Annotated in this window: 52 protein-coding genes (1 of these 52 running past the window's edge); 26 read left to right on the top strand and 26 right to left on the bottom strand. The window is 64.5% G+C overall.

Going from position 1 to position 56,691, the window contains the following annotated elements:
- The 5 genes in view from ubiB to FA85_RS22530 are tightly spaced (at most 31 nt apart) and all read right to left on the bottom strand, a layout consistent with a single transcriptional unit that may run on beyond the window.
- On the bottom strand, nt 1–906 hold the 5' portion of the coding sequence (ubiB, locus tag FA85_RS08710; protein WP_036109579.1) for a ubiquinone biosynthesis regulatory protein kinase UbiB. The gene continues 744 nt to the left of window position 1, outside the view; the window shows 906 of its 1,650 coding nt (coding positions 1–906); it begins with the start codon at nt 904–906; the stop codon falls past the left edge of the window.
- Nucleotides 903–1,571 (bottom strand): ubiquinone biosynthesis accessory factor UbiJ, encoded by a 669-nt coding sequence (locus FA85_RS08705; protein WP_036109583.1) that lies wholly within the window; start codon nt 1,569–1,571, stop codon nt 903–905. Before FA85_RS08705 ends, ubiB begins: the two co-directional genes overlap by 4 nt.
- Nucleotides 1,572–1,594: 23 nt before the next feature.
- Nucleotides 1,595–2,059, bottom strand: coding sequence for a tRNA (cytidine(34)-2'-O)-methyltransferase (locus tag FA85_RS08700; RefSeq protein ID WP_036109586.1), 465 nt, complete (start codon nt 2,057–2,059; stop codon nt 1,595–1,597).
- Nucleotides 2,060–2,066: 7 nt separating this feature from the next.
- Nucleotides 2,067–2,261, bottom strand: coding sequence for a hypothetical protein (locus FA85_RS08695; RefSeq protein ID WP_036109589.1), 195 nt, complete (start codon nt 2,259–2,261; stop codon nt 2,067–2,069).
- A 31-nt stretch (nt 2,262–2,292) separates the two neighbouring features.
- Entirely contained in the window at nt 2,293–2,424 is a 132-nt protein-coding gene (locus FA85_RS22530; RefSeq protein ID WP_255349725.1) for a hypothetical protein, read from the bottom strand.
- Nucleotides 2,425–2,642: 218 nt separating this feature from the next.
- Between FA85_RS22530 and FA85_RS08690 the strand changes: the two genes are divergently transcribed.
- Nucleotides 2,643–5,537, top strand: coding sequence for a M16 family metallopeptidase (locus FA85_RS08690; protein ID WP_036109592.1), 2,895 nt, complete (start codon nt 2,643–2,645; stop codon nt 5,535–5,537).
- Between the two features lie 87 nt (nt 5,538–5,624).
- Nucleotides 5,625–6,041, top strand: a complete 417-nt coding sequence (locus tag FA85_RS08685; RefSeq protein WP_036109595.1) for a DUF4156 domain-containing protein — start codon at nt 5,625–5,627, stop codon at nt 6,039–6,041.
- A gap of 7 nt (nt 6,042–6,048) precedes the next feature.
- Here FA85_RS08685 and FA85_RS08680 read toward each other — a convergent pair whose 3' ends face one another.
- Complete coding sequence (locus FA85_RS08680; RefSeq protein WP_036116990.1) at nt 6,049–6,963, bottom strand: LysR family transcriptional regulator; 915 nt, start codon at nt 6,961–6,963, stop codon at nt 6,049–6,051.
- A 117-nt stretch (nt 6,964–7,080) separates the two neighbouring features.
- Between FA85_RS08680 and FA85_RS08675 the strand changes: the two genes are divergently transcribed.
- From FA85_RS08675 to FA85_RS08660, 4 genes are all read left to right on the top strand, one after another.
- Complete coding sequence (locus FA85_RS08675; protein ID WP_036109600.1) at nt 7,081–7,821, top strand: SDR family oxidoreductase; 741 nt, start codon at nt 7,081–7,083, stop codon at nt 7,819–7,821.
- Between the two features lies 1 nt (nt 7,822).
- Nucleotides 7,823–8,719, top strand: a complete 897-nt coding sequence (locus FA85_RS08670) for an SDR family oxidoreductase (RefSeq protein ID WP_036109602.1) — start codon at nt 7,823–7,825, stop codon at nt 8,717–8,719.
- A gap of 241 nt (nt 8,720–8,960) precedes the next feature.
- Nucleotides 8,961–10,280, top strand: a complete 1,320-nt coding sequence (locus tag FA85_RS08665; protein WP_036109605.1) for an ABC transporter permease — start codon at nt 8,961–8,963, stop codon at nt 10,278–10,280.
- An 11-nt stretch (nt 10,281–10,291) separates the two neighbouring features.
- A complete protein-coding gene (locus FA85_RS08660; protein WP_036109608.1) occupies nt 10,292–11,506 on the top strand; it encodes an ABC transporter permease in 1,215 nt (404 codons plus the stop codon).
- A 15-nt stretch (nt 11,507–11,521) separates the two neighbouring features.
- Here FA85_RS08660 and FA85_RS08655 read toward each other — a convergent pair whose 3' ends face one another.
- A complete protein-coding gene (locus tag FA85_RS08655) occupies nt 11,522–11,899 on the bottom strand; it encodes a VOC family protein (RefSeq protein WP_036109611.1) in 378 nt (125 codons plus the stop codon).
- A 68-nt stretch (nt 11,900–11,967) separates the two neighbouring features.
- Between FA85_RS08655 and FA85_RS08650 the strand changes: the two genes are divergently transcribed.
- The gene (locus FA85_RS08650; protein ID WP_239739749.1) at nt 11,968–12,417 is read left to right on the top strand and encodes a MarR family winged helix-turn-helix transcriptional regulator; all 450 of its coding nucleotides are present in this window, start codon (nt 11,968–11,970) and stop codon (nt 12,415–12,417) included.
- Nucleotides 12,418–12,939: 522 nt separating this feature from the next.
- On the opposite strand, the gene FA85_RS08645 is transcribed toward FA85_RS08650, so the two are convergent.
- The gene (locus tag FA85_RS08645) at nt 12,940–13,188 is read right to left on the bottom strand and encodes a hypothetical protein (RefSeq protein WP_156108671.1); all 249 of its coding nucleotides are present in this window, start codon (nt 13,186–13,188) and stop codon (nt 12,940–12,942) included.
- A gap of 1,245 nt (nt 13,189–14,433) precedes the next feature.
- Here FA85_RS08645 and FA85_RS08635 point away from each other — a divergent pair.
- From FA85_RS08635 to FA85_RS22710, 4 genes are all read left to right on the top strand, one after another.
- Complete coding sequence (locus FA85_RS08635) at nt 14,434–15,045, top strand: hypothetical protein (protein WP_036109622.1); 612 nt, start codon at nt 14,434–14,436, stop codon at nt 15,043–15,045.
- A 768-nt stretch (nt 15,046–15,813) separates the two neighbouring features.
- The gene (locus FA85_RS08625) at nt 15,814–17,034 is read left to right on the top strand and encodes a PfkB family carbohydrate kinase (RefSeq protein ID WP_036109627.1); all 1,221 of its coding nucleotides are present in this window, start codon (nt 15,814–15,816) and stop codon (nt 17,032–17,034) included.
- Nucleotides 17,031–17,654 (top strand): 7-cyano-7-deazaguanine synthase, encoded by a 624-nt coding sequence (locus FA85_RS08620; RefSeq protein ID WP_036109633.1) that lies wholly within the window; start codon nt 17,031–17,033, stop codon nt 17,652–17,654. The genes FA85_RS08625 and FA85_RS08620 overlap by 4 nt, the downstream gene beginning before the upstream one ends.
- Complete coding sequence (locus FA85_RS22710; protein WP_428977041.1) at nt 17,551–18,276, top strand: nitroreductase family protein; 726 nt, start codon at nt 17,551–17,553, stop codon at nt 18,274–18,276. Before FA85_RS08620 ends, FA85_RS22710 begins: the two co-directional genes overlap by 104 nt.
- Here FA85_RS22710 and FA85_RS08615 read toward each other — a convergent pair.
- Both FA85_RS08615 and FA85_RS08610 read right to left on the bottom strand, forming a co-directional pair.
- On the bottom strand, nt 18,217–19,062 hold the full coding sequence (locus FA85_RS08615) for an 8-oxoguanine DNA glycosylase (RefSeq protein WP_036109636.1): 846 nt from the start codon (nt 19,060–19,062) through the stop codon (nt 18,217–18,219). The genes FA85_RS22710 and FA85_RS08615 overlap by 60 nt on opposite strands.
- Nucleotides 19,053–19,739: a DNA adenine methylase gene (locus FA85_RS08610; protein WP_036109640.1), complete on the bottom strand. Its 687-nt coding sequence runs from the start codon at nt 19,737–19,739 to the stop codon at nt 19,053–19,055. The genes FA85_RS08615 and FA85_RS08610 overlap by 10 nt, the downstream gene beginning before the upstream one ends.
- 422 nt (nt 19,740–20,161) lie before the next feature.
- Here FA85_RS08610 and FA85_RS08605 point away from each other — a divergent pair, with 422 nt between their 5' ends.
- Nucleotides 20,162–20,728, top strand: coding sequence for an ImmA/IrrE family metallo-endopeptidase (locus FA85_RS08605; protein WP_036109642.1), 567 nt, complete (start codon nt 20,162–20,164; stop codon nt 20,726–20,728).
- Entirely contained in the window at nt 20,721–21,926 is a 1,206-nt protein-coding gene (locus FA85_RS08600) for a hypothetical protein (RefSeq protein ID WP_156108672.1), read from the top strand. The genes FA85_RS08605 and FA85_RS08600 overlap by 8 nt, the downstream gene beginning before the upstream one ends.
- Here the strand turns inward: FA85_RS08600 and FA85_RS08595 are convergent.
- A complete protein-coding gene (locus tag FA85_RS08595; RefSeq protein ID WP_036109647.1) occupies nt 21,923–22,669 on the bottom strand; it encodes a hypothetical protein in 747 nt (248 codons plus the stop codon). The genes FA85_RS08600 and FA85_RS08595 overlap by 4 nt on opposite strands.
- Nucleotides 22,670–22,884: 215 nt before the next feature.
- On the opposite strand from FA85_RS08595, the gene FA85_RS20855 reads away from it, so the two are divergent.
- Complete coding sequence (locus tag FA85_RS20855) at nt 22,885–23,499, top strand: hypothetical protein (protein ID WP_051943220.1); 615 nt, start codon at nt 22,885–22,887, stop codon at nt 23,497–23,499.
- A 461-nt stretch (nt 23,500–23,960) separates the two neighbouring features.
- On the opposite strand, the gene FA85_RS22705 is transcribed toward FA85_RS20855, so the two are convergent.
- The gene (locus tag FA85_RS22705) at nt 23,961–24,161 is read right to left on the bottom strand and encodes a plasmid partitioning protein RepB C-terminal domain-containing protein (protein ID WP_081907322.1); all 201 of its coding nucleotides are present in this window, start codon (nt 24,159–24,161) and stop codon (nt 23,961–23,963) included.
- A gap of 241 nt (nt 24,162–24,402) precedes the next feature.
- Here FA85_RS22705 and FA85_RS08580 point away from each other — a divergent pair, with 241 nt between their 5' ends.
- The 4 genes from FA85_RS08580 to FA85_RS08565 are packed head-to-tail and all read left to right on the top strand — an operon-like array spanning nt 24,403 to nt 28,251.
- A complete protein-coding gene (locus tag FA85_RS08580) occupies nt 24,403–24,894 on the top strand; it encodes a MarR family winged helix-turn-helix transcriptional regulator (protein WP_036109649.1) in 492 nt (163 codons plus the stop codon).
- 12 nt (nt 24,895–24,906) lie between these two features.
- A complete protein-coding gene (locus FA85_RS08575) occupies nt 24,907–27,033 on the top strand; it encodes an FUSC family protein (RefSeq protein ID WP_036109652.1) in 2,127 nt (708 codons plus the stop codon).
- The gene (locus FA85_RS08570; protein ID WP_036109654.1) at nt 27,023–27,220 is read left to right on the top strand and encodes a DUF1656 domain-containing protein; all 198 of its coding nucleotides are present in this window, start codon (nt 27,023–27,025) and stop codon (nt 27,218–27,220) included. The genes FA85_RS08575 and FA85_RS08570 overlap by 11 nt, the downstream gene beginning before the upstream one ends.
- A gap of 11 nt (nt 27,221–27,231) precedes the next feature.
- The gene (locus FA85_RS08565; RefSeq protein ID WP_036109656.1) at nt 27,232–28,251 is read left to right on the top strand and encodes an HlyD family secretion protein; all 1,020 of its coding nucleotides are present in this window, start codon (nt 27,232–27,234) and stop codon (nt 28,249–28,251) included.
- 13 nt (nt 28,252–28,264) lie between these two features.
- On the opposite strand, the gene FA85_RS08560 is transcribed toward FA85_RS08565, so the two are convergent.
- Both FA85_RS08560 and FA85_RS08555 read right to left on the bottom strand, forming a co-directional pair.
- Nucleotides 28,265–28,861: a GNAT family N-acetyltransferase gene (locus tag FA85_RS08560; RefSeq protein WP_036109659.1), complete on the bottom strand. Its 597-nt coding sequence runs from the start codon at nt 28,859–28,861 to the stop codon at nt 28,265–28,267.
- A gap of 9 nt (nt 28,862–28,870) precedes the next feature.
- Nucleotides 28,871–29,077: a YdcH family protein gene (locus FA85_RS08555; protein ID WP_036109662.1), complete on the bottom strand. Its 207-nt coding sequence runs from the start codon at nt 29,075–29,077 to the stop codon at nt 28,871–28,873.
- Nucleotides 29,078–29,179: 102 nt separating this feature from the next.
- On the opposite strand from FA85_RS08555, the gene ttcA reads away from it, so the two are divergent.
- The 4 genes from ttcA to FA85_RS08535 all read left to right on the top strand — a co-directional run bounded on the left by ttcA (nt 29,180) and on the right by FA85_RS08535 (nt 33,099).
- Entirely contained in the window at nt 29,180–30,052 is an 873-nt protein-coding gene (gene ttcA / locus FA85_RS08550) for a tRNA 2-thiocytidine(32) synthetase TtcA (RefSeq protein ID WP_036109665.1), read from the top strand.
- Between the two features lie 34 nt (nt 30,053–30,086).
- Entirely contained in the window at nt 30,087–31,274 is a 1,188-nt protein-coding gene (locus tag FA85_RS08545) for an amino acid aminotransferase (protein ID WP_036109668.1), read from the top strand.
- A 76-nt stretch (nt 31,275–31,350) separates the two neighbouring features.
- Nucleotides 31,351–32,259, top strand: coding sequence for a recombination-associated protein RdgC (locus FA85_RS08540; protein ID WP_036109671.1), 909 nt, complete (start codon nt 31,351–31,353; stop codon nt 32,257–32,259).
- A 72-nt stretch (nt 32,260–32,331) separates the two neighbouring features.
- Nucleotides 32,332–33,099 carry a M48 family metallopeptidase gene (locus tag FA85_RS08535; protein ID WP_036109673.1) on the top strand — a complete coding sequence of 256 codons (768 nt, stop codon included), beginning with the start codon at nt 32,332–32,334 and terminating at the stop codon, nt 33,097–33,099.
- Between the two features lie 32 nt (nt 33,100–33,131).
- On the opposite strand, the gene FA85_RS08530 is transcribed toward FA85_RS08535, so the two are convergent.
- The 8 genes from FA85_RS08530 to FA85_RS08495 form a co-directional block, all read right to left on the bottom strand.
- The gene (locus FA85_RS08530; protein ID WP_239739751.1) at nt 33,132–34,130 is read right to left on the bottom strand and encodes an alpha/beta fold hydrolase; all 999 of its coding nucleotides are present in this window, start codon (nt 34,128–34,130) and stop codon (nt 33,132–33,134) included.
- Nucleotides 34,131–34,230: 100 nt separating this feature from the next.
- Nucleotides 34,231–36,081 (bottom strand): M1 family metallopeptidase, encoded by a 1,851-nt coding sequence (locus FA85_RS08525; protein WP_036109676.1) that lies wholly within the window; start codon nt 36,079–36,081, stop codon nt 34,231–34,233.
- An 89-nt stretch (nt 36,082–36,170) separates the two neighbouring features.
- Nucleotides 36,171–39,440, bottom strand: a complete 3,270-nt coding sequence (locus FA85_RS08520; protein WP_036109680.1) for a dermonecrotic toxin domain-containing protein — start codon at nt 39,438–39,440, stop codon at nt 36,171–36,173.
- 139 nt (nt 39,441–39,579) lie between these two features.
- Complete coding sequence (gene ubiE, locus FA85_RS08515) at nt 39,580–40,329, bottom strand: bifunctional demethylmenaquinone methyltransferase/2-methoxy-6-polyprenyl-1,4-benzoquinol methylase UbiE (protein ID WP_036109683.1); 750 nt, start codon at nt 40,327–40,329, stop codon at nt 39,580–39,582.
- A gap of 67 nt (nt 40,330–40,396) precedes the next feature.
- Nucleotides 40,397–43,606 (bottom strand): dermonecrotic toxin domain-containing protein, encoded by a 3,210-nt coding sequence (locus FA85_RS08510; protein WP_036109687.1) that lies wholly within the window; start codon nt 43,604–43,606, stop codon nt 40,397–40,399.
- Between the two features lie 91 nt (nt 43,607–43,697).
- Nucleotides 43,698–46,313: a glycerol-3-phosphate 1-O-acyltransferase PlsB gene (plsB, locus tag FA85_RS08505; protein WP_428977040.1), complete on the bottom strand. Its 2,616-nt coding sequence runs from the start codon at nt 46,311–46,313 to the stop codon at nt 43,698–43,700.
- 17 nt (nt 46,314–46,330) lie between these two features.
- Nucleotides 46,331–47,302: a hypothetical protein gene (locus tag FA85_RS08500; protein WP_051943223.1), complete on the bottom strand. Its 972-nt coding sequence runs from the start codon at nt 47,300–47,302 to the stop codon at nt 46,331–46,333.
- Nucleotides 47,303–47,520: 218 nt separating this feature from the next.
- Nucleotides 47,521–48,438 carry a 5'-nucleotidase, lipoprotein e(P4) family gene (locus FA85_RS08495; RefSeq protein WP_036109688.1) on the bottom strand — a complete coding sequence of 306 codons (918 nt, stop codon included), beginning with the start codon at nt 48,436–48,438 and terminating at the stop codon, nt 47,521–47,523.
- Nucleotides 48,439–48,584: 146 nt separating this feature from the next.
- Here FA85_RS08495 and FA85_RS08490 point away from each other — a divergent pair, with 146 nt between their 5' ends.
- Nucleotides 48,585–49,604: an AI-2E family transporter gene (locus FA85_RS08490; protein ID WP_036109691.1), complete on the top strand. Its 1,020-nt coding sequence runs from the start codon at nt 48,585–48,587 to the stop codon at nt 49,602–49,604.
- 48 nt (nt 49,605–49,652) lie between these two features.
- The gene (locus FA85_RS08485) at nt 49,653–50,672 is read left to right on the top strand and encodes an AI-2E family transporter (protein ID WP_036109694.1); all 1,020 of its coding nucleotides are present in this window, start codon (nt 49,653–49,655) and stop codon (nt 50,670–50,672) included.
- A gap of 28 nt (nt 50,673–50,700) precedes the next feature.
- Here FA85_RS08485 and FA85_RS08480 read toward each other — a convergent pair whose 3' ends face one another.
- Both FA85_RS08480 and FA85_RS08475 read right to left on the bottom strand, forming a co-directional pair.
- The gene (locus FA85_RS08480) at nt 50,701–51,144 is read right to left on the bottom strand and encodes a lysozyme inhibitor LprI family protein (RefSeq protein WP_036109697.1); all 444 of its coding nucleotides are present in this window, start codon (nt 51,142–51,144) and stop codon (nt 50,701–50,703) included.
- Between the two features lie 98 nt (nt 51,145–51,242).
- Nucleotides 51,243–53,237, bottom strand: a complete 1,995-nt coding sequence (locus FA85_RS08475; protein ID WP_036109700.1) for a UvrD-helicase domain-containing protein — start codon at nt 53,235–53,237, stop codon at nt 51,243–51,245.
- Between the two features lie 156 nt (nt 53,238–53,393).
- Here FA85_RS08475 and FA85_RS08470 point away from each other — a divergent pair, with 156 nt between their 5' ends.
- Both FA85_RS08470 and FA85_RS08465 read left to right on the top strand, forming a co-directional pair.
- Nucleotides 53,394–54,047 carry a thymidine kinase gene (locus FA85_RS08470; protein WP_036109702.1) on the top strand — a complete coding sequence of 218 codons (654 nt, stop codon included), beginning with the start codon at nt 53,394–53,396 and terminating at the stop codon, nt 54,045–54,047.
- Nucleotides 54,044–54,817, top strand: a complete 774-nt coding sequence (locus FA85_RS08465; protein WP_036109706.1) for a hypothetical protein — start codon at nt 54,044–54,046, stop codon at nt 54,815–54,817. The genes FA85_RS08470 and FA85_RS08465 overlap by 4 nt, the downstream gene beginning before the upstream one ends.
- Nucleotides 54,818–54,828: 11 nt before the next feature.
- On the opposite strand, the gene FA85_RS08460 is transcribed toward FA85_RS08465, so the two are convergent.
- Together FA85_RS08460 and mutM are read right to left on the bottom strand one after the other, a co-directional pair.
- A complete protein-coding gene (locus FA85_RS08460; RefSeq protein ID WP_051943225.1) occupies nt 54,829–55,743 on the bottom strand; it encodes a phosphoinositide-specific phospholipase C-related protein in 915 nt (304 codons plus the stop codon).
- A 95-nt stretch (nt 55,744–55,838) separates the two neighbouring features.
- Entirely contained in the window at nt 55,839–56,651 is an 813-nt protein-coding gene (gene mutM / locus FA85_RS08455; RefSeq protein WP_036109709.1) for a bifunctional DNA-formamidopyrimidine glycosylase/DNA-(apurinic or apyrimidinic site) lyase, read from the bottom strand.
- Nucleotides 56,652–56,691: the final 40 nt, after the last annotated feature.

Below are 56,691 nucleotides of genomic sequence, written 5' to 3'. Positions count from 1 at the left end.
CTCGTCCACACGCGAGGTGTCGACCCAGATATTGCCGGGGTGGGCGTCGGCGTGGAAGAAGTTGTCGCGGAAGACCTGCTCGTAGAACAATCGCACGCCCTTCTCGGCGAGCGCCTTGCGATCGAGGCCGGCGGCATCGATCGCGACGACGTCATCGGCGCTGACGCCGCGCACGCGTTCGAGGGTCAGCACGCCCTGGGTGCTGAAGTCCCAGTGCACTTCCGGGACATACAAGTCGATGCCGCTGGCGAAGTTGCGCCGGAGCAGGCTGGCGCTGGCGCCTTCGCGTTGCAGGTCGAGCTCGTTCTCGAGCATCTTCTCGACCTCGGCCACCACCTCGAGCGGACGGATCTTGTCCGCGGCCGGGTGCCAGCGCTGGGCGAGCTCACCGAGTGCATGGAGCAGGTCGATGTCGCGGGCAATCCGCTTGTCGATACCGGGGCGCAACACTTTGAGCACCACCTCGCGGCCGTCGTGCAGCGTGGCCGCGTGCACCTGGGCGATGGAGGCGGACGCCAGTGCGTTCTCGTCGAAGCTGGCGAACAGTGTCGCGACCGGCGCACGCAATTCGCGCTCGACGATCGCGCGTGCCTCGGCGCCGGGGAAAGGCGGCACCTGATCCTGCAACAGCGCGAGTTCGTCGGCGATGTCCGGCGGCACCAGATCGCGCCGTGTCGACAGCACCTGGCCGGCCTTGACGAAGATCGGGCCGAGTTCGGTCAGAGCGAGACGCAACCGCGCGCCGCGCGACATGCCGCGGGTGTCGGCGGCCGGCCCGGGAAACAGTGGGCGCAGCAGCTTGAGCGGGCGGTAGATATGCGCGCCCTCGATCACTTCGTCGAGCTGGTACTTGAGCAGGATGGCGGCGACACGCAGCAGGCGTGGAGCAAGGCGCAGCGGCGTCATGAATGTCGCTCCTTCAGGGCACGCTCGAGTCGGGCAAGCCGGGCCTCCGCGCGCTCGGCGCGTTCGCGGACCGTATCGACCCCGTCGAGGAAGATATCCATCTCGCCCGGCGCCACCGCGACCCTGCCTTCGTCACGAAGCCAGTCGGCGCCGTCCTCGGTCAGGTGCGACACCGTGTCGCGCGCGTGGGCGAGTCCATCGCGGAGGGCTTTGGCCAGGGGGACGCCGATCCGGTCGCCGAAGGTCTTCGCGAAAGCTTCCTCGACATCCGGCGCGTACTGGCGCGCGAGCCGCTCCAGGCGGCGAGCGAGTTCGGCATCGCCGGCGATGTCCACCTTACCGGGCGCCACGCCGTCGTCATCACGGCGCATGGCCATGGCGAGGAGACTGCCGGGCGAGGCGACGACACGCAGGCTGCCGCCGTCTTCAGGCGGTCCCACGCGCAAGCGGCCCTTTTCCACCGTAATGCGGATACCCAGTTCGGGGCCGGCGAGATGCACCTGCACACTGCGGCCATCGAGCGCGTCGAGACGGGCACGGGTGTCGGGATCGAGGTCGACCGCGCGGTTGAGTGCGGTCTCCATGGCGCGTCCGGCCAGCACGCGCAGCGGACGGGGCAGGAAGCGGTTCGGGCCGGCGTCGGCGGAGGGTCGTTCGGGGGTCATGCCCCGATTGTAGCTTGCGCGGGTCAGCCCGCGCCGTCGAAACCCGCCTGACGCCACGCTTCGAACACGGCGACCGCGACCGCGTTGGACAGATTGAGGCTGCGATTGCCCGGACGCATGGGCAGGCGCACGCGCTGCGCCTCCGGAATCGCGTCGAGTACGTCGTCGGGCAGGCCGGCCGTTTCACAGCCGAAGAGCAGTGCGTCGGTCATCCCGAAGGCGACGTCGGTATGAAGCTGGCGCCCCCGGGTCGAGAAGGCGAAGACACGCGGCCGGCCGATGGCATCCAGACAGGCGTCGAGGTCGTCATGGACCGCGACGCTGGCGAACTCGTGGTAATCCAGTCCGGCTCGGCGCAGCCGGGCATCGTCCAGCTCGAAGCCGAGCGGTCGTATCAGGTGCAGGGTCGCGCCGGTGTTGGCGCACAGACGAATCACATTGCCCGTATTGGGCGGAATCTCGGGTCGGAACAGGATGACGTGGGGCATGCCCCCATTATGCCGCCGGCGGTGGGCACGCGGCGGCATCCTCGCCCGATACGCACGCGGTCGTCGCGACGGGGTTCATCTGGCTGGTCGCAGCCAGCTGGATCGGCGCGCCGGTGTACGTAAGCATGTTGCCGACAATCAGGCCGCAGACCAGCAGGGAAGCGACGAGCAGGGTGCGCAGGATGAGCAGTTCGTGTTGCATGGCGGTGGCTCCGGGTACGGGTTTTCTTGGGTCAGACCATCTGGAACAGAGTCAGGCCACAGACGAACATCGACGTGGCGAGCAGGGCGCGGAGCATCAGCATTTCGTATTTCATGGTGTCGTCCTCAGTGTTGCCGGAGCGAAAGGCCGTCCGGCGGGGCATGACTAGTAACGCAAACGCCGTGCCAGTCTTTAAGGGCGCGCAATCAGCTGATTCGCATGAGGTTTGTCAGGTCGTTCCGAAACGGATGCCTGTCCGCGGACACTGACCGTGTGCGAGCGGACACCGTCCGCACACTCCGACATGCCCGATTGCGTCCGGACGACATCGCGGGCTAGCCTCCACGGGACCCGGGCCATGAAGGCCCACTGGAGCCGTGCATGAAGAACCGCCTCGCCCTGCTCGCCGCCGGGCTGATCTCCTTCGTCGGGGCCGCCGCCGCGGCCACCACCTCTCCCGATGCGATTCCCGACATTCCCTACACCCGTTTCCAGCTGCCCAACGGGCTGACAGTGGTCGTGCATGAGGACCACAAGGCGCCCGTCGTCGCGGTCAGCATCTGGTACCACGTGGGCTCGGCAGACGAACCGGCCGGTAAGACCGGCTTCGCGCACCTCTTCGAACACCTGATGTTCTCTGGGTCGGAAAACCGTAAGGGCACCTACTTCCAGCCCTTCGAACGTGCCGGCGCCACGGACATGAACGGCACCACCTGGTTCGATCGCACCAACTATTTCGAGACCGTCCCGACCACCGCCGTCGACATGGCGCTGTGGATGGAATCCGATCGCATGGGCCATCTGCTCGGCGCCATCGGCCAGAAGGAGCTGGATACCCAGCGCGGTGTCGTCCAGAACGAAAAGCGCCAGGGCGAAAACCGCCCCTACGGCCGCGTCGACGAAAACGTCCTGGTCAACACGTTCCCGGCCAATCATCCGTATCACCACGACACCATCGGCTCGATGGCCGACCTCGACGCGGCCTCGCTCGCCGACGTCAAGCAGTGGTTCCACGACTACTACGGCGCGTCCAACACCACCCTCGTGCTCGCCGGCGACATCACGGTGGCACAGGCGAAGGCCAAGGCCGAGAAGTACTTCGGTGACATCCCGGCGGGTCCGCCGGTTCCTCGCCAGCAGGCGTGGATCACCCCGGTGCAGACATCCTCCCGGGGCACCCAGCATGACCAGGTCGCGCAGACGCGCATCGTGCGTACGTGGATCGTGCCGCAGCTGGGCACCGACGACGCCGTGCAGCTCGACCTTGCCACGACCGTGCTCGGTGGCGGCAAGACCTCACGGCTGTACCAGCGCCTCGTCTACCAGGACAAGATCGCGGACGACGTGAGCCTGGGTATTTCGCCTTTCGCCCTGGCCAGTCAGGTGCAGCTTACGGTCGACGTGAAAAACGGCGTCGACCCGGCGAAGGTCGAAGCGGCGGTCGCCGACGTCTGGAAGGACTACCTGGCCAAGGGGCCGACCGACGACGAACTGCTCCGCGCCAAGGTCGCCAATCGTGCCGGCTTCGTGCGCGGTCTTGAAAAGGTCGGCGGTTTCGGTGGCAAGGCGGTCATCCTTGCCGAGGGCCAGGTCTACCGAAATGATCCCGAAGCCTATAAGAAGGATCTCGAGCGCGCGCAGAAAGCCACGACGGCCTCCGTGCTGGCGGCGTCGAAAACCTGGCTGGCCAAGGGCGACTACACGCTGACCGTGCTGCCTGCCGCGCCGGGTTTCGATCCCGCGGCCGAAGACAAGGCCGTGGTGGGTCTCGGCGACGCGCAAGGTCGTCCGGCCGCCGTCACTCCCCCCGCGAAGACGTATACCGTCGGCAAGTCCGAGGTGGACCGCAGCACGGGTGTACCCGCCGTCGACACGTTCCCCGACCTGTCCTTCCCGAAGCTGCAGCGCGGCAAGCTGAAGAACGGCATCGAAGTCGTGCTTGCCGAGCGCCACACGGTGCCGGTCACTCAGGTGCAGCTTCTGTTCAATGCCGGCTACGCGGCGGATCAGGGCCGTAAGCTGGGCACGGCGAGCTTCACCTCCGCCCTGCTGGAAGAGAGCACGAAGTCGCTCGATTCCGTGGAGGTCGCGCGCCGCAAGGAGCGTCTCGGCGCCATCGTGTCGTCCAGCTGCTCGCTCGATAACTGCAGCGTCGGCCTCAACGCGCTGAACACCGACCTCACGCCGTCGCTGGCGCTGTTCGCCGACATCACGCGCAATCCGGCGTTCAAGGCGGATGACATCGAGCGCGTGCGCGGCCAGTGGATCGCGGGCATCGCGCAGGAGAAAACCGAGCCGACCGGACTCGCACTGCGCACCCTGCCGCCGCTGCTTTACGGCAAGGATCACGCGTACGGTATTCCGTTCACCGGTAGCGGCACCGAAAAGGCCATCGCTTCGCTCACCGCCGATGATCTCGCCGCATTCCAGCGCGACTACCTGCGCCCCGACAACGTGCGCATCGTCGTCGCCGGCGACACGACGCTTGCCGACATCCTGCCAAAACTCGATGCTGTCTTTGGCGACTGGCAGGCGCCGTCCACCGCGCTGCCGAAGAAGAACATCGGCGAAGTCGCCGCGCAGCCCAGGCCGCGCGTCTTCCTGATCAACCGGACCGACGCCCCACAGTCGCTGATCCTGGCGGGTCTGCTGGCGCCGTCGACCAAGGCGAAGAACGCGCTCGACCTCGGCATCGCCAATGGTGCCTTCGGTGGCACGTTCACCTCGCGCCTCAACATGAACCTGCGTGAGGAGAAGCGTTGGGCTTATGGTGCGGGCAGCATGCTTTCCGACGCTCAGGGTCAGCGCCCGCTGTTGTTCTACGCGCCGGTGCAGACCGATAAGACCGCCGAGTCCGCTGCGGAAATCCTCAAGGAGGCAAAGGCCGTTATCGGACCGAAGCCGCTGACCGACGAGGAAATCGATAAGATCCGCGCGCAGCGTGTTCGTGCGCTGCCCGGTAGCTTCGAGACCACCTCGGCCGTTCTGGGGGCGATCACGGGCATCCTGATTTACGACCGTCCGGACGACTACGTGCAGACGCTGAAGTCGCGTATCGAAGGCGTCGACCGCAAGGACGCCGAAGACGCCTTGTCAGCCGTGATCCATCCGGACGCGCTGACCTGGGTGATCGTCGGCGATCTGCGCAAGATCGAGGCCCCGGTGCGTGCGCTGAACCTCGGCGAAGTGCACGTGATCGATGCCGATGGCGCGCCCGCGAAGGACACCGTGCCTGCCAGGGCGGCCAGGTCCAAACCGGCCCCCTCGAAAAAGTGACCGGGCGCGAGGGCGCGATCGAAGAAGATCGCGCCCTCGCTTCCATCCGGCTAGCATACCCATCGAACGATCTTCCGGAGCTCTACCATGCGCAAGGCCCTTGTCCTCCTCATCCCGCTCGCCCTTTCGGCCTGCACGTGGGGCATCAAGCTCGATGACAGCGCGCGCAATGTCCGCACCGCCTGGAACGGCGACGTGTCCAGCTGCCGCGATCAGGGCAAGGTCACCGTCTCCGTACAGAGTCGTGTCGGCCCCATCGATCGCAACGACCTGAAGGTCCGCGACGAACTCGAAGTGCTCGCACGCAACGAAGCCGCGAAGATGGGCGCGGATACCGTCAAGCCGCTCGGCGATCCGAACGGTGGTTCGCAGGAGTGGGGCGCGTATTCGTGTGGGCCTCGCGGTGCCGGTCCGGGCCGTGCCAACAACCCGCCGCCGCCTCCGCCGCAGAACAACAACACGGCGCCGCAGGCTGGGTTCGAAACCGTCCCGCTGAAGAACTGAGCCTGGCTCAGATCGGTCTCACCCCTTCGCCCGCGTGCCGGGCGAAGGTCACCGCCAGCCAGTCGATGAACACGCGCACCCGCGGCGACAGCTGCCGGTTGTGCGGGTAGAGCAGAGATACCGGCGACGGTGTCGGCGGAAACGCTTTCAGTACTTCGACGAGCGTGCCGGCCGCGAGGTCAGCGGCCACGTGGTATCTCGGCACCTGAATCAGGCCCAGCCCCAGCCGCGCGAGTGTCAGATTCGTCTCCGCGCCCGTCACCGTGACCGTCGATGGCAAGGTGACGTGCCGCACGTCGTCGCCGACGACGAATTCCAGGGGCAGCGTTGCTCCCGTCGACGTCGACAGGAAGCCGATGGCCTCATGCCCGGCGAGATCGTCCGGAGACGAGGGCATGCCACCGTGTCTTTCGAGATATCCGGGGCTGGCGCACGTCACCTCGTCCAGCCAGGCGATGCGGCGTCCCACCATCGTGCTGTCGCTCAGATCGCCGACACGTAAAACGCAGTCCACCCCTTCGCGAACGAGATCCACCCACCGGTCGCCTTCGCCCACGTGGATCTTCAGTGCGGGATAACGGGCCAGGAACTCCGGCAGCGACGGAAGGACGAAGTGGCGGGCGAGGGTGCCGTGTACGTCCACGCGCAATAGACCGGCCGGGCGAGCGTCCACGAAGGCCGCCTCCGCATCCTCCACGTCGGCGAGGATCGATACGCAGCGGCGATGGTAAGCCTCCCCATCCAGCGTCGGACTGACATGTCGGGTGGTTCGCTGGAGCAGGCGGACGCCGAGTCTGGCCTCGAGACGCTTGATCGCCTGCGTAACCGTCGACCGCGGCAGGTCGAGGTCCGTCGCGGCGAGCGTGAAGCTTCTCCGTTCCACGATGCGGACGAACAATCGCATGGTATCGAAACGGTCCAGGGCCATCTTTTGTTCCATTGCAAGGAATAGTGAAGCCCAATATAGGTGGATTATCCGCGGGCAGCCAACGCCCATCATGGTCTCGCCCGGCAATCGCGCCGGTACCGGAGAACCGATATGAACGTGAAAAACAGCAGGATCGCCATCGTGACGGGTGCCTCGCGCGGCATCGGTGCCGCGGTTGCCAAACGGCTCGCCAGCGACGGCTTTACCGTCCTCGTGAACTATTCGGGTAGCGCGCAGGCGGCCGAGGCGGTCGTCCGGGAGATCGAAACGGCCGGTGGCCAGGCGATCAGTGCGCAGGCGGATGTCGCGAACGCCGCGGATGTGCGTCGCCTGTTCGACAAGGCCGAGGAGGTTTACGGCGGCGTGGATGTCCTGGTGAACAACGCGGGCGTGATGGCGCTGGCCCCGGTGGCCGAGTTGAAGGACGAGGACTTCGATCGCCTCTTCGCGATCAACGTCAAAGGCAGCTACAACACCATGCGCGAAGCGGCGACGCGCCTTCGCGAAGGCGGCCGCATCGTCAATTTCTCTTCCAGCGTGGTTGCCCTGTTGCAGCCGGGCTATGCCGCCTACGCCGCGACCAAGGCGGCCATCGAAGCCACCACGATGGTGCTGGCGCGCGAACTGCGTGGCCGCCATATCACGGTGAATGCGATCGCCCCCGGCCCGACCGGCACCGACCTGTTCCTCGACGGCAAGTCGCCCGAGCTGGTCGACCGACTGGCCAAGCTGTCACCGCTGGAGCGCCTGGGCACGCCGGACGACATCGCCGCTGCCGTGGCATTCCTCGCGGGGCCGGACGGCGGCTGGATCAACGGTCAGGTGCTGCGCGCCAACGGCGGGGTGGTCTGACATGAAGCAGATCATCCTCATTACCGGGGCATCCAGCGGGTTCGGCCTGCTGACGGCGCGCGCACTCGCGGCGGCGGGACACACGGTCTATGCCAGCATGCGCGATGTCGCGGGTCGCAATGCCGCCAACGCCGAAGCGGTCCTGAAAGAAGCGGCTGAACGGCAGGTCGATCTTCGCGTCGTCGAGCTCGATGTCACCTCCGAGGCATCCGCAGAGGCGGCCGTGAAAACCATCGTGGATCGCGATGGCCTTCTGGACGTCCTCGTGCACAACGCGGGTCATATGGTGTTCGGTCCCGCTGAAGCCTTTACGGCGGAGCAGTACGCCCAGCTCTACGACGTCAATGTCCTCGGCACGCAAAGGGTGAACCGCGCCGCGTTACCGGTGATGCGTGCGCAGGGCAGGGGCCTGCTGCTCTGGGTCTCATCGAGCAGCACGCGCGGTGGCACGCCGCCGTTTCTCGCTCCGTACTTCGCCGCGAAAGCCGCCATGGACTCGCTCGCCGTCAGCTATGCCGGCGAGCTGACCCGCTTCGGTATCGAGACTTCGATCATGGTGCCTGGCGCCTTCACCAGAGGTACCAACCACTTCGCCCATGCGGGCAAGCCCTCCGATGAGCCGCGGGCGGCCGCCTACATGGATGGTCCGTACAAGGGGATGCCGGACACGATCCTGAAGGGGTTGGCTGCGCTCGAACCGGCCGACGCCGACGCGGGTGAGGTGGCAACGAAGATCGTCGAGGTGGTCGGGCTGCCCTTCGGCAAGCGGCCGTTCCGGGTGCATGTCGATCCGTCGCAGGACGGTGCGGAAATCGTCAGTGGCGTCGCGGACCGCATGCGTCGCGAGTTGTTCTGGCGCGCGGGCATCGAGGACCTGCTGACGGTCAGGGCAGGCTGATCGCCAGCGCGCGGCCGATCCCATCGGGGAAAGCACCGGCACGGATAGGGCACGTGACCGTCAGCCCGGTCGGACACGGTGGCGGACACGGTCGCGGACACGGACACTGTCCGCGGACACCGGGCCGGCGTGTCACGCGGTGCCGTAACTCGCTGAGCCAGCGCGAGTTAGCGTCCTTTTGTGGGTTTGGCCCGTCTCTTGCTCTTCCGGGTATGCGAACAAGGGCAGGGGACCGACCGGGATGTTTGGCTATTACGTGGAACTGGCCGTGCGCAGCCTCAGGCGCAATCCCGTACTGACGGGCCTGATGGTGCTGGCCATCGCGGTCGGTATCGGCACGAGCATGACCACGCTGACCGTGATGCATCTGCTCTCAGGGGATCCGCTTCCGGGTCGAAGCGAGCATCTCCATTACGTGCAGGTCACGCCCTATCCTCAGGATGCGACGCCCACGCATCCCAGCGAAGTGATGGACTACCGCTCCGCGATGGATCTGTGGAAGGCGAAGCGCGCGGATCAGCAGGCACTTCTGGTCGGGAGCACGATCAAGGTCCATGTCCCGGCGTCGACATCGCCGCCACTCCTGCTGAGCATGCTGTCGACTCATGCGGACTTCTTCACCATGTTCGCGGCGCCCTTCGAATATGGCGGCGCCTGGACGGCGGAGGATGACGAGAAGCACGCTCGGGTCGCCGTGATCTCGTCCGATCTGAACCACAGGCTCTTCCGAGGTGAAAACAGTATCGGCAAGATCATCCGCCTGCGCGACAGCGACGTTCGCATCGTGGGTGTGCTGAAACCCTGGCGTCCGTCACCGCTCTTTTACGACGTCTATGGCGGCCGTATGGCGCATGGCGACACGGCCGACTTTTACGGGAAGGTCGAGGACGTGATGACGCCCTTCCAGTCCGGCCTCGAAATCAACGACGGCAATTTCGTCCAGTTCACGTGCTGGCAACTTCCTCCGTCTCCGGGCCATCTGCAGGATGCGCCGTGTCTTTGGGTGAGGTTGTGGGTGCGGCTGCAGGACGATGCGAAAGTCGCGGCGTATCGCCGCTTCGTGGCCGACTACGCCGCGCAACAGAAGGCGCAAGGTCGCTTCCGTCACGACCTGACGGCCGTGCCATCGCTGATGGAATGGATGACGAGCAATCGTGTCGTACCCGGTGACGTGCGCTTGCAGGTATGGCTTGCGTTCGCCTTCCTCGCCATCTGCCTGTGCAACACCGTCGGCCTGTTGCTCGCGAAGTTCCTTCGCCGTGGCGCGGACTTCAGTGTGCGTCGGGCGCTGGGGGCGACGCGCGGGGCGGTCGTCATGCAGTGCCTCGTCGAGACCGGCGTCATCGGCATCGCCGGCGGTCTGCTCGGCTGGTTGTTCACCCTGGCCGGCCTGTGGCTCGTGCGCCAGCAACCTGTGCCTTATGCGGATATGGTCCGACTCGATGCATCGATGTTCATGACGACGTTCGTTCTCGCCGTGACGACCAGCCTGCTGGCGGGCGCGCTACCCGCCATCCGTGCCGGTCGGGTCGCCCCCGCGCTGCACCTGAAGACGCTGTAAGGACGATCGCCATGCGGACGCACCCCATCTTCGCCGCACTCCGGCATCACCGCCTCGCCACCACGCTCATCGTGCTGCAGATCGCGCTTGCCTGCGCCGTCATGTGCAATGCGTGCTCGCTGATCGCGGCACGCTGGCAAGCCATGCAGCTGGTGACCGGTATCGACGAGGCTTCGCTCGGCACGTTGTATCTGTCGGGTTTCGAACCGGGACGCGCCAATGACCTCAACGCGCGGATGGTGGCCGGGCTTCGTGCCATCCCCGGGGTGACGGCGGTCAACGTGGTGAACACGGTGCCCTTCAGTCACGGCGCGGGAACCGTAGGCGTAACGCTGGACGCCGCGGGACAGCGCGAGGGTGGCGTCGTCGACGTTTATCTGGGCACGCCCGGCACGCTGGAGGCACTGGGCATTCGCATCGTCGAAGGGCGCGCGCCCGGCGCCGAGGACTACCGCCCGGTGGGCGACTTCTTTCCCTCCCAGGCGAATGTGCTGATTACACGCGCCGCCGCCGATCACATGTGGCCTGGGGTAAGTCCCCTGGGCAAGGAGATCTTCGTCGACAAGAACCACTTCCGTGTCATCGGCGTCATGGAACACCTCTCCATCGCCAGGCCCGGTTCCATGGGGCCGGAGGAAACGGACTGGTCGGTGTTCGCGCCGTCGCTTGCCGGGCCCACGCTGGCCGGCACTTACGTGATTCGCGCGAAGCCGGGCGATCTACCCGCCGTGATGCACAAGGCGCGCGAGGCGGTGACCGCATTGGCGCCGGATGCCGTGCTGATCCGTGAAAACAGCGACTCTCTGCCGGCGTTGCGCGCCGCCCACTTCGCCAACGACAGGGCGATGATGAGTCTCCTCGTCGGCATCATCGTGACCCTGTTGCTGGTGACGGCGCTGGGCATCGTCGGCCTGGCGAGCTTCTGGGTGCAGCGGCGGCGTAAGCAGATCGGCATTCGCCGGGCGATCGGCGCGTCCCGTCGCGACATCGTCCAGTACTTCCAGCTGGAGAATTTCTTCATCGTCAGCATGGGCATCGGCGCAGGCGTGCTGCTGGCTTACGCTGCCAGCCTCACGCTCATGCACTTCTACGAAGTGCCCTTGTTGCCGCCGTGGTATCTGGCGGTCGGTGGCGCGACGCTGTGGATTCTCGGGCAGTTGGCCGTGCTGGGGCCCGCCCTGCGCGCGGCGGCGGTCCCGCCTGTGGTGGCGACGCGGGCGGGATGAGGGCATTGCTCTTGCTCAGCTGCCGGAGTGCGCGACGGTATGCGCCGTGATCGTGTAACCGAACGGATCGACAAAGGCGAAGTAGCGGCCGAAAGGGCCATCTTTCGGTGCGAACACAATGGGCGTCCCGTGCCCGACGAGATGATCGTGCAGCGCATCGGCATCGTCGCATCCGAACCAGAGAGCGATGCCCTCACCGAGGTTGTCGTTTCGGCTGAGCTCGGCGACAGGCGTGCGCACGGCGAACGGAATGGGTCGGGTATCGAAGACCACGGCGCCGGGAGGGCTTTGGGCTGCGACCTTCAGCCCCACGACATCGGTGTAGAAAGCCCGTGCCGCATCGAGATCATGGGTTTGAATGCCGACGAAGTCGGGGCCGATCAGATGGGGCATGACAATCTCTCCTGTGCGTGAGTTGGGCTAAGATATCAGTGTGCTGATACTAATGTAAGGGCCCTGATATGACCAGCCGTAAATCGCGACCCAAGATGGGCGATCCCTACGCGACCATCGGCTACGCCTTGAAAATGGCCCAGCAGGCGCTGCGAACGAGGATGGACGCCGGTCTGCGGGAGATCGGACTGACGACGCCGCAATACGCCGTGCTCACCTATCTGAAGAACGAAGCGGGTGCGTCGAACGCGACGCTCGCACGGCGCGCCTTTGTGACGCCACAGACGATGCAAGGCATCCTGGTCGCGCTGGAGCGCGCGGACCTCATCGTGCGCACGGCCGATCCCGACCACGGACGGGTGCAGAAAACCGAGCTCACCGCCGCGGGAATCGATGCACTGGACGCCGCGTCGGGCATCGTGGCCGACGCGGAAAGACGTCTGCGCGATGCGTCGATACCGGAAGATCCGAAGGCGGTCGCGGCGCTGTTGTTGCGGCTCGCCGAGGCGTTGCGTTGAGCGCGTAGACGTTCGTTGCCGACCGATGCAACCTTCTGCGTCGGAGGCTTCTAAACCGCTCCATCTTTGCCCATGCCAGCAGCGCGCCGCAGCGAGTCCGCCACCTGTGTCGGATAACCTCAACTTGACCACGAACGTAACCTGATGAAAACAGGACTAATCGTTGTGACGAACGAAGGCGACTGCCGGGAATTGCTGGGGTAAGGGGCGATCTCGGCGTTATGGCCGGGCTAAGGGCACCTACTAGCACCGTGACATTTGCCGGGATCCGAGCGTGCGGACCCATTAGGGCGGCGCCAGGCTCGGTAGCCGTCGGACTGCCGTGGCCAGGTGTATCGACGTCGCTGTATTTAAGCCGTGCGCGGCGCGCTCATCTGTTCGGCGGCCGACGTGTTCCGCTATTGGATGAACCTAGGGAGTAAGGGCTAATCAGCAGCGATGACGTCCTGCTTTGAGTTTCCTTGGGAGGAAAAACGAGTGCCTCCAGATGAGGACCGGCGAAATGACTGCCGTGCTTCTAAGTCAGCGGCTGGATACTTTTTTCACGCGCGTAAGGAAGGTGCCCGTGATGACCGGCTCCGCATCGCCGAGCTGGTAGGCGGTACGGGTCGTCTCCAAGGCCTCCGTCACAGCCATGTGGAATGCTGTCGGCTGGCAGTGATGCGGCCAGTCGCGATCTTTCTTCCACGATTCGAGCGTCTCTTGATCAAGCGTGCTTGCTTCCTTGTTGCCCAACCATCGCATCTCTGCTGAAACCGTCAGCGTGCTCATCGCAGCGGCCAACAGGACGTCCCAGCAGGCAGAGGTTAGCGGACATCCTCCGGGTTCCGGAAGCAGCGCACCGCGTTGCGGCGCAGATACGTGATCAGGCACCCGCCGGCGACCGCACCCAGCACCGCGCTCATAAGGTAACCGTCGAAGCCTAGCTGCAGGCCCAGAAAAGGACTGCCTTGGTGGAGAAAAACCAGGCCCGCCACTAGACCAAGGGAGCCGCATATCCTCACTTCGGGCCCACTGACACCGTAAGCCACGGTCCCACGACACGAGGCGCAGACTTGCGCGCGATATGACAAAGGCGAGTGACACAGCCCGCAGCTCATTTCCATGCATATGACTCCATTAGGATGAGCACTTAGCGGCAGGTCAGCGTAAAACTTGACCACCGAACTCGCTTATATTGAGTCCCTAGGCTAGGTCGACCCATTGCCAGAACCGATGCCCGGGGTGAGCGAGCGGACGTTGCATGGAACGCATTGGCGGCGATCGCAATCGGGCGGGTGCGTCGATAAAAGCGTGATGTCGATGCGATTAAACACCCGGCTCTTGTAGGGGGTGCCGGCGCACAATCAACGTTTGATTTCGTGAATTCGATCACATTATAGTCGACCGATAAACATTGCGTGGGCGGCATCGGGCTAGTCGCACCGAGCGTCACAAGCGATCACAAAACAGCTTGGCACCGCGGCGGCGGACCGTCCTCATCAAGGAAGGCGCGATCGATGTGGCGCGCATGCCGGTACTTAGGAGTAGGTCCGTGGGACGCATGTATCAGGAAGAGCTCGCCGCTGACCGTCACCTCGGCAGGGAGCGGCGTTCGGTGGGACCAACTGAACCGGGCCATCAATGCTTCCAGCGCCGTTCCGCTGGTCATCGTGGCCTCCGGTGGAGCGCAGGTCGCAGCCCGCTGGATGGCACGACTGCATCTAGCGGTCTTCGGCCATGCCGCCACAGTCATTGCGCCCTTGGAAGCGCTGAGCCTCACGGTACCTCGGGACGCCGCCATCTGGCTGGTCTCTCAAGGCGGGTCGCATCCGGACATTCTGACGGCCGCCGCCTGGGCCATTGCCGTGGCGCCCCTGCACGTTTTCGGCATAGTCGGCAGGGACGGCACGCCGTTGGCCCGACGAATCGACGAGGCGGGCTGTCTGAGTTGTAGTCTCGGCACGTCGGCGGGCGCCGATAGGTTTCTGTCGACCAATGGCGCATGGGCGATGTTGTGCGCTCTGACCAAGGTCCATGCGCGATGCCGACGTCGAGCTTCCGGCAGACGCGATCCTTGCATGGTCGCGAAAGGCTGCCGGTGCGATTCCGGCCTCGGCGCTCCGCGAGCACCTCAGCGTGGTGGCCGACCCTTGGACCTTGCTCGGCGCGGATGACCTGCAGATCCGTTCGACCGAAGCGTCTCTTGCCAGCCTCTGGGTAACCGACCTACGCAACCTCGGCCACGGCCGCCGCTTCTGGTTTGCCGATCGGGCCAGGGAGACGACCTGCATCTTCTTGCCATCGCCTGACTACACGCCATTGAAAGACTGGACACGGTCCGGGCTTCCACCCGAACTGGCTGTCGTCGAGGTCACCGCCCGCTTCGACGGCATGCTCGCCGGCCTCGCGGCTGTCGCCTGGGCCATGCACTGGGCCGACCGACCCGCTCAGCGCCGTGACCGCGATCGGGGCAGGCTTGGCGTGCCGGCCTTCGGCGAATGTCTCTACGAGGGCGACTTCGACTACAGCGCTGGTGCCGTCCTTGCCGACCGCGACGAGATCGCGATTGCACGAAAGCTTGACGTTCCTGCTGGGCGGGTCCGTGAACTGTTGTCACTTCTCAAAGTCCGTACGACTCCACCATAGAGGATGCGACTTATTAGCGAATATTTTGCCGGTATTGCCGAGTTCCTCGAGTTCATTGCGGATCCCGGAACGGGCAAAATTCTGGTGGCTAAGCTAGGCGAATGGCTTGGGTTGACGACAGAAGAGCTTGAGGCGCGTTGCCGGCGCTCCGGTCGGCTCAGTTGGAACGCGTAAACAAACGACGTGCTCAAGGTGTTGGACGAAATGCAGGATCGTACGTGGTGCCTGACTCGCACGCTGTCGTGGCACCGGCAGCTACCGGTAACCGGCACGGTGCGGGATACTGCAGACGGCTTGGTCTCGCAAGGGAAGGTTAATGAGGCGCTGCGGCAACTTCGGAACGACTCGCAAAAGGTCCGCCCTGGCGCTGGGGGCGCTTCTTGGCGATAAGGGTTTGCGCATATGCCGCCGGCTAGTTGGGCGGGAATGACACAAGGAGAGAAAGATGTCTGGTTCAGGCGGGGGCGGGGGCGGGGGCTTTCCTGATGTTGCGGTGGCTTGTGAGGATCTAGTCATCCACACGCAACTCAGTTCGCCAATCGCGACAGTTGTTAAGACGTTGGGTAAAGGAGACGTGCTCCAGGTGGAGCTCGAGGCGGGCCCGATAACGACGTTAGTGGTGGTGAAACACCACGGCGTTACAGCGGGAGGGCTCGCGTCAGCCCGGATCGTCCGACTGATTGAATGCATCAACGCAGGAACGCGGTACAGGGCCACCGTAGTCGATGCGGTGGGCGGGCAGGTGCGGCTTAAAGTCGAGGCAGTCCGATGATAACGGTGATCGGCGGTGTCTATCGCGAAGTGGTCGTACGTGAACAATGGGATGAGTATTTTGGTTCGGCCGGCCGTGCTGCCGAGGCGATTACCAAGCTCGGAAGCGAAGTGGAGCTGTCTACTTACCTGGACGCGGATGCGAAGGTTTCGATAGCAAATCGAAACCGGGATCAGCGCTACCGCATTTCATTCCAGGAGGTAGAGCGCGTCCCACGCTTCAACTATATCCATGGCTTGGGCCAGCCTTCCATTGTGGCGGCCTCGGGCCGCCATCCGACTTTACAGGTGAAAGCGGATAGGGCCGTGATCTTTGGCATGCTCGCTGGCAATGCCGAAGTAGATGCGGATTACGTCGTCTACGACCCGCAGAACGTGGATGGGCCGCAAGGATTCATGCACAGCGGGTCGCGGGCAAATCACTTGGCCCTCATCCTCAATCGCTACGAGGCGGCGATGATTATGGATATGGACCCACTGGCGCCGGCCGAAGATCTCGCTCGGGCGATCGCCGAGCGAGAAGCTGCCGAGGTGGTCGTCCTTAAGGGCGGACCCTACGGCGCCGTTGTCCTGCATAACGGCGAGTTGGACATGGTTTCCTCGTACCAGACGTCATCTGTCTTCAAGGTCGGATCGGGAGATGTCTTCGTTGCCGTGTTCGCGCAAGGCTGGCTAGAGGAAGGCCTTACGCCAGTGGCGGCTGCGGACCGTGCTTCGCGCGCTACAGCCTTCTACGTGGAGAATCGATATCCGCCGACGGCGGAAGACCTTGCGAACTTTAAGCCCGAGCCGGTAAAGGTAAGTGAGCGAGGCAAATCCGATGATGCCAGGTACCTTGCCAAGGTCTATCTGGCGGGCCCATTTTTTACGATGGGGCAACTTTGGGTAATCGAGGAGGCGCGTCGCTCGCTCGCATCGATGGATATTCAGGTCTTGTCTCCGTATCACTTGGTCGGTCCAGGGCCCGCAGACGAGGTTGTCGCAGAGGATCTGCGTTATCTCGACGAGAGCGACCTGGTGCTTGCGATCGGGGACGGCATGGATGCCGGAACCATTTTCGAGGTGGGATACGCGAAGGCACGTGGTAAGCCCGTTATTTTCTACGCCGAGAACGAGGTCGGCGAGGACATAAAAATGCTCGAGGGATCGAACTGCCAGATGGTGAAAGACTTTCCGACAGCGATCTATAAAACGGTCTGGGAGGCCATGGCGCTATGACTGCAGGGCTGCTTCTATCGGGCGGTATGGACTCCGCGGCGCTGGCGTGGTGGAAGCGGCCGGATGTTGCTTTCACGATTGATTATGGGCAGCTTGCGGCGCAAGCAGAGCTGCGTGCCTCTGCGGCGATATGCGAGTCGCTGAGCATACCGCACGTACCGATTCAGGTGGACTGCCGCGCCCTCGGGTCGGGCGACATGGCCGGTGATTTGCCTGATGCGCACGCGCCATGCACCGATTGGTGGCCCTACCGCAACCAGCTTCTCATAACCTTGGCAGGCATGCGCGCGATCTCGCTGGGTGTAGACACGCTAATGATCGGAACGGTCGCAAGCGACGGTACCCATGCCGACGGTCGTATCGAGTTCTTCGAAAATCTAGATGCGTTGATGGCCTGCCAAGAGGGCGGGCTGCGCGTGACAGCGCCGGCGATCGAGCTCACGACGGTCAACCTGATCCGGGCTGGTGGCATTCCGGCATCCTTACTGGCTTGGGCGCATAGCTGCCACAAGGCCAATGTGGCCTGCGGCCAGTGTCGGGGCTGCAATAAATACTTTGAGGTCTACCATGAGCTCGGATACGACCTGGCTGCCACTGGGTACGCCGCGGCCGCGGGGTGAGGTCCAACGGTATCTCGAGCACCCGTGGCGGCACGCAAAAGAGCTGAAGCTACCAGTGCCGGATGGCCACGATCAGGTCATGAGCCTGTTTGCCGGTCGGCGCTCCGCGCGATGTTTTGATGCACCTACACTGGGCAGCTTGTCCGCTCTCTTGTGGTCTACGTGCGCCTGTCAGGAGAGTGCCGAAACGAGCCTTGGCTTCGCGATCGAACGGCGTGGGGCGCCATCGGCGGGTGCCATCCATCCCGTGCATGTTCTCTTGTGTGACCCGGCCGAGTCCCGCGTGAGTCGTTACAACGGGAAACGGCACGCATTGCAGCTGCTCGATGTGGCGTGGCCTCACGACCTCATTGAGAGTTGTCGTTCTGTTGTGCCTTCTGACACGGCATGGATCGTTCTCTTTGTGGCGGAATTCGGGAAAACAGCCGCAAAGTACGAAGATGCATTCAGCCTAATTTTGCGAGACGCGGGTGTGCTTCAGGGCGTGATGGCGGTTGCGGCAGAGGCATTGGATATGAGCTTCTGTCTTTTAGGCCTTACCGGCGACCCTTGGGTCTCGTCGTTATCCGAGGAAGGAAAGTTGCGAGGTGTTGGCGCGGCGCTTTTGGGATCGCGAGCCTGACGGCATGGCGCCTGCGCTTCGAAGGTCGGACGGCAACCTGTCCACCAGCGACTGAACGGCGCGCGGCGCGGACATCATGACGTACCAGATTACGGCGTCCAGTTCCGAGGCTCGCACGCCCATGCCTTGGCTAAAATCGAGGAACAACCGTTCCATGTCGATGTAGTCGCGCTCGACTGCCATATGGGGTGAGAATACCCCGGCGAAGATGCCGGCGCGCAGAATGTGGATATCCAGGATTGCTATGTCATCCGCATCAAGCCAATTGCGCGCGACCCACGAGGCTGTCTTGTGACCGACACCCGGGCATTTTAGGAGCCAGTTGCGTAGCGCGCGGCCGGTGGATGTCGGAACTCCGCCCTCGTCGAGACACTTAAGGCTCTTCGCCAGATAAGCGGCCTTTTGCTTTGCGAACCGATACCGCACGGTACGCCCTTCGACTAGGAGGGATTCCGACAACCATTCAGCCAGCGTCGACTCGTCTGGGGTGGCGTCGGCGAACGCGCCTCGGCTGCGGAGATGTTCGAAGGCGGCGATTCCAACCTTTGCAGGGATGCCGTGACCTCCGAGCAGGCACGCGCCCAGTTCTTCGCGTAACGTGCTTCCGAGCTTGTAGCGTACGGGTGTGGACTCGAGGCGGCGTGCTACCACTTGATACGCCCAGTACGCTGGCGTGGGAAAGGCGTACACTTCACCCCACCTGACGCCCGCCATGACCTCGGCGTCAGCGTCCGGAAGCTCAATATTTACCGAGAGCATACCCAGATCAACCGAAGCTAGCTGCATAGCGCCTCCCGGAACTCCTCCGTAAACGCCTCGGACATCCATCGGATCAGAGCGGCTCGCTCGGTATCCGTCAGGCCTTCGACGCGCCGCTTTAGCGCATGTCCCCGCCGCTTAATAGTCTGTCGCTGGCGAAAATCAGCGCCCAAGTAGCGCGAGTCGTGCAGCGCTGTTGGTGGAGGAAAATTCATCCACACGGTCTCTTCCCGCAATCCTGTATGGGTCTTCGCCATGAAGGAATGGGTCCTCCAGTCACCGAGCATGCTCTCGTAAAGCCCGTTGGTATACCCCGAGATCATCACCATGCAGGGCAAGGTGGCAAGGACCCTCAGGAGCCGCCGATGATCGTCCTCATCGTATTCGTGACGGTATACCGAGCCGCCGCTGCGAGTTGACCGCATGTACGGAGGGTCGCAGTACACCAGCTCGCCGCCGGTATATGAATACCCACTTAGATAGATCAACGCATCGCCCTGTACGAGCTCCACATTGGATTCGGCGTCCGCTCTCCATCGGGCAACTACGCTTTCGTCCAGTTCGATCGCGATATTACGCTTGGCGGGAAGCTTGTGGCGAAGGACAGCGCCGCCGCCCAGGTGCGACTCGATATACGTGTGGTGCCGGGGCATCAGATTGATCAGATGCTGATAGCACTTGCCTTTGCCGCCAGGGTATCTCATGGCCGGATCATCGTCAGAATCGGCGATGGTGTCAACGACAGCGGCTATCGCGGACCTTTGTAAGTTGGTTCCGTCGCGGCGCCCAAGGGATGCCCCAGGATGGGAGGGTGGAGACCAGTCTCCTCCTGGCTTGGTTGCCCTCCGCGTCCGGGCGTGAGGGCGGCCTTGTCGATGGGTGCTGCATATGGAGGAATGCAAGAAATGTATTGCAATCATGGGATTGCATGCTTTTTAATGGACCGGTAGCCACGCCTCATGCGGTAAGTGGCTCAAGAAACGGCATTAACCTGCCGAAACGGCCTATATACGGCGCCATAAAATGCGCTATGAATCCGTTTAGCTATGGCGTAAAAGTGCGTGCTGACAGCTGATATAATTTTCGGCCGAACAGCTACGTTCGATAAGTCCGCAGGAGATCGCAAATGAGTGCACTCCCAAATGCTGCCGTCCCACCGGCTGATGCTGAGGCGCCCGTCGCCTTGGGCTGGTCGCGCGCCGACGTTTCCGCTGTAGCCGAGGAGCTGGCCAAACAGTGGGGTTATCGCGCCGGCGAAGCGCTGGAGCCGCTGGTAGCTCGGTTGGGCGGGACGATCGGCTTTATAGATCTAAGTGAGAATGAGTCTAATTACGGCGCTATCGTCGTGGAGTCTGACGGTTCGTTCGTCATCTCGTTGCCGCAAGATAGTGGCCCGCTGCGTGACCGTTTTACGATCGCACACGAGCTGGGTCACTACGCACTTCATTTCTTCTATCAGCGCGACATCAACCGTCGGCCGATCGAGCGTCTGCGCGCTAACCGCTTCGGATCCGATAAAGCGGAGTGGGAGGCCAACTGGTTTGCCGCAGCGTTCCTGATGCCTGGCAACGCTTTCCGGGAGGCCTGGAAAACGTTCAACCACGACCTTCTGGCTATTGCGGACAAGTTCAAGGTCTCGCAGTCAGCGGCCAGCGTGCGCGCGCAGTCTCTCAATCTGGTTCCACGTGTCTGACGAGAGCGCTGCGCCATCGCCTCGGGAAAAACTAGCCTCTTTGCGGCAGACACTTCAGCCGCAGCTGAGGCTTTTTCTTAGCGCCGACATAGTTGGCTCCACGGCATTCAAGCAAGGCAGTATTGACGGCCGCGTCTGGTTCAATGTGGTGCTCAGGTTCTATCAGATCGCTGAGGCCTCCTTCATGCGCCAGTGGCGCGTGCGCGAGCGTTCCATCGTCGTTGGTTCTCGGGAAGCCCTCTATGGCGAGGCTCCTACGCTGTGGAAGACCATCGGCGATGAGGTTACCTTCTCCAAGCGCCTGACCCACCCCGCGCAAGCCTTGATGACGCTGCACGCTTGGATCGCTGCCCTATCGGACGTGCGCAAGCACCTCCTCAAGTCTGGGTTGGACGTGAAATGTTGTGCGTGGCTGGCGGATTTCCCGCTTCGCAACAGGGAAGTAGCGCTGCGCGTGGCACTCCCGGACGCAGACGAGGGCATGGACGACGACTACCTGAACTGGTGGAACGAGAAGCAACTTCAGGCCCTCTACAAGGATCCGAACGGAAAGCTGCTCGACTATGTCGGCCCGTCGATTGATACTGGTTTTCGTCTAGGGGCGCTGGCCTCACCACGGCGACTCGCCATCTCGCTCGAGCTTGCCTACATGCTTGCCGGCGAATGCATGCGCCTCAAAAAGGATCCGATCTACAAGAAGGACGGCTTCGAAGTCGCGCCGGTTATCTTCCGCTATGACCACATGATGGCGCTGAAGGGCGTCTTGGGCGGAGCACCGTATCCAGCTATTTGGATGGATGTTCTCCCGGATGATCCGCTTAACGTCGCTGAGAACGATCTTCTGGACGTCAAAGCTGCTCCGCCGGACAAACTGCAGTCGTTCGCCAGTGCCTACATGGCGGCTCATCCGAAAAAGCTGTGCTCGATGTTCATGAACTCCTCGCTTGAGCTCTTGCCTGAGTACGCCAATATCGATGACGAGGACTTGGCTGCGCTGTTTACTAGCCAGGCGAGCCTTGATAAGTTGGATCGGGATCTCGCGGACGAAGCCGAAAGCAACGCGCAATCCGAGACCGCGACGGCCGACCTGACTGAGGCAGCGCCTGCTGCGTATGACCAAAACCATCGTCGGTTCTACGAGCTCCTTCGCGCACAGATGCACAAAAGCGCGCACGGCGCCGCGACTGTGAACCGCTAAGCGGTAATCAGCATCAAACCGCAGATGACAATGATCACTACGGATAGCCCAATGGCTACCCGGTGCCCAGTTTCACCTCGTTTGATGAGTGCCCATTCGGGCTCAATAACCAAATTACCCAACATAGTGGCTTTATGAATGCAATCTTCGATTAGTGCGTACGTCGCGCCTTCGCCGACCATTGCGTAATCGCCAAGCAAGATGGCGCGAAGTTCTACCAAGGTACTGCCCAATTCAGCCGACGCCGCCGTTGCCTTCGGATTGTCTCGAAAGATCGAGACCGGCGATTGCAGTCGATGCAGGCGGCGATAATAAGGTGATGCTGAAGCCGGTTTGGTCAAGAGCTTCCAGGCCTTCCGATCTGACTGAGGCGCACGTAGTTGCCCATTCTGAATGTCATAGATAGGCAAAAGGGCGAGCGTGCTTTCCGAAAAATTCAGATGGAGCAGCGTCATCTGGAAGGCGTGCCGATAGGTCGCCCAGTGTTCAGTCAGTTCCTTCTCGAGTGCTTCGCGATCGGTATCGCTAATCAATCCGTTGGTAGCATGCGTTCGGCGAATCTTGATGCGACCCGCAATGACGTGAGCCGATGCCAGGCAGTCGCACAGGGCATCGCGGAAACCGGAGATCCAATCTCGTCGGACGTCGGCGATTTTGCTCTCCTTATCAGCCACCAGCTTCGCGGTGGCGAGCGCGGAACCGACAAGTACGCCGGCAAGCGCCACTGCATCTTTCAGTTCCATAAACTTCCCTGTGCGTGTGCCTTGATGATGCTGCCAATAGGTACCGGTGGCAACCGCTACCGGCGGCGCCAAGCCTACGATTTCCCGGGGAGCCTGGCTACCATACGACTCGCGGGCTAGGACAATCGGATGGTCATCGAATCGTCAATTCCCGCGCATCCTCCGTGTTTCGGCATGGCGCCGGGCGCACGACCCCACCCCTGATGGACCGTTCCATGAAGCCGATCGCCGATTGCGTTGATTACCCAGTGCAATGCCCGGACACCGACTACCACCGGTTTGATAGCGTCTGCAACGAAGAACTCAAGCATCCAGTGGCGGTTGAAGCAATCATCAACATTAGCGAGTACTGCGCTCGCATCCATATCGATGACATTCTGTCGGATGCTAAGCTTGGGCTGCCCGGATTGAGCGCGTACCTTCCAAAGAGCGTTGGCAAAGCCATGGGCATCTATCACCTGTGGAGGGAGGCTGACCACTGTAGTACGCACGAGACGTACCTGATGGAGTGTCTTTACGTAGGAAAGGGGTATGCAGATGCGCGTATCAAGGACCACATCACGACCAAGGATTTCGCCCCGAATCGTCCGCTGTTTGTGACCTATTATCCGTGCCGGAATCGTCTCGCCAAATACCTTGAGCAGCTGTTCCTAGATACGTACAAATTTCCGATCAATGGTGCAGAGAATACCGGCGAAGGCACACTCTACGCGCGCTGGGACGAGGATCGATTCTTGTTGGGAACGAATCTGAACGATATCGCGAGTACGTACACGTCGAAGCAGACCCGAAAGCTAGCGGACCTACTAGGCGACACCAGCGAGAATTGACCGAACGCCGTAGCGTGGAGATTGGACGTGCCGGTTGGATGCAACATCCAGCCGGCGTCTCCTATAGGTCTTCCTTACGCGCCGGGCGGCGGGAAGGCCTGTTATTTGGATATATCACCATGAAGCGTAGCAGTGGATGGTCCTTCATCGTAAATTTTTAGACTGACGATAGACCCCTGACTGGCCGCTCTAGGTCCGTTGAACAGCGACATATTCCTACTTTCCACTGGGGTGCAGTTATGCTGGGATGGTCAATAACGGTTCGAATTGCGTCAGCCACTTCGCCAAGTGTCCCTTGATAATTGTCAGGTGGAGGACGTCCGGCCCGCACGAGTCTTCCACTGCAGAGGTCTGTACCTAGAGGGCCGCGACCTCCCGCTCCATCCGGGCCATGGATTCGGCCGTGCCTGAGACGGTCGGCGTCTTAGGCTCACTGCAACAAGGGGCGTCGGGGTCGCCGCTTAAATGGCGTTGGCAAACTGGAGTGTGCAATTCCGGTTGCCCGGCATAAGCTCGGCTGGCTCGATTTGGCTAACTGCCTTCATCTGGCGCAGGACCGAGAACACCTTGGCCGGACAGGGCGAGTCGGCCAGCAGTCCCGACGCTTCCTCACAGATGCCGTTCAACAACCGGAACCGCTGCCGGACGGTGTCTTCCGAAATCCGAGGTGACCGGTATTGGGCTAGGCGCGCCTAGCTGCCTGCGAAATGCCCCTGTTAAAGCTCAAAAAGGTGTTCACTGCGCGTCTTAAGGCTAATTGGCGCCTTCAAGGGTAAAGCGGTGGGTTTGAAGGCTGGCGACAACCTGCTCGCTTGCACCGCAATTTCTTCCGGATAAATTACACCTATTGATAATACAGAACTGAACTATATACTTATGGGGTAACCGAAGACGGGACATCCCATGAGCGATTTCGCCCCCACCGAAGCACGCCTCGACGTCACCCGCGCGAAGTATCCGGCGTTTCCGCGGGAGCCGGCCGTGCTCGTTCGCCTCATCAAGCACATCTACAAGGAAGTGCACGACGAGGCCAACGCCGTGACGAAGCCGTTCGGGCTGAACCATCCCGAATACAACATCCTGATGATGCTCTACGGTTCGCCGGACAGCGCGATGAACCCGTCGCAGCTGGCAGAGGCCGCCGGGGAGAAGTCGGCCAACATCACCCGGCTGACGACCCAGCTCTGCGACAAGGGCTATATCGTGCGGACCGGCAGCGACGAGGATCGCCGCAAGGTCACCCTGACCCTGACGCCCGAGGGCCTCGAACTGATCGAGAGCTTCCTGCCGGATATCGTCACGCTGCTTCATCGGCAGACCCGTAATCTGCAGCCATCGGAACAGGCGCTGCTGGAAGGCCTGCTGAAGAAGATGCTGGCTGGATTCGGGGAGTAACCAGGGCGCGCCATGTCTGCCACCGGACTACAAAACGCCACCCCCGACACCCGCCAGATCGTCGTCGAGACGCTGCGCGAGGAGGTCAACGTCTGGCTGTTCGTGGTCAAGACGCTGATCGCCTTTTTCCTGACGGGCTGGCTCGCCATGCGACTCGACCTGCCGGCGCCTTCGACAGCGATGCTGACCACGGTCATCGTCGCCAACCGCCAGTCGGGCATGGTGCTGGCCAAGAGCTTCTATCGTGCGATCGGTACCCTCGCCGGTGCCACGGCGGCGATCGCCATCGTGGCCGCCTTCCCGCAGGAGCGCGACCTCTTCCTTCTCGCGCTGTCGCTGTGGATCGGCGTCTGCGCCGGCGGTGCCACGCTGTACCGTAACTTCAAGTCGTACGCGTTCGTACTGGGCGGTTACACGGCGGCCATCGTCGCCATTCCCGTCATCGACAATCCGCCCGGCGTCTTCGACTCTTCGTGGGCTCGCATCAGCGAGGTGCTGCTGGGCCTGATGGTCAGTGGCTTGGTCAATGACATCGTTTTCCCGAGTCGCATGCGTGACGTCCTGCGTCGCGCGGCCCGCGAGCAGTTCGCGAGCTTCGTCGGCTTCGTCCGCGACAGCACGGGGGGAAGCATCGCGCGTGACACCATGGAGAAAGCGCACCTGCGCTTCGTGCGCGCCGCCGTGACGCTCGAAGACCTGCGCAGCTCGGTGATTTTCGAGGACGCCGAAGCGCGTGCGCGCAGCAATCACCTGCGTCTTTTCAACCAGCGCTTCATGGCCGCGTCGACCAGCTTCCAGTCGCTGCATCACCTGATCAACCGGCTGAAGCGCGCGCAGCGCGATCTCGCCGCGGATACGCTCATCCGGCTTTACGCGCCCATCGGTGAGGCACTCGATGCGCCGATCGAGGCCGGCGCCGCCGCCCGTGTCCTGCTGCCCAGGCTGGTGTCGGCGCGTGACACGATGCGCGCATCGGTTCCGGGCCTGCGCGCGTCCTTGTCCGACTCGCAGGACGTGCGTGACTTCGACACGGGCGCCTCGCTGCTGACCCGCTTCGTCGATGAGCTGCACGGTTACGTCGACGCCGCGGCGTCCCTGCAGACGCCGCGGGTGATCGCCGGCTCCGCCGAGCGCGTGCGCTTCGATCGCGGCAACGACTTCCTCGGTGCGGGCCTTGCCACGTTTCGCACGACGCTGACGATGCTCGTGCTCGGTGCGTTCTGGATCTACAGCGCATGGCCGCTGGGCTCGAGCGCGATGCTGCTGGCGACGGTCTTCGCGGGCCTCTTCGCCACGATTCCCAATCCGACGCGCGTGACCTGGCAGGTCATGCTCGGCTATCTGTCGGGAATGGCGGTCGGATTTATCTGCGAGTTTCTCCTGCTGACCCAGGTCGACGGGTATGGGCTGCTCGTCGTGTGCGTCGCACCTTTCCTGGCCCTCGGGCTGGTCATGATGATGACGCAGCGTCTCGCGTTCTATGGACTCGGCTGGGCGATGGGCTTCGCCTACATCCTCTCGCTGAAGAACGTGCAGGTTTACGATCCCGCTCACTTCATCAATGACGCCATCGCCCAGGTCGTGGGACTTGGCGCCGCCGCCGTCTCGTTCGTCGTGATTCCGCCAGCCATCGGCAGCGCGTGGCTGCGCCGGCGCCAGCTGGCCCGTCTGCGCGGGCAGGTCGCGCTTGCCGCCGAAGCGCCGCTGCCGGGCCTTCGCCATCGGTTCGAAAGCGTCAACTACGATCTGGTCAGCCAGGTCGTCGCGCAGACCCAGCCGGGCAGTGCGGACTCGCGGTCCCTGATCGCCTGGGCCCTCGCGGTCCACGAGACCGGGCGCGCGCTGATCGAACTCCGTCACGACATGGCGCGCGGGGATGTGCCGCCGACGCTTCGTCCTTATCTCGACGACGCCTTGCGCACGCTGGCGCGCTTCTACGAGAAGCCCGATGCGGCCGGCTACCTGCTGGCGCGCGACGCCGTCGCGACCGCCATCGCCAGCGTGGGTGAGCATGAGGGTGTCGCTCATCTGCTCGAACACCTCCATCTCGTCCGCATGGCGCTGCTCGATGGCGAATCCGTCCTCGCCGCCTATATGCCAGACGCCCCGCTCACCAAGGACATCGCTCATGCCTCGTGAAATCGCACTCGGCGACGCGCTCGTTCCCGGCCTGCTCGTCTTCTTCGTCCTGGCGCTGCTGCTGTTGTGGCTGCTGGACGGTATTGCGGGTCGCCTGGGGTTGTACCGGCTCGTGTGGCACCCGCCGCTGTTTCGTCTCGCTGTCTTCGTCTGTGTCTTCGGCGCCTTCGCGCTGTTCATGTTCTGAGTGGAACCCTCATGAAACTCGCCAGCATCATTCGTTTCGCCGTTACCGCGGTCGTCGTGGTCATCGCCGCCTTCGTCGGACATGCCATGTGGAAGCACTACATGTATTCGCCATGGACGCGTGACGGGCGCGTGCGGGCGGAGATCGTCCGTATCGCTCCCGACGTCGCCGGACTGGTGACGGACGTCAAGGTCATCGACAACCAGACGGTGAAGAAGGGCGACCTGCTCTTCGTCGTCGACAAGGCGCGCTACCTCAACGCTGTCGCGCAGGCCGAGGCCAACCTCAATGCCGCCGAGGCGGCGGCGCGCGCCGCGGGGGCGAGCATCAACGCGGCCCAGGCTGGCGCGTTGCAGAGCCGCTCCAATTTCGAGATGTACGAGGCGCAGTCCGAGCGCCGCCAGAAACTGATCAACAACGTGATCTCGGCGGAAGACAAGGCTAACGCCATGGCCGCCGCCAATGCCGCGAAGGCAGGCTGGCAGCAGGCGCAGGCCAGCACGAAGCAGGCCAGTGCGGCGCAGCAGCAGTCACTGGCCGCCGTTGCGCAGGCTCAGGTCGAACTCGCTTCCGCGCAGCTCAATCTCGACCGCACGGAGGTGCGCGCGCCGGTGGATGGCTTCGTCACCAATCTCGACGTCCGCGTCGGCGACTACGCCAGTGCCGGCACGGCCCGCCTCGCCCTGATCGACAGCCATTCCTACTGGATCTACGGCTACTTCGAAGAAACCAAGTTGCCGGGCCTGCGCATCGGCGATCCGGTGGATATCCGCCTGATGAGCGGTGGTGCGCGCCTGAAAGGCACCGTGGAGAGCATCGCCCGCGGCATCACCGACGCCGACAACCCGACCGGAAGCGACCTGCTGGCCGATGTGAATCCGACCTTCAACTGGGTGCGCCTGGCGCAACGCGTGCCGGTCCGGGTGCGGATCGACAGCGACCACCTGCCGGCGGGCGTGGTGTTGTCGGCGGGCATGACGGCGACGCTGATCGTGCGGCCGTCGCACCCGGAGGCGGTGGCGGCGCGCTGAGCGCCGCGGTCCCTCAGGCCTGCGGCGGAGCCAGCCGCGCGAGCCGCAACTGCAGCCACTTGTCCACATCCGGCCACTCGGTGGCGAGGATGCTGTAGCAGACGGTGTCACGCAGCGATCCGTCGGGACGACGCTTATGGGCCCGAAGCACGCCCTCACGCCTGGCCCCCAGCTTCTCGATAGCTCGCTGGGAATCCTGGTTGTAGGCATCCGTGTGGAATTCGACGGCCACGGCGCCGACGTTCTGGAAGGCGTTGGACAGCAAAAGGTGCTTGCTTGCCGTGTTCACATGGCTGCGCTGCCAGCGCCGGGCGTACCAGGTGTAGCCGATGGCCAGCCGGGACGGATCGTTCACGATGTCGTAGTAGCGCGTGCTGCCGACGATCTCGCCGGAGGCATTCTCGCGGATCGCCCAGGGAGACATCCGGCCCTCTTCCTGGCCGCGCAGCGCCGCTTCGACGTAGTCGGTCATCCGGCCCGGGGCGGGCACCGAGGTGAACCAGAGCTTCCAGAGGTCACCGTCCGCCGCCGCGCGCTCCAGCGGCTCGATGTGGGCCAGTTGCAGCGGCTCGAGGCTGACGTAGGGGTTTTCCAGGCGAACGGGGTCCATCGGCGTCCTTCAGGCGTCCAGATCCGGGATGAGCCGGCTTTCGATACGGGAAATGGTGTCCTTCAGCAGCAACTTACGCTTTTTCAGGCGGGTCAGCTGGAGCTCGTCGCGGCTGATGGCGGCGGCCAGATGGTCGATGGCGGCGTCGAGGTCGCGATGCTCGACCTTCAGTTCGGCGAGGCGCTGCTGGAGCTCGTGAGGATCCTGGACCTGCATGGCGTTGGGCCGGGCGAGGAGGGGAGCGACGATTGTAACCCCGGGCGCGGGGTCCCGCAGCGGCTACAATAGGGGGCCGTCCCCTCCGAATACCGCCTGAGCATGTCCGCCACGCCCGACGCCACACGCAAGCAGAGCTACGAAGCCGGCAAGCTGGCCAAACGCCTGCGTCGCCAGGTCGGCCAGGCGATCGCCGACTTCGGCATGATCGAGGACGGCGACCGCATCATGGTCTGCCTCTCCGGCGGCAAGGACTCCTACACGATGCTGGACATGCTGCTGTCGCTGCAGGCGAAGGCACCCGTCCGGTTCGAACTGATCGCGGTCAATCTCGACCAGAAGCAGCCGGATTTTCCCGCGCACGTGCTGCCGGAGTACCTGACAGGGCGGGGCGTGCCGTTCCACGTCATCGAGCAGGACACGTACAGCGTCGTCACCCGTGTGATTCCGCAGGGGAAGACCATGTGCAGCCTCTGCTCGCGCATGCGGCGGGGAGCGCTGTACCAGTGGGCGTCGGACAACGGGATCACCAAGATCGCTCTCGGTCACCATCGCGACGACATCCTGGGGACGTTCTTCCTGAACATGTTCTACCAGGGCAGCCTCAAGGCCATGCCGCCGAAGCTGCTCTCGGACGACGGTCGCCATGTCGTCATTCGCCCGCTTGCGTACTGCCGCGAGGATGACATCGAGACTTACGCCGAGGCCCGCGCGTTTCCCATCATTCCCTGCAACCTGTGCGGTTCGCAGGAGAACATGCAGCGTAAGGTGGTCAAACGCATGCTGCAGGAATGGGAGAAGTCCCATCCCGGCCGCAGCGAAACGATTTTCCGGGCGATGGGCAATATCGCGCCCTCACAGCTGACGGACCGTAGCCTGTTCGACTTCGCGGCGCTGGGCGCACGCGAAGGCGCGGCGCGCGCCGACGCACATGCCTGGCTGACCGGCGGCGACGCCGGTGACGATAACGACTGATCATTTCCTCTACCCGCTTCAAGGCCTGCCGACCATGACTCTCTTCTCTTCCGTCGAACTCGCACCGCGCGATCCGATCCTCGGCCTCAACGAAGCGTTCGGCGCAGACACCCGCACCGACAAGGTCAACCTTGGCGTTGGCGTGTACTACGACGCCAACGGCCATGTGCCGCTCCTGCGCGCCGTGCGTGAGGCCGAAAAAGCCCGCCTCGAGGCGCAGCTGCCGCGCGGTTACCTGCCCATCGACGGCATCGCCCTCTACGACAGCGCCGTACAGAACCTTCTGTTCGGTGCCGCATCCCCGCTGCTTGCCGATCGCCGCGTCGTCACGGCCCAGGCTTTGGGCGGCACCGGCGCTCTGAAAGTCGGCGCCGACTTCCTCAAGCGCCTGAACCCGTCGGTGCCCGTGGCCATCAGCAACCCCAGCTGGGAAAACCACCGCGCGCTGTTCGAAGGAGCGGGCTTCGAGGTCGTCGACTACCCGTATTACGACGCCGCGACGCACGGTGTCGACGTCGACGCCATGCTCGGCGGCCTCGCGAAGCTGCCCAGGGGCGCGATCGTCGTCCTGCATGCCTGCTGCCACAACCCGACCGGTGTGGACCTCGTCGAGGCGGACTGGGTGCGCGTGATCGAGGCCGTGCGCAAGCACGACCTCGTGCCGTTCCTCGACATCGCCTATCAGGGCTTCGGCGACGGTATCGAAGCCGACGCCATCGCGGTGCGCCTCTTTGCCGATGCCGGCCTGCCGTTCTTCGTCGCGAGCTCGTTTTCGAAGTCGTTCTCGCTGTACGGCGAACGCGTGGGTGCCTTGTCCATCGTGACCGGTTCGCATGACGAAGCCGTTCGCGTGCAGTCGCAGCTCAAGCGCGTCATCCGCACCAACTATTCCAACCCCCCGACCCACGGTGCCGCCGTCGTCTCGGCGGTGCTCAACCACGCCGAGCTGCGCGCGCAGTGGGAAACCGAGCTGGGCGAGATGCGCGATCGCATCCGCGCCATGCGTCGTGGTCTGGTCGAGCGACTGGCGAAGCACGGCGACTTCGGCTTCATCGAAGCACAGCGCGGCATGTTCTCCTATTCCGGTCTTTCGTCGGCGCAGGTCGATCGCCTGCGCACCGAGTTCGGCATCTACGCCGTCGGTACCGGCCGTATCTGCGTCGCCGCGCTCAACGACGGCAATCTGGACCGCGTCGCTTCCGCGATCGCCCAGGTCGTCTGACCGTCATTCCGCGCTCCTACGCCGGCGGCGCCTCGCGCCCGCCGCGGTCCCTCATTCGCAAGAGAATCGCCGATCCATGTTCTATCGCAACCTGACACTGTTCCGTTTCTCCGAGCCGGTCGCCGCCGACCTCCAGCGCCTCGACGAGGTGCTGCCCGAGCATCGCCTTCGTTCCGTGGGTCCGATGGAAATGTCGACGCGCGGCTTTATCTCCCCGCTCGGCCGCAAGGAAGAAGCACTGACCCATTCCGTCGCCAGCAACACGATGGTCACCGTCGCCGGCGAAGACAAGCTCCTGCCGACGTCCGTGGTGAACGACGAACTGGCCAACCGCGTGCAGAAGATCGTCGACGAAGAGGGCCGCAAGGTCAGCGGTCGCGAGCGTAAGCGCATGAAAGACGACGTCATGAACGAGCTGCTGCCGCGCGCCTTCGTGCGTACGTCGCGTATGTCCGCTTATGCCGACAAGAAGCACGGCTGGCTGGTCATGGACACATCCAGTCGCAAGTCGGCTGAGAACACGCTCAGCCAGATCCGTGAGGCGCTGGGCAGCTTTCCGGCCGTGCCGCTGGCGCCGGAGGAATCGCCGCGCATCCTCATGACTCACTGGGTGGCTACCGGAGAATTGCCGGCGGGTCTGGCGCTCGGCGACGAATGCGAACTGCGCGACCCGGCCACCGCCTCCGGCGCCATCGCGCGGTGCCGCCGACAGGATCTCGACACCGATGAGATCCGTGAGCATCTGCGTACGGGTAAGCAGGTGTTTCAGCTCGGCCTGGTCTTCGACGACCGCATCTCATTCGTGCTCGGTGAAGACCTGATTCTGCGTAAGATCAAGTTCACGGATGTGGTGTTGGACGAGCAGGGCGACAGCCCTGAATCGGCTGCCGCGGAGATGGACGCGAATTTCGCCCTGATGGCAGGCGAGTACGCGCGACTCCTCGGCAAGCTGGAACAATGGTTCAAGTTGCCGCGCCCCGAGTGATTCAGGCGCTGCGTCGCAGGAATTGATATGGGTTGGTGGGATGTTCGTCGGGATCGAAAAGAGACTCGCGACATGGCATCGGAAGAAAGTGAGTGGCTGGAGCTGTCGACGCCGACCGGAGGCACGATTCGCGTGCTCAAGTCGGCGCACCCGCGCGCGCGTCGGCTGCGCCTGACCGTCACCCCCAAGGGTGCCCGCCTCACCTATCCCAACGGTACGCACACGGCGCAGATGACGGCCTTTCTCCGTCATCATGCCGACTGGCTCGAGCAGAAGCTTGGCGAGTTTCACCTCGATGCCGAGCCGCTTCCGCGCCTGAAAGTCGGTGTGCCGACGACGTTCCCGTTCCGCGGCGAAGAAATCGCGCTTGACTGGGCCGAGGGTCCCTATCCCCGCGTGGATCAGACGGCGGACGGCCTCACCCTTGTCATTCCACGTCCGCACACGCGGGCGTTGCTCGTGGCTCGCGGTCTGCTTGCCACCCACTTCGAAGCACAGATCCGAAAGGACGTCTCGCGCTGGCTGCCGGCCTATATCCCGATGATCAACGCGTCGCCCACCGCCTTGAAGATCCGCCCGTTGAAAAGTCTCTGGGGCAGTCTGGATACGCGCGATCGCATCAATCTGGATCTCGCCCTCGCGCTGGCGCCACCCGCGGCCCTACGCTATGTGCTCGTCCATGAATTGTGTCATCTGAAGGTGCGCAATCACTCACCGCGCTTCTGGCACTGGGTCGAAGGCATTTTCCCGGACTGGAAGGAACAGCGGAACTGGCTCCGCGCGCATGGCAGCGGATTGAAGATGCAGCTGGACCGGTTGGTGGCCGACGTCGCGGACTGAATCGCCAGGCTCGCTGGCGATGACAAGCCACCTCAATGCGCCAGCGCGAAACCCGTGATGACCCGCGCCGTCTCATCGGGTTTTTCGAGCATCGGCATGTGCCCGCAACCATTCATGATCGTCACGCTGATGGCTGGCGAGCTCTTCAGACCGTTGCGCAGCGTATCCAGTGCGGAGACGTCGATGATCTTGTCGTCCCGGCACCACATGCCGAGCACCGGCATGGGCAATGTGCCGATGACGGGATCGAGCGCGTAGGCCTGCGCGGGGTCTTTCAGCTGGGCGAACGTACGTGCGATGAACTCGTGGTCCTTCGCGTTACGGTCCAGTATCGCGTCCTCGAGACGCCCCGGAATATGCGGTGGCTTGAGGAAAATCCGCGCGAGGAGGGCTTCGAGGTCGGCACGGTCCTTGAGCAGGAACGGATTCTTGCCGGCCTTCACGTCACGAACGAAGTCGTTGTCCTTGAAGGTCAGTCCGAGCGAACTCATCAGCACGAGGCTCGCGACCCGGTCCGGGTGTTCGCTTGCGTAGACACCGGCGATCGCGCCGCCCATCGACTGGCCAACCAGCAGGAAATGCTGCAGTCCCGTCGCCGCCGCGAACGCTTCGATACGTGCCGCCTGTGCGGGAATGCCGTAGTCGCCGTTGTCGCTGCGCGACGATTCGCCCCAGCCGGGCAGGTCCGGTGCGACGACATGGAAGTGATCGGTCAGGCCCTTGGCCATTTCCAGCCAGGTTTCCTTGTTGGCGGCGAAGCCGTGCAGCAGCACGATGGTGGGGCCGGTTCCCCCCTCGTAGTAAGACCAGGTCGTATCGCCCGCCACGACCTGCTTCTCCTCCATGTGTGCCGCCATCGCGAGACGCGCGGCGTCCGCCTTCAGCAACAGGGATGGCGCGAACAGGTAGACGCCTCCGGCCCCTACGCCCAGCACCGCCGCGACGACGATGAGGAACTTGAGTCGCCGCAGCAACAGGCGCTGCCAGAGGGGGCGCGACGTGGTGGTGGCCGGGATGGTGGTCTTTGCCATGAAATCGGAAGCCTGGAACGAAGGACGCCCCGCAAGATGCGGGGCGTGGGAGCAGGATGCAAGCCCCGCGGCCGCCGGAGCGGCGCGCAGGAACCTGCGGTCAGTTCTTTTTCGACGTCCCGGCGAGGATGCGCTCCACCGCCTGCTGCGTCATCGGGTGGTAGCCGCTCTTCGCCTTGGCGTAGGTTGCCTTCGCGTATGCGAGACCCTCCGGCGTCCGCGCGAACGCCCGATAGACCGGCGTCGTCAGGTACAGGCGGCCAATCCGGGTCATGTGTTCGGCCGCGGCGGTCCAGACGTCCTTGTCGCCGGCGGCGATCGCATGGGCATACCAGCGCATGCCGATTTCGGCATTGGGCGTACCGGTGAGATGCCAGGCGGCGTCCAGCTCCTTCATCTTCGCCAGCGGCGGCACGTCCGGCATTCGATCCAGGAAGTACATCCATTCCTGGGTATTCCAGGTTTTCGCCTCGAGCTTGTCCGCCGCCAGGGTACCGCCCAGGAAAGCATCCCGCTGTTTGTCGATGCCGTCGAAGCGCGCGGAGGTCGGCAGCGGTGCGTTCTTCGGAATGCCCGGCTGCCAGATCCACGCGCGTGCCTCGGCTTCGCTCATCTTGCCCGGGTACTTATCGAGCAGGTTGGCCTTCAGATACGCGAACATCGTGTCGGTGTCGATGCTCTGGAAAGCGAAGTGCGCGAAGTAGCCCTTCAGATAGGCATCGAAGGTGTCGCGGCCGAAACGCTGCTCCAGGGTACGGAGGAACCACGACCCCTTGTCGTAGGCCACCGAGGAAAGGGAGTCGTCCGCGCCGACGCCACGTGCGTCCGGCGTGAGCTTCTGGGTGTTGGCGGGCATGGCGCCGATCGTCTTTTCGAGTTCGCGAGCGGAAAGCAGGGCTTCCTCGTCGGCCTGCGACTTGCCGTAAACGGCCTCGGTGATGCGTCCCTGTACGTAGGTGGTGAAACCTTCGTTGAGCCAGATGTCGCGCCACGCGGCGCTGGTCACCAGGTTGCCCGACCACGAATGGGCCAGCTCATGCGACACCAGCGAGACGAGACTCTTGTCACCGACGAGCACCGTCGGCGTGGCGAAGGTCATGTTCGGGTTTTCCATGCCGCCGAAGGGGAAGGACGGCGGCAACACGAGGATGTCGTAGCGACCCCACGCATACGGCCCGTACAGCTTCTCCGTCGTGGCGATCAGTTTCTCGGTGTCTTCGAATTCGTGCGCGGCCTTGCCGACGATGCTGGGTTCGGCATAAACGGCGCTGCGTGGTCCGGTTTCCTTCACCGCGATGTCGCCCGCCGCGATGGCCAGCAGGTACGAGGGGATCGGATGCGGCTGGTCGAAACGGAAGTCGCCGTTCAGCGGGTGCTTCGCGTCGTTGATCGCGCTCATCACCACGCGGACGTCCTTCGGTGCGCTGATGTGCGCATCGTAGGTGAAGCGAATCGCGGGAGAGTCCTGCAGCGGTACCCAGGAACGGGCGTGGATGGACTCCGACTGCGAGAACATGAAGGGCTGCTTCTTGTCCGCCGTCTGCTCGGGCGTCAGCCACTGCAGGCCCGAGGCCTCCGGCACGGTCGTGTACGCGATACGCACGCTGGCGGGGTGCGCCGGTGCCTGGATCGTCAGCTTCGACCCTAGTTCCTTGTCGCGCGGTGCGAGGGCGAACTTCAGCGAAGAGGTCTTGCCGTTCGCATCGACGGCGTCGACGCTGGCGATCTTGAGGTCGCGCGTGTCGAGTACGAGATCCTTCGCCCTGGCATCTTTCCAGTCCAGATCGAGCGTGGCGTCGCCGGCCAGTTCGCGCTTGCCGAAGTCGAGCTTCAGGTCGAGATTCAGGTGGGTGACGCGGACGGCGTCAGGCTGGGCGTACGAGTGCGGGTCGGCCGCGAAAGCCACGACGGGAAACGTCATGGTCAGGGCAAGGACGGGAAGCAGGCGCATTGCGGGATTCCGGTGGAAGGAAGCACCCAGTATGCCATTCATGCCCGGATCGATCCGGCGCGTTACGCACCGGATCGACGGGTTGGCCTTCAGCGCGGAAGGCGCGGCCAGGTGCCGAGTTCGAACTCGTTCCCCCATAGCCATACGTTCGGCGGGGCCGCCCGCGGCGCGCCGGTCGGCAGTCTCGGCCGGATCGTGAGGGTTCCGGGATCGCCGATACCGTACCGCAGCAGGTCGAATGGAGGCAGCAACGACCCGGTCTGCCGTGTGGCGATCGTTCGCAGGTCGATGCGCAGCCACGCTCCCTTGAGCGACCCGTACGTGGCGCCGGCGATTCCGGGAAACGCGGTGTAGGGCGAGTGCGAATAGACGGGAATCCCGGTGTGCGTGAACAGCCGGTGCTGGCGTATCGAGACGGCAGCGCCCCGGAACAGGTCCGCCTGATCGCGCGGCAGGTAATACCACACGGTCGCCGGCCACTCGGACGGCGGAACGACCACCATGTTCGCGGGTGCCGTGCCCACACTGAGGTCGTGCACGAGTCGGGATGACGCCACGAGCGAGCGGTTGATGGGGGCTCCGGGAAGGTGACGGGCAAGACGCAGCGCTTCGCGCCAGGTCGATGCGTGGGCGCCCGCCGGCACAGCGGCGGTTCCGGTGCCGCGAAGCACCTGGACCGCCTCGTCCGAGCCCCCGGCGAGCCGCGACAGCTCGCGCAGGAGGATGTCGCGCTGGGCCAAGTTGAGTGCCCCGACCTCCGGATCGGTGAGACCCCGGTCGCGCAGCAGCACGTGCATCTCCGGGGTGACCGCATGCGGTGCGCCGCCGAGCAGGCCGACGTCACGCCGATACGTCCACACGCCGTCCGGCGAGCGGGCGATCGCCGGCCCCGTGAAGTTCGCATCGGGTGCGCCCGCGCGCGTGAGACGCCAGGTCGCGTGTTCGCGGTCGTAGCGGACGCCGTAGACCTTGTCATGCTGGCGCAGGTAATGCCGCCCGCCCGTCACGTGGAAACCTTCCGAACTGCGCGTCGCTCCCGCCAGATCGACGGTGACCTCGAAGCGTGACTCGAACACGGCGTCGGCCCGGGGGATGCTTCGCCGCGTCGGCGTAAGCAGGGTGGACGAAGCCCGTGCGCGTACCATCGCACCGGCGACGCGTGGCAGCACCGGACGAAGGCCGATGACGTTCAGCGCCGAGGTATAGCCATCGACGATGTCGAGGTAAGCCTGCGAGTAGTCGCCCGCCCTGACGTTGTCATAGAAGCGCCAGGACGCCTGGAACGTGCGCGGTACCGACTGCACGACGCTGGACACGGTGTGCGCGACGGCGCGTTCCTGCCAGGCGATGACGGACATGAGCGACGCGAGTACGGCCTGACGCCCCTCGGCATCGGCCTCGCCGGTCGTCCGGGACCCCGCGCGCACATCGTGCAGCATGTGATCGACGGAGGCGTCGTACATGGCCTTGAGGAAATCGTCGTGAATCTCGCGCTCTTCGAAGGGACTGTCCATGCGCGACTGGCCCGCATTTCCCTGCTGCGACAACACCCAGTTCGCCAGACGCGAACCGTCGCTCATGCGGAACCGCCGGCTGCCGTTCTGCTCGGTCTGCGCGAATTCCGCGGGAAGCCGGTCGAGCAGGTAGCTTTCGAAAGTGGGATTGAGCAGGAATTCCCGTGCCGCTTCGGCGCGCGAAGCGAACTCGCGATACGTGCGACCATCCGGCGCGTCGGGTGTATAGAAAACCACACGCGACGAGGCACGGCTGTCACGCGGGGCGACGAAGACCATGTCCGATAGAGGTACGCCCTTGAACGTGAGCTGGTGAACGACGACGTCGTGACCGAGTACCTTCGCGCGCCGTCCTGGCGTTGGCGCATCGAGCGCGGCGGCGAGCAGCCGGTAGCCGAACTCGCCCTGATCGTCGTAGAAGCTTCGCGGCTCGTCCCGGCGGTAATAGGCGATCCGCGCGTCGGCGGCTTCGAACCGCATCCGCGCCTGCTGCAACGCGATCGCGAAATCGCGCGACGTCGCTCCGGCCGGTGTCGAACGCAGACGCGATTCGAGGTATTCCGCGTAGCGCCGCCCCGCGTCGAGCTCGCGGATCATTGTCGCGAGCGCCGCACCGTTCAGGGGTACGGACAGTGGCTGCCCGTCCTCGCGCGATACCGCGCCCACGGACAGGCCATGCGACGCGATATTGCGCAACGCCAGCGCGACCAGCGGCACCTTCCGCCCCTGCGTTCCGCCGAACAGCATGGACAGCGTGGCGATCGGATCGCCGGTCGGCATGTCCGCCATGGTGACCGCGAGGGTGGATGGATCGTCCGTGATGCCCAGCGGTATGAGCCGCGCCGCGAGCTGCGCGCGCACGAAGGCGTCGAGCGAGAGGGCCTCGGTCATGCCTTCACCGCGCCTCGCTTCGCCCATGCCCTGCATCGTGTTCCGGTAATCGGCGCGGGCGCGATACCAGTCGTCGCGCACGGCGACGGGAACGTCGCGCAGACGTGCCTCGTCGATCGCTTCCGCGAGCCGTATGTCGCGCTGATCGAGCGCAGCGTGAACATCGACGTAGGACGACAGGCGCAAGGCTGCGGTGACATGGTCCACCAGACCGGCGACGTCGCAGTCGCCCGCGGCGAACCGATCCCATGCGCTGCCGATCTTCCCGGCCTGGGTCGCGACAATGCGTTCCGCGAGGCGTGCGAAAGGTTGTTCGCCCAGGGGACGTTCGCTTACCGCCACGCCCTCGCCGAGCACGAGCGGCGAGGCGTCGTCGACGGCGACCAGGCCATGACCCGACGCGAGTGCCTGGCGCAAGCGATGGTCGAGCACCTGCCGGAGCGTTTCCACACCGTCGAAGCGTTCCCATCCACGGTCGGGCGTGAAGGCGAGGACGAGGTCGGGCCGGCTGCCGTCTTTGACGACGAAAGCGCCCGCATAGGCACTGCCCCCGACGAGCAGCTCACTCATCGTCACGGAGGCGGGCAGCGGGGCTCCGCCTGCGCGCGAGGCGATCATGGCGAGGTCCGCCGCCGCGGCGTCCAGGGTGCCGTCGTCGCGTAGCAGGGCGCCGTCGTCGCGAGCCACGTCGGCCATGCGCTGTGCAAGGGCGCTCACGCGCGTCCCCGGGGCCATGCCGGGCGCACCGTCGACCGGGGCCTGCCAGTGCGCATGCAAGGCGCCGAGAAACGCGGCCTTGCCATCCACGTCGGGAGCGTCGGGAAGTACGGGCAGGGAATCCTGCTGCGCGATCAGCCAGGCCTGCGCTGCGTCGAGGCGGGCGACGGTGTCGATGCTCGCCTGCGAGGCGTCGCTGACGATCGCAGGGGGTGCCTGCGGCGGGGTCATGTCCATGTGCGTCCTTTGCGTGGGATATCACGCAAAGGTTAGGCAGTCGCCGTACGGAGATATGTCCCCGTGCTCACCGACTTCCGGTCAGCGCCGCGACAGCGAGCGCGTCGGAATAAACCTCGTCAGAACGAGCCCCGCGCTTTCAGAGCTTATAAGCGCGATGGATGGCGACGATGCCATTCGTCAGGTTGCGAACTTCCACGTGGCCGAAGCCGGCCTTCAGCATCATGCCTTTCAGGGTTTCCTGGTCGGGATGCTTGCGAATCGACTCCGCCAGGTACTGATAGCTGTCGGCATCGTTGGCGAACAGCTTGCCCAGGCGGGGCAGGATGCGAAACGAATGCACGTCGTAGAGTTTCGAGAGGACGGGACTCTGCACCCTGGAAAATTCGAGCACGAGCGCGCGGCCGCCGGGCTTGAGAATGCGATGCATGTCCGCCAGCGCCTTGTCCTTGTCGGTGACATTGCGCAGGCCGAAAGCGATCGTCACCGCATCGAAGCTGTTGTCGGGAAACGGCAGTGCCTCGGCATTCATTTGCGCCCAGCGCAAGCCGGAGACGAGTCCGCGATCGGTGAGGCGATCGCGGCCGACGCCGAGCATCGCCGCATTGATGTCGCCGACCACCACTTCACCATCGTCGCCCACGACGGGTTTCAGCAGAGCGGCGATATCCCCCGTGCCACCCGCGAGATCGAGTACGCGGTCACCACGACGCACGCCGCTCACCGCCACGAAATGGCGCTTCCACAGGCGGTGGATGCCGAACGACATGAGGTCGTTCATCAGGTCGTAGTTTCGGGCGACCGAGGTGAACACCTGGCCGACGAGCTTCTGCTTGTCGGCGACAGGCACGTCGCGGAAACCAAAGTGGGTGGTATCGGTCTTTTCCATCCGGCGATGGTACCCCGGTTGCCGCCCCCCGGCGAGCGCAGGGCTCGTCGGGAAGCGGCGGGCGCGGTCACGGCAAGGCCTGGCGTCCCGCGGTGAAGTCGCCCGGCTCAAGGCCGAGGAAGTTGATGGAGAACCCCGTGTCGGGCTGGATCACATAGGTGATTTCCGCGCCACGACGATCCTCGATCACCCGGATGGTCGGCCTGCCGTTCGGTCCCGGACGGTGCCGGTAGCGGTCCAGGTGCACTTCCACCCACTCCTGTGACCGCGCACCCGGCACGTTGCCCGTGGCCATCCCGGCGACGCGTGCCGCGGGCGGTGTGCGTGTCGCCGGCAGGCCGCGCAGCCCGGTGCCCGGCGACACCTGCAGCGGAATCACCTGCGACCCGTTGCCGAGGGCGCCGTAAAAGCCCGCCGGGTAGTGAAACAGGGAATTCGGCCATTCGCCCGGACTCAGCACGCGCCACGAGGCGCCGGGCCCCGGTTGCGCGCCGAGCGGCAGCGGCTCGGTCGGTGCGCCGCGGGCCGTGCGGAGCGCGTCGTTCCACGCCGTCCGCTGGCGCAGCGTGACGAAGCGGGGGTGCGGCTGCGACGTGACATCCCAGACGATCAGATTGGCTTCTCCCGCGCTGCGCAGCCGTTGTGCGAACGACTGCTCGAACGTCCAGCGCTGGAAGTCGCTCAGACCGGCAAGTTCCTGGCCGGTCACGCCGCGCGAGGCGGGTTGCGGGAATGCCGCGTCGTCCACCCAGCCGCCCCTTAGCCCCACACCTGTGCGCAGGCGCCAGCCGCCGTAGGCCACCGGCTCGATGGCCGGGCCTGCGAAAGCCGCATCCAGGGCGTTCGGGCGGGCAAGCCGCCACGTACCCGAGGCCGCGTCATGGCGAACTTCGAAGACGGACTCCTGCTGGCGGATGTAGCGCCGGCCGTCTAGCCGGTGCACGCCGAGAGCGTCGGACGGTATGCCGGAGAGATCGACATCCCGGGCCGCGTAACGAGGATCGAGCCGCTGACGCGGGTCCGTCAGGCGGAGGCCGGCATCCAGGCTGCGCAGCCCGCCTGCTGGAGGACGCAGCGACAGGCGCGGGCGCAGCGCCTTGCCGAATCCCGCTCCCCAGCCGGCGACCTGAAGCGATGCGGTGTAGGCTTCGGTGAAATCGACGAACGCCTGGCGGCGGTCACCCGCCTTGACGTTATCGTAAAAGCGCCACGTGGCACGCAGCGCCTGGCCGACAGCGCTGAGCGAGTCCTCGACCAGTGCCTCCGGGCCGCGAAACGCACGCAGAACGACCGCCAGCGTGGCGGTGATCGACTCCCTGTCCGCCTGGTCCGTGCTTCGACCGATCCAGGCGACGTCACGGGCCTGGCGTTCCACCTCCGCGTCGAAGAGTGCGGTACGGACGTCGCCGTCGACGTCGCGTTCCTCGAACCGGGCCTCGGTAAGGGTGCCACGGCCGTCACCGGCGGCCGACAGCACCCAGTGCGAACGGCGGGTCGCCTCCGAGATGCGGAACCGACGTCCGCCCCCCTGGGGCACGGGCTCGCTGAATTCCGCCGGCAGCCGCTGCAACAGGTATTGCTCGAACGCCTTGGCATAGAACAGCTGCCGTCCCGCTGTCGCACGGTCGCTGAATTCGTGAAAAGGCCGGCCATCGGGTGCATCGGGGGTGTAGATCACGACGCGCGGTGAACTTGCCGGATCGTGCACGCCGATGATGAGCACATCGCTGACAGCGGCGCCGCGATAGACCAGCTGTCGCACCGTGACACGGTGACCGCCGACGCGACGGCGCGCCGCCGCGGAGGGAGCGTCGAGTACGGCTTCCACCAGGCGATAGCCGCGCTCCTCGTGGTCGTCGAGGAAGACCGGTGTCTCGCCGCGAAGGTAGGTCGCCATGCGCGCGGACGCCGCTTCGACACGCATCCGCGCCTGCTGCAGGCGCATGGTCGACTGGCGGAACGCGCGTCCGGCGGGGTCGCTCATGCGTGCGCGCAGATAAGCCTCATAACGCGGAGCGAGATCGAGACGGCGTGCGATATCCCTGATGGTAGCGATGTCGGGCGCTCGCACCCCGTCGGGTAAGGCGGTCGAGACGACACGAAGGCGTCGTGCATCGATGTGGCCGGTGTTGCGCAAGGCGAAGGCGGCCAGACTCATGCGCGTAACGGGGTCGGCTGGCGCGGTCCCCAGCGCGGGGACCGTAAGCGCTTCGCTTCCGGAGGCTTCGATACCGATATCGTCGGGGTCGATCGGGAAACCGCGGGAAGCCAGCGCGGACGCGAGTTCCGTCCGCGTCCACGTGGCCAGCGTCGACGGTGCCTCGCCATCCTGTCGCGTGGCGTCACCGGAGCGCGCGCTGGCGTGGCGGTAGGCGCTGACGGCGTCACGCCAGCCCTGTGCCACGTCCGCCGGCACACGGGCGAGCCGCTCCTCGTTCAGCGCCACCGCGAGGCGAGTCTCGCGCTGGCCGAGGATGGCGAAGACGTCGACTGTTACCGACAGATCGAGCGCGGACGAGGTTTCGTCGGCCACCGCCTCCGGCGTGGGAGCATCGGTCGACGATGGCCAGGCGTCCGTGAGTTCACTTCTCTGCAGGGCGACGAGCGATTGCGCCATCGCATCGAACACGGGACCCTCGATGGGAGCCGATCCCACGAACCGCCCGTTGGCGATCACGCGCTGCGTGTCGTCGGCGCGCAATCCCGGAAGTTTTCGCTGGGCGGCAAGCCGCTCGCGCATCATCGTCTCGGTCTGCGCATGCAGTTGCTCGAGGCTGGCGAAGGCATCCCACCCGCGATCGGGCAGGAAGCGAAGGACGATGTCGGGGTGGTTGCTGTCGAGCAGCACAACCGCGCCGGCACAGGCGACATCGCCGATGAGCAGCGAGCGCGCCTCCATGCCGGGCGGCGGCAGGCCGTCGGCCGAGCGCGCGAAGCGCGTGGCGAGCTCGACGGCGAGCGTTCCCAGCGTGTCGTCGCTACGGCGAACGATGGCTTCGTCGCGCATGATCGCCGCAAGCCGGGTGGCGAGTGCGGCGACACGTGTCACGGGAGCCGTTCCCGGCGCATCGTCGACGGATTGTCGCCAGTAAGCATCCAGCCCGGCGAGATAGGCGTCGCGGCTCTCGATCATGAGAGACGCGGGCAGTACCGGCAACGCATCCTGCTGCCGGCCTAGCCATGTCTGGGCGTCTGTCAATCGCTGGAGGGCATCGATGGCCTCCTGCTGGGTGCTGCTGACGACGGCAGGCGGCGCCTGCGGTGGAGTCGTATCCATGGTGCGTCCTTTGCGTGGGGAATCCCGCGCAAAGGTTAAGCACACCGCCCGCCGACATCTGTCCCCGTTGAGAGCGACAGCGTGTCGGCGCTTACTCCGCCGGATGTTCCCGGTGGCGGATCGTCTCGTTCGCCACGTGCCGCTCGTGCAGCGACTCGGCGGTGGTTTCGCCGGGATCGCTCGGCGGGCGGGCGTCGAGATCGCGGTCGTTTTCGCCGCCGGGGGTGATCTTCAGGATCGAATGGCGCACCTCGCGAGCGAGGATGACGCGTGCGTCACGCACCATGTCTTCCAGCGCGTCGCTGAAGTCGAGTTTGCCGGCGTTGTCGGTCCATACGACCTTCACCTCGCGCAGCTTCTGGATGAATCCACGGAACAACGCCTTGTCGAAGAACTCCGGCGCGGACAGCTCATTGAGCAGGCCGAGGCGCTGAGCGGTAAGCGTACACGCGGTTTCGAGTTCGCCCGAGCTCATCGTGTGCGGACCGTTCTTCACCAGCGCGGCGATGGCGATGTAGTAACGCTCGAAGGCCTGCAACATGCTGCGTGCGATGACACGCAGCTGATAGGAGCCGTCGTCCTGGCCGGGCCCGCGTTCGAGCACGCGGCCTTCGGCGCTGGACTCGAGGATGCCGCGGCGCACGAAGAACTCGATCGTTTCCTGGATCTGCGTGGCGAAACCGTCCTGATCCCAGGGCAGGAAAAGCTCGCCCTGGATGAACGGATAAATGATCCTGCCCAGCCGGATGACCGACGAACGGGACATGCGGCGGTTGTTGAGGAAGCACGCCGCCACCCAGGCGGCGGCCGCATTGAGGTGAAGAACGTTGTTGCGGAAGTAGGAGAGCAGCACCGCCTGCTCGTCGTCGGTGACCAGCACGTCGCCAAGCGGGTGCCTGACGCGACGGATCCAGCCCATCTGCTCGCCGTACGCGATGATGCCCTGTGGATTCATGGGCGTGATCGTGACGCGATCCGAATAAGGCAGTTCGATGAACATCGCCTTGGTCAGCTCGAGCTGCGCGAGCAGGTCGTTTTCCGCCATCGCGTGCTTGGGCGTCGCCAGCAAGGCGAGCGCAAGCAGGTTGATCGGGTTGACGTCCGCTGCGCGGTTGATGTTGATCTGGATGCGGTCGGCGAGATCGTCGACCACGCTGTTCATCCATTCCGGTTTGACGTCCGGATCCGCGGTCGTCGCGCGCCAGTCGGGTGCGACGGCATCGAGCATCGGGGTGAGTTCGATGGGCTCACCGAAGTTCAGCGTGACGTGGCCATAGCGCTGACGCAGCACCTTGAGTCCGCGGATCAGCCCGAGCAGCGATTCCTTTTCCTTGGGCTTGCCGGACAATTCGCCGATGTACGACTTGCCCTCCATCAGCTTCTCGTAACCGATATACACCGGCTGGAACAGCACGGGGCGGCGCGGCGCACGAAGGAACGCACGCAGCGTCATCACCAGCATGCCAGCGCGCGGGGCAAGCAGGCGACCGGTACGCGAGCGGCCGCCCTCGATGAAGTATTCCAGCGGAACGCCGCGATCAACCAGCTGCGCGAGGTATTCGTTGAACACTACGGAATAAAGCGCGTTTCCCTTGAAGCTGCGACGCAGGAAGAACGCGCCGCCGCGACGCAGTATCGGTCCGACCACGGGCAGGTTGAGATTGACGCCGGCAGCGATGTGCGGCGGCACGACCCCGGAGTGATGCAGCTGGTATGAAAGCAGCAGGTAGTCGGTGTGACTGCGATGGCAGGGCACGTAGATCACTTCATGACCCGGCGCGGCGGCGCGTGCCTTGTCGAAGTGGTGCATGGCGATGCCGTCGTAGAGCTTGTTCCAGAAGTTCGCGAGCAGAAACGAGGACGAACGCACGACGGGATGCGAATAGTCGGCCGAGATCTCCAGGGCGAAATCCCGTGCGCGGCGCTGCGCTTTCGCCAGCGTGATGTTTTCCTTGCTCGCTGTGGCGGCGATCGCGTCGCGCACCGGCTCGGTGTTGAGCACGGCGTCGACGACGGTGCGTCGATGCGACAGATCGGGACCGATGACCGCCGCGCGGATGCGACGGAAGTGCGTACGCAGCACGCGGGCGATCTTGCGCGTCAGGCGTTCCGGCGTGAGACCGCGCGATTCGTCGAGCACCGAGCGCAGCGATACGGGCGCCGAAAAGTGCACCACCGTATCGCGTCCGTTGAGCAGCAGCGCCAGCATGCGCCGGAAGCGTCCGACGACCAGCCAGTTCTCGGCGAAGAGCACGCTGAACCAGCCGCTCTCACGGTTGGGTGCGCGACCCACGTAGATGGAGACGGGCACGATCTGGATGTCGCGCGAGGGATCGTCCTCAATCGCCCGGATGAGCTGCCCAATGGGTTCCTTCGGACCACGGGCATCCGTACGACCGAACAGCCAGCCATGACGGCGACTGAGCGAGAACACCGAGCGACGGCGGCGCCCCGGCAGATCGAGCAATTGCATCGGGCTCGGCAGGCCGGCCTCGCGGCACGCGCGCTCCAGGATCAGCGCGTCCGAGGTGCCATCGCGCTCGATGGCGTAACACACGGCCGCCCCGCTCCTGAGTAATACGGCGGGTTCGGCGGGCTCGCGTTTGATCCGCACCCAGGGTTCGAGAAGCCGCCCCAGCAGCTTGAACCACCAGGGCGAACGGGCGACATGGACGTGCGGATCCGCACTCATCGGAATTTCTGACATCGTGGGATTGTACGGCTTCAGCGGCCCCGGGCGACCGCGACGGGTGCGCCTGGGCTTCGCGTGGGAGGAGCGACCGTGCTCGCCGGGGCAGGCGCGGTGGCCGATGGCGCCGGCGGCGCAAGGCGCGCGTGGTCGTCGCGGACGCGCTGCAGCAGATCGCTGTCGTACCACCGCCCATCGAGCAGAACGAGGGTCGCGTCGGTCTGGATCGGCTTGTCGAGCAAGGTGTAGGTGATCGTGACGTGCGCCGATCCACCGCTGTTTTCCAGTGTATCGATGCTGACGGAGTCGAAGCTCTTGTCGACCGACAGGCCATAGACATCGAGCAGGCGTTTGAAGCCGAGCCAGGCGGTCGACCATGTCGCCATGGATTGCTCGAACGTCATCTGGTGCAGCGCGTCAGGCGTGGACAGGCCAGCCTTGCGGGCCGTGTCGACCAGCACGCCGATGGCTTCCTTCGCGCGGGCCTGATCGCCCCAGGCCACCGTCTGGGTCCACGGGGCGATGACGTTGACCGCCTCCCGGAGCTGCCGCTTCTGCGGCACGGTGAGGTCCTTGGCCTGATCGATCGCCGTGAGCGCCATCGACTGGCCCACACCGGAAATCAGGGGCATCTGGTCTTTATAGTCGCGATCGAAGCGTACGAGGGTCGGCCGCAGGTCGGCGAACAGCTTCTTCTCCGCGTCCGGATCGGTCAGGCGTTTCACACCGGCCTCGAACTTGGCGCGGTCGTCCGGATCCATCGGCGTCTCCGCTTCGTTACGACGCGGCCAGTCCTTGCGCAGATTGTCGAAGTCGGCCGGCGGGAGCGCGTTCTTCCAGAACAGGTCGAACTTGCCGTCGCGGATCAGGGCGAGCGACTCGCGTGTGGCGTCTTCGGGTGAGCCACCGCCGGGCGTGCCGGCCATTTCCGCTTTTTTCTTGTCGCAGGCGGCGACAAGCGCAAGCAGGGCCAGAAGGACCGGTACGAGCAGGAGGGGGCGGCGCATAGGGGAGGGCTTCTCGCGTCTCGGCACAGCGGGGACGGGGAGCGTACAAGAAAAAACCCCGGAGACTCATCGTCTCACGGGGTTATCCAGCCCGAAGCCGGAAAGGGAAATGGCCTTGCCCGCATTGCTTTTGGCGCCACGGGTTTCGGCGAGAGGGATGATAGTTGGACGACATTGCTAAAGCAATACGTCACAAACATCCATCTAAGTATCTGATTTTACTTGATGCGAAGCGCGTCGATCTTCTTCTGGCGGCGCTCGGCACGGGGCAGATCGTAGTCGTTGTCGAACAAAGCGGGCTCCCATGAGCCATAGGTCGGGTTCGGCAAGACGAACCAGCGTTCGCCGATCCATGCCGTGTAGGGTGCCATGGCCCTGGTCCGGCCTTCCTCCTTGTTGCCGGGGATGCTGGTGAAATCGCCGATCTGATCGCCGAACTGCATCAGCACGCGATAGTTCTTCGCCACCAGCTGACGGCGGCAGCTCTTCTCGCTGCCGGCCTGCTCGCAGCCTTCGACAAACGTTCCGAGGCCCAGGAACGATGCCTTGCCGGCCACCGGGAAGCCGGCCGAGCGCAGGTTGGCGAGGGTTGCCTCGTCCAGATCCTTGGCACGGTTGGAGACGTAGAAGACGGCGACACCGTGGTCCGCGGCGAAACGGGTGAACTCCACCGCGCCGGGCAGCGCACGGGCGGCCGCTTCCCTGCACCAGTCGGCCCAGGCGGCCTCGTTGAATTCACCGCCGGAGCGGATGAGACGCGCCTGATAGGGTGAGTTGTCCAGCACGGTCTCGTCGATGTCGAGGATCACGGCCGGCTTCAGGCCCTTGAGCGAGGGGTGCACCGCGCGGTCGTCCCGGGGCAGGGCGTCCCAGTTTGGATCCTGCTTCGCTTTGAGAATTTTCTCTTGTGCATTGCGGAACGTCTGCACGTAGATGAAGTCGTGCTCGCTGGCGCGCTGGGACCAGGCCACCGCGTTGAGATTGTCGTCGGCGGCGACGCCGGCCGTGGCCGGTGCCTCGACGGCGGCGGCAGGCGCCGACACCGCCGTCGGTGTGGACGCGGCGGGACGCTGCGCCTGCGCGCAGCCCGCGAGGGCGAGAGCGGCCGCGAGCGCGACCGGAGCGAACTTCATCATCAAAACCCCTTGTGGATCGGGTATCGGCACCCGAGGGGCGGCGATTCTCCACGGAGTTTACGACAGCCTGACGACGAGGCGCACGCCTCTGGCGCTGTGGCCCCGCGTACTGACAGACTGCGGTCTCACACACGACGAGGTCGTCCATGGACGCTTCCACCCCACGGACCCGCGCCGTGCGCATCGCCAGTTACGTCGCCGCCGCGGTCGGACTGTTGCTCATTCTCCTGCTGCGGCTCTTGCCGGCGTTGCTTGCCGGCCTGCTCGTCTACGAAATGGTCGTATCCACGGCGCCGCTCATGGGACGTCGCCTTCCCGGGGACCGTGCGCGCGTGCTCGCCGTCGCGGTGATAGGCGTGGTCGTGGTGGGGCTGCTCACGCTGTTGATCCTGGGCGGCATCAGTTTCTTCCGCAACGAGATCGGCAACCCGCAGGAGCTCTGGCAGGATCGCCTGATGCCGCTCGTCGAACGGGCGCGCCAGCAGTTGCCGGCGGCCATCGTCGATCGTCTGCCCGACAGCGTCGAAGCGCTGCGCTTCACGGCGATGGACTGGGCGCGCTCCCACGCCGTGACACTGCAGCTCGCTGGGAAGGAGGCGGCGCGCGTACTCGTGCATATTCTCATCGGCCTGATCCTCGGCGCCATCGTCGCGCTGAGCCGCACCCGCCCCACGCATCAGGTGGGGCCGTTCGCCGCCGAACTGTCGCTCCGCAGCGCGCGCCTGGCGGACGCGTTCCACAACATCGTGTTTGCGCAGATCAAGATATCCCTGGTCAACACCGCGTTCACGGCGATCTACCTGCTCTGCATCCTGCCGTTGTGCGGCGTGCACCTGCCGCTGACCAAGACCCTGATCATCGTCACCTTCATCGTCGGCCTGCTGCCGGTGATCGGCAACCTGCTGTCCAACACGGCGATCACCATCGTCGGCCTGTCCGTGTCCCTGTACGTCGGCCTGGGTGCCCTGGTCTTCCTGATCGTCATCCACAAGCTGGAGTACTTCCTCAACGCACGTATCGTCGGTACCCAGATCCGGGCCCGCGCCTGGGAGCTGCTGGTGGCCATGCTGATGTTCGAGGCCGCCTTCGGCCTGCCCGGCGTGGTCGCGGCCCCCATCTTCTATGCCTACCTCAAGTCTGAACTCGAAGCGGAACGCTTGATCTGACGTTCATCTCCTTGCTGGTGGAATCGCCGCCAGTTCAAGGAGTTCCGTATGATCCGCACGCCTGGAGATTCCCGCGCCGTCCGCATCGCCACCTACGTCCTCGCGGCGCTGGCGTTGTGGGGCGTGCTGATGCTGCACCTGGTTTCGGCCCTCCTGGCCGGCCTGCTGGTCTATGAGGTCGTCGAGGCGCTGACGCCGTTGATCCGACGGGTGATCCCCGGCGAGCGTGCGCGCCCGATCGCCGTGGGTGTCGTCACGATCATCGTGGTCGGGGCGATCATCCTGCTGGTGTTCGCGGCGCTCAGCTTCTACCGGCGCGATATCGGCGATCCCCAGGAACTGTGGGACAGCAAGCTGGTGCCCTTGCTCGACAAGGCACACGAGCAGCTGCCGGCGTGGCTGACCACTCGCCTGCCGGACAGCTTCAACAATTTCCGATCGCAAGGGATGGGATGGGCGCATGAGCACGCGGGCGACCTGAAGCTCGTGGGCACGACCGCGGCGCGCGTCATGGCGCATATCCTGATCGGTCTCGTGCTGGGTGCGATCGTTGCCGTATCGCACGGGGCCGGTGGCCGTCCGGCCAAGCCCTTGGCGTTCGAACTCTCGACGCGCACGATGCGCCTGGCTCAGGCCTTCCACAACATCATTTTCGCCCAGCTGAAGATCTCGGCGATCAACACGGCGCTCGCGGCGTTGTTCCTATTGGTGGCTCTGCCGATTCTCGGCATCCATGTGCCGCTGGCGAAAACGCTGGTGGCGGTGACCTTTGTCGTCGGGTTGCTGCCGGTCGCGGGCAACCTGATTTCGAATACGCTGATCGTCGTCGCGGCGCTGTCCGTCGGACTCTGGGTGGGCGTCGCGGCGCTGGTCTTCCTCGTGGTCGTCCACAAGCTCGAATACTTCCTCAACGCGAAGATCGTCGGCGGGCAGATTCGCGCGCGGACGTGGGAGTTGCTGATCGCGATGCTGGTGTTCGAGGCGGCGTTCGGTATTCCGGGTCTTGTGGCGGCTCCGATTTACTACGCCTACCTCAAGAGCGAGCTGGAGGCGGAGCGGCTTATCTGATCCGCTCCTTCCCTGAAACCGAGGCTAGCTAGTCGCCGATGGAAAATAAATAATTTTCCAGAACGTTCGCGCGCTCGCAGTACCTGAATAGCTCGGCGTTGGCTACGTCAACATTGGCGACCTGATTAGTGCCGCCGATGGCAGTCTCGGCAGCTACCGTTTTGACGTTGAAATCCAGCCATGCACGCTCGGCTACCTTGACGGCCTCCCTGGTTCTGTCGTCCAGCTTCCTCATTAACTGCCCGTAGGCCTTGTTGAGACGAGCGTCCTGGATACTTCGCTCCGACGCGAGGCATTTTCCAAGCAGTGCCTGGTCGAGGCCGGCGTTATCAACGCACGCATAGAGCGCTTCTGTGATTCCTTTCGGCGCACTGCGGCGCATTGCCTGAGCCGTAAGACTTTCAGCGCCGAAGGCGGAGGTCCCAAACGTAAGAACCGTCATGCACAGGGCTAGCAAAATACCTGTCTTCATCTTTCGTTTCTTCCATGCGTTCGCCGGTTAACGTTATCTGGCGGCCATCCACGCGGTACATCAGCTTCGCCTCGAACGACCTGCCGGATTCGCAGTTGTTATCCACCGCCCGCCAGCATCGCCCTGATGCGCGCGATATGCGTATCGGCCGCTTCCTTCTTTACCTCGGCATCCGCATCCGGGTCTTTGCCATCCCAGTGCAGATCGTCCTGGGGCAGTTCGTCGAGGAAGCGACTCGGATCGTTGGACAGCACCTCGCCGTACTTGCGCGAGCGTGCCGAGAACGACAGCGTCAGCATTTCCTTGGCGCGTGTGATGCCGACATACATCAACCGTCGTTCTTCATCGAGACGGCCTTCGTCGATCGCGCCTTCGTGAGGCAGCGTGCCGTCTTCGCAGCCGACAATGAAGACGAAACGGAACTCGAGGCCTTTCGCCGAATGCAGCGTCATCATGCGCAACGCATTGCCCGGGTCGTCCCGATCCGCGTGGCTGAGCAGTGCGAGCTGCGCGGCGATATCGCCGGTGCGGCCGCCGTCCTTGCCCATCGCGCGGAACCAGTCGACCAGTTCGCGAAGGTTGCCGAGGCGGCGCTCGCGCAGCACTTCGTCCGTGGTGGATGCCGCGATCTGCGCGCCGTAACCCGTCTTTTCGATGACGGTGTTGACGAGGTCGGCCGCGCTTTCGTGCACGGCGTGGCTGCGCAGCTCGTCCATCAGGCGGGCGAAGCTGGCCAGTGCCGACGCGGGGCGGGCCGCGATGTTCTTCAACGCGCTGTCACTGCGCGCGGCGTCGAGCAGCGAGGCATTGCGTGCCTGCGCCATCTGGCCGAGCTTTTCGAGTGACGTGGCGCCGATCTCGCGCTTGGGTACGTTGACCACGCGCAGAAACGCGGCGTCGTCGGTCGGGTTGGTCAGCAGGCGGAGGTAGCACAGGATGTCCTTCACTTCCGCGCGATCGAGGAAGGACAGTGCGCCGCTCAGGTGATACGGGACGCGCGCGAGACGCAGCGCCTTCTCGATCACGCGCGCCTGAAAGTTGCCGCGGTACAGAATGCAGAAGTCATCCCAGCGGATGCCCTTGTCCTTGTACTTTTCATGCAGGCTCGCGGCGATCGAGGCGATGCGTTCCGCTTCGTGGTCGTTGTCCTTGCATTCCAGTACGCGGATGGGCGGACCTTCGACGTGGTCGCTCCACAGTTTCTTTTCGTGGACGTGCGGGTTGTTGGCGATCAGCTGGTTGGCCGCGCGAAGGATGCGCTTGGCGCAGCGGTAGTTCTGTTCGAGCTTGATCACGCGCAGGTTGGTGAAATCGCGCCCGAGCTGGTCGATGTTCTCGGGGTTCGCGCCGCGCCACGCGTAGATGCTCTGGTCGTCGTCGCCCACGCAGGTAAAGCGTGCCTTGGGGCCGGCGATGGCCTTGAGCAGACGATACTGCGCGTCGTTGGTGTCCTGGTATTCGTCGACCAGCAGGTAGCGCAGGCGCTCCTGCCAGATCGCGCGCGCCTCGTCGTCCGTCTCGAGGATACGAAGAGGCAGGCGGATCAGGTCGTCGAAGTCCACCGCGTTGAAGGCGGCCAGGCGCTGCTGGTACAGGTCGTAGATGGTCGCCGCTTCGATCTCGCGCGGGCTGCGCGCCGAGGCCATGGCTTCTTCGGGTGTCAGGCCACCGTTCTTGGCCTTGCCCACCAGGTTGCGGATGCCCTGGATCACCTCGGGCTTGACGCCCTTGGGCGAAAGCTCCTTGATCATGTTGGCGCTGTCGTCGGCGTCGAGCACGGAGAAGCCGCGACGCAGCTGCGCGCGATCGTGCTCGATCTGCAGGAACTTCAGCCCCAGTGCGTGGAACGTGCACACGGTGAGCGCCTTCGCCGACTGTTCGGAGATCAGCCTGCCCACGCGCTCGCGCATTTCCTTCGCCGCCTTGTTGGTAAAGGTGATGGCGGCGATCTTCTCGGCCGCCAGGTGGCGCCGTGAGATCAGGTGCGAGATTTTTTCGGTGATGACGCGTGTCTTGCCCGAGCCGGCACCGGCCAGCACGAGAAGGGGACCGTCGCAGTACTCGACGGCCGCGTGTTGTTGCGGATTGAGCATCGGGATTCGGGCCGGAGAGGACAGGCGAACGAGGACGGGGATGGTATCAGGTGCGGAGGTCGGCGGACCCCGGACTCGCCACTCTCAACGGCGGCGAGACTGCCGTGGCGGGCACTTGGCGGTACCATGGCCGGTCACGTTCCGGACCGATCCCGTATGGCCAAGCTGTATTTCTACTATTCGGCAATGAATGCCGGCAAGACCACGACGCTGCTTCAGAGCGCGCACAATTACCACGAGCGCGGGATGCGCACGCTGATCCTGACCCCGGCGCTGGACAACCGTTACGGCGAGGGCATCGTCGCCTCGCGGATCGGCCTGCAGGCGCGGGCGCTGCGTTTCGCCGGCGAAGAGGACATCTTCGTCATGGTCGAGCGCGATATCGCCGCGCGTGGACCCTTGCACTGCGTGCTGGTGGACGAGGCCCAGTTCATGAGCAGGAACCAGGTCTGGCAGCTGTCCGACGTGGTCGACCGCCTCGGCATTCCCGTGCTGGCGTACGGGCTGCGCACCGACTTCCGGGGTGAGCTGTTCGAGGGCAGCCGGTATCTGCTGGCCTGGGCGGACAACCTGGAAGAGATCAAGACGATTTGCCATTCCGGTAAGAAGGCGACGATGGTGGTGCGCGTGGATGAACACGGCCGCGCCGTCACCCAGGGGCCGCAGGTTGAGATCGGCGGCAACGACCGCTATGTCTCCGTCAGCCGCGCCGAGTTCAAGAGCATTACCGGTGGTGAAGGCCGTATCGAGCTGCAGCAATCCGTGCTGCCGCTCGGCGAATCCGATTCCGACGAAGGAAAGCCCGCGTGACCGAGACGACGACCACCGCCGCCAGCTGGCCGCGCCCCCATTGGCAGCCGAGTCACGAGGAGGCGGTCCTGCTCTTCTTCGTCTTCGGCGCTTTTCCGCAGGATCTCGCCATCCCCGCTGCCCGCTATGGCAGCCCGGGCCTGCCCGAAGGTGTGGAGTTGCAGCGTTTTCAGAACGCCGTGCTGTCGCGCTGGGAGGGGTACCCGCTGTCCGGTGCCCTCGGCGACCTGCTCCGCGAAGATAGCCCCGAGGCCTTTGCCGCCGCCAAGGCGGCGCCGCATGTGGTGGCGATCCGCGGCCGCTTCCCGGACCGCGACAATCTCGACTATCTGCGTGACACCCTCGGCGTTGTAGCCGCGCTGACCGACATCGGTGGCAAGGCCGTCGTCGATCCGCAGATCCTGACCCTTTTCGATGCCGCCGGCTGGCGCGAGCACTACCTGGTCCAGGGTGGCGCGCCGACGCGGAATCACGTGCTGATTCTCTGCAGCCCTGAGGAAACCAAGGGGCGCTCGTGGATCCGTACGCGTGGCATGCGCAAGTTCGGTCGTCCGGATATCAGCCTGACCAACGTGCCCGATCGCGACATCGACCGCGCGGGCGCCTTGTCCGAGCGCTTCGTCGACCTCGGGGCGCTGGGCGCGCATTTCGAGCAGGATCAGACCGTCGAGGTCGATGGGGTGAAGGGTGGCCTGACCGTGGCTCTCTCCGGTGACGAGAGCGATCCGCTGTTCAACAACTCGCATGCGGCGATGCGCTGGCCTGACTGAGTCAGCGTGGTTCAGCGCGCGTCAGGTAGCTGATTGAGCCAGTCGACGAACGCCTGCGCATCGCCTTCGTCGTGGAAGTCGACGGCGACGTAGTTGGGCTTGCGTTTCGCTGCCGGAAGGCAGTAGTCGAGGTAACGGCTACGCAGCTCTTCAAAGGCGTTGTCGTGACTTGCGTGGTGTGCGACCGGTAAACCGTGGAAGTGATTCATGGTGAACAGCGGTCGCCAGCCCGGTTTGCCGGGGATGGACGTGCGGTCGAGGGGCTGTACGTCCGCATCCCACCGGCTGCGGCAGCTGCGGTCGTGGGTCAGTATCGTCATGCCCAGGCTCCAGTAGTTCTCAACGGTGTAGCGGACGGTCGGCATGATGTGTACGGTCCCGTGCGCGGTGAAGATCGCACCGCTGTTCGCCTCGTTGAGGCTGAAGATCAACAGGCGCTGGCCGCGGCTGATCAGCTCGCGATAGGTCGGCCATCGTTCGGTATCCCAGGTCGTGGGATCGAAGGTGACGCTCCCCAGGCGGGGAACACGTCGCAGCTCGGCTTTGAGTTGTGCCAGCGTGCTGAAATCCTCGAGCTGGAGCGTGATGACCGCCTCCGGATGGGTATCCAGGTAGGGCAGGATGGTCGCCTGCAACAGCGTGGCGAACCGCTCGGTGCCGGGGCCGTACGTGCACTTCGCATGACACAGTGCCACGCGTCCCTCGAACGGATGCAGGTCGAGCATGAACGCGCGTACGCCAGCCTCGAGTTGCTCGGCGATCGTCGTCCGCTGATTCCGAATCAGTCCGTTGCTGGTGAAGGCGTTGTGCGCGGTCAGCCACGTGTAGCGGTCGAAGGGTTCGTCCAGGCCGAGGGTTTCCGTCGGGCCCGCAAGGGCCATCGGTGTAGCGATCGATGTCGCCACGGCGAACAGCAGTTTTTTCATGAGGGCATTCCCTGCCGCGGTAGGATGACTGTCAGCCTAGTGGCGTGCCCATGCGCTTCGGAGTCCGCGAAACGCTCGATACCTTGTCGTCTTTTCTAATGCTGGCATGTAGGGCAATAGAACGACGCTCGCTGTCCGAGCGTCACGACCTTGATCGGCGTCGTGCAGGTTCGGCACGGCTCGCCGGCGCGTCCGTAAGCGAACAACTCCTGAAAGAAGTATCCGGGGGCGCCATCCGGCGCGAGAAAATCGCGCAGGGTGGTGCCCCCTCGTGTGATGGCGTACGCGAGAATCCGTTTGATCTCACTGGCGAGCTTCGCGTAGCGCTCGCGTGACACCTTGCCGGCGGCGCGGCGCGGATCGATTCCCGCAGCGAACAACGCCTCGCTGGCGTAGATGTTGCCGACGCCGACCACGACCGCGTTGTCCATGATGAAGGTCTTTACCGCGGCGCTGCGGCCGCGGGACAGTCGCCACAACACGTCACCGTCGAACGCGTCGGTCAGAGGTTCCGGACCGATACCTTCGAGCAAGGCGTGCGTCTCGCCGGGCATCTGCCACAGCAGCGCACCAAACCGGCGGGGGTCGGTAAAGCGCAGCACGCGATCGGATTCGAGCATCAGGTCGACGTGGTCGTGTTTGCCCACGGGCGTGTCGGGAGGAAGCACGCGCAGCATGCCGGACATGCCCAGATGGAACAGGGCGGTCCCCGCCTGTGTTCGCAGCAACAGGTATTTGGCGCGTCGGTCCACCGCTTCGATGACCTGCCCGGGCAGCAACGAGGAGATTTCCGGTGGAATCGGCCAGCGCAGGTCGGGTCGACGCAGCACGACGCCCGTCACGCGACGCCCTTCCAGGTGAGGTGCGATACCGCGACGGGTGGTTTCGACTTCGGGAAGTTCTGGCATGGGCCGAAGATGGGGGCTGCCGCGGCGGCTGGCAACCGCT

It is taken from the genome of Luteibacter mycovicinus (assembly GCF_000745235.1).
In the GTDB taxonomy this organism is placed as follows: Bacteria; Pseudomonadota; Gammaproteobacteria; order Xanthomonadales; family Rhodanobacteraceae; genus Luteibacter; species Luteibacter mycovicinus.
This window is presented reverse-complemented; position numbering and strand designations above follow the sequence as displayed.

Coding starts and splice junctions, on each gene's coding strand:
- FA85_RS08700 (WP_036109586.1), bottom strand. CDS start 2,059: ATGCCCCACGTCATCCTGTTCCGACCCGAGATTCCGCCCAATACGGGC.
- FA85_RS08690 (WP_036109592.1), top strand. CDS start 2,643: ATGAAGAACCGCCTCGCCCTGCTCGCCGCCGGGCTGATCTCCTTCGTC.
- FA85_RS08520 (WP_036109680.1), bottom strand. CDS start 39,440: ATGGACATGACCCCGCCGCAGGCACCCCCTGCGATCGTCAGCGACGCC.
- FA85_RS08470 (WP_036109702.1), top strand. CDS start 53,394: ATGGCCAAGCTGTATTTCTACTATTCGGCAATGAATGCCGGCAAGACC.
- FA85_RS08510 (WP_036109687.1), bottom strand. CDS start 43,606: ATGGATACGACTCCACCGCAGGCGCCGCCTGCCGTCGTCAGCAGCACC.
- FA85_RS08575 (WP_036109652.1), top strand. CDS start 24,907: ATGTCTGCCACCGGACTACAAAACGCCACCCCCGACACCCGCCAGATC.
- FA85_RS08495 (WP_036109688.1), bottom strand. CDS start 48,438: ATGATGAAGTTCGCTCCGGTCGCGCTCGCGGCCGCTCTCGCCCTCGCG.
- FA85_RS08525 (WP_036109676.1), bottom strand. CDS start 36,081: ATGCGCCTGCTTCCCGTCCTTGCCCTGACCATGACGTTTCCCGTCGTG.
- FA85_RS08555 (WP_036109662.1), bottom strand. CDS start 29,077: ATGCAGGTCCAGGATCCTCACGAGCTCCAGCAGCGCCTCGCCGAACTG.
- FA85_RS08650 (WP_239739749.1), top strand. CDS start 11,968: ATGACCAGCCGTAAATCGCGACCCAAGATGGGCGATCCCTACGCGACC.
- FA85_RS08485 (WP_036109694.1), top strand. CDS start 49,653: ATGATCCGCACGCCTGGAGATTCCCGCGCCGTCCGCATCGCCACCTAC.
- FA85_RS08570 (WP_036109654.1), top strand. CDS start 27,023: ATGCCTCGTGAAATCGCACTCGGCGACGCGCTCGTTCCCGGCCTGCTC.
- FA85_RS08635 (WP_036109622.1), top strand. CDS start 14,434: ATGCGCGATGCCGACGTCGAGCTTCCGGCAGACGCGATCCTTGCATGG.
- ttcA (WP_036109665.1), top strand. CDS start 29,180: ATGTCCGCCACGCCCGACGCCACACGCAAGCAGAGCTACGAAGCCGGC.
- FA85_RS08500 (WP_051943223.1), bottom strand. CDS start 47,302: ATGCGCCGCCCCCTCCTGCTCGTACCGGTCCTTCTGGCCCTGCTTGCG.
- FA85_RS08460 (WP_051943225.1), bottom strand. CDS start 55,743: ATGAAAAAACTGCTGTTCGCCGTGGCGACATCGATCGCTACACCGATG.
- FA85_RS08705 (WP_036109583.1), bottom strand. CDS start 1,571: ATGACCCCCGAACGACCCTCCGCCGACGCCGGCCCGAACCGCTTCCTG.
- FA85_RS08490 (WP_036109691.1), top strand. CDS start 48,585: ATGGACGCTTCCACCCCACGGACCCGCGCCGTGCGCATCGCCAGTTAC.
- FA85_RS08535 (WP_036109673.1), top strand. CDS start 32,332: ATGGCATCGGAAGAAAGTGAGTGGCTGGAGCTGTCGACGCCGACCGGA.
- FA85_RS08655 (WP_036109611.1), bottom strand. CDS start 11,899: ATGCCCCATCTGATCGGCCCCGACTTCGTCGGCATTCAAACCCATGAT.
- FA85_RS08475 (WP_036109700.1), bottom strand. CDS start 53,237: ATGCTCAATCCGCAACAACACGCGGCCGTCGAGTACTGCGACGGTCCC.
- FA85_RS08645 (WP_156108671.1), bottom strand. CDS start 13,188: ATGAGCACGCTGACGGTTTCAGCAGAGATGCGATGGTTGGGCAACAAG.
- mutM (WP_036109709.1), bottom strand. CDS start 56,651: ATGCCAGAACTTCCCGAAGTCGAAACCACCCGTCGCGGTATCGCACCT.
- FA85_RS22530 (WP_255349725.1), bottom strand. CDS start 2,424: ATGCCCCGCCGGACGGCCTTTCGCTCCGGCAACACTGAGGACGACACC.
- FA85_RS08625 (WP_036109627.1), top strand. CDS start 15,814: ATGATAACGGTGATCGGCGGTGTCTATCGCGAAGTGGTCGTACGTGAA.
- FA85_RS08615 (WP_036109636.1), bottom strand. CDS start 19,062: ATGCAGCTAGCTTCGGTTGATCTGGGTATGCTCTCGGTAAATATTGAG.
- FA85_RS08660 (WP_036109608.1), top strand. CDS start 10,292: ATGCGGACGCACCCCATCTTCGCCGCACTCCGGCATCACCGCCTCGCC.
- FA85_RS08685 (WP_036109595.1), top strand. CDS start 5,625: ATGCGCAAGGCCCTTGTCCTCCTCATCCCGCTCGCCCTTTCGGCCTGC.
- FA85_RS08530 (WP_239739751.1), bottom strand. CDS start 34,130: ATGGCAAAGACCACCATCCCGGCCACCACCACGTCGCGCCCCCTCTGG.
- FA85_RS08560 (WP_036109659.1), bottom strand. CDS start 28,861: ATGGACCCCGTTCGCCTGGAAAACCCCTACGTCAGCCTCGAGCCGCTG.
- FA85_RS08580 (WP_036109649.1), top strand. CDS start 24,403: ATGAGCGATTTCGCCCCCACCGAAGCACGCCTCGACGTCACCCGCGCG.
- FA85_RS08605 (WP_036109642.1), top strand. CDS start 20,162: ATGAGTGCACTCCCAAATGCTGCCGTCCCACCGGCTGATGCTGAGGCG.
- FA85_RS08540 (WP_036109671.1), top strand. CDS start 31,351: ATGTTCTATCGCAACCTGACACTGTTCCGTTTCTCCGAGCCGGTCGCC.
- FA85_RS08610 (WP_036109640.1), bottom strand. CDS start 19,739: ATGAGATACCCTGGCGGCAAAGGCAAGTGCTATCAGCATCTGATCAAT.
- FA85_RS08620 (WP_036109633.1), top strand. CDS start 17,031: ATGACTGCAGGGCTGCTTCTATCGGGCGGTATGGACTCCGCGGCGCTG.
- FA85_RS20855 (WP_051943220.1), top strand. CDS start 22,885: ATGAAGCCGATCGCCGATTGCGTTGATTACCCAGTGCAATGCCCGGAC.
- FA85_RS08480 (WP_036109697.1), bottom strand. CDS start 51,144: ATGAAGACAGGTATTTTGCTAGCCCTGTGCATGACGGTTCTTACGTTT.
- FA85_RS08545 (WP_036109668.1), top strand. CDS start 30,087: ATGACTCTCTTCTCTTCCGTCGAACTCGCACCGCGCGATCCGATCCTC.
- FA85_RS08670 (WP_036109602.1), top strand. CDS start 7,823: ATGAAGCAGATCATCCTCATTACCGGGGCATCCAGCGGGTTCGGCCTG.
- FA85_RS08565 (WP_036109656.1), top strand. CDS start 27,232: ATGAAACTCGCCAGCATCATTCGTTTCGCCGTTACCGCGGTCGTCGTG.
- FA85_RS22710 (WP_428977041.1), top strand. CDS start 17,551: ATGTGGCCTGCGGCCAGTGTCGGGGCTGCAATAAATACTTTGAGGTCT.
- FA85_RS08595 (WP_036109647.1), bottom strand. CDS start 22,669: ATGGAACTGAAAGATGCAGTGGCGCTTGCCGGCGTACTTGTCGGTTCC.
- plsB (WP_428977040.1), bottom strand. CDS start 46,313: ATGTCAGAAATTCCGATGAGTGCGGATCCGCACGTCCATGTCGCCCGT.
- FA85_RS08695 (WP_036109589.1), bottom strand. CDS start 2,261: ATGCAACACGAACTGCTCATCCTGCGCACCCTGCTCGTCGCTTCCCTG.
- FA85_RS08675 (WP_036109600.1), top strand. CDS start 7,081: ATGAACGTGAAAAACAGCAGGATCGCCATCGTGACGGGTGCCTCGCGC.
- FA85_RS08665 (WP_036109605.1), top strand. CDS start 8,961: ATGTTTGGCTATTACGTGGAACTGGCCGTGCGCAGCCTCAGGCGCAAT.
- ubiE (WP_036109683.1), bottom strand. CDS start 40,329: ATGGAAAAGACCGATACCACCCACTTTGGTTTCCGCGACGTGCCTGTC.